This is a genomic window from Sulfitobacter dubius (assembly GCF_027214245.1).
GTDB classification, from domain to species: domain Bacteria; phylum Pseudomonadota; class Alphaproteobacteria; order Rhodobacterales; family Rhodobacteraceae; genus Sulfitobacter; species Sulfitobacter dubius_A.
On the sequence record NZ_JAPWHM010000003.1, the window covers coordinates 55,569 to 111,727 of the forward strand.

Here is a 56,159-nt window from a genome sequence, read left to right on the forward strand (position 1 = left end):
GTGCGCAGTTGTTTGGCGAACCGGCGCTGGCGCTGTCGGACCTCATGCGCTGCGATGCCGAGGGCCGCGGACGGATCAACATCCTCGCCGCTGACAAGCTCATGGCGTCGCCCAAACTCTATGCCACCTTCCTGCTGTGGCTCATGTCCGAGCTTTTCGAGGAACTGCCCGAGGTCGGCGACCCCAACAAACCGAAGCTCGTGTTCTTCTTCGACGAGGCGCATCTGCTGTTTGACGACGCGCCCAAGGCGCTGGTCGACAAGGTAGAGCAGGTGGCCCGCCTGATCCGCTCCAAGGGCGTCGGCGTCTATTTTGTCACCCAAAACCCGGCCGATGTGCCCGACGATATCTTGGGCCAGCTTGGCAATCGCATCCAACACGCGCTGCGCGCTTTTACGGCGCGCGACCGCAAGGAACTGCGCCAAGCCGCGGAGACCTACCGCGAAAACCCGCGTTTCGACACCGAAGAGGCGATCCGCGAGGTCGGCGTGGGCGAGGCGGTGACCTCTATGCTGCAACGCAAGGGCGTGCCGGGCGTGGTGGAGCGCACCTTGATCCGACCGCCGTCTTCTCGGCTGGGGCCAATCACGGTGGCAGAGCGTGCGGCGGTGCTGGCGGAGTCCGATCTGGCGGGGAAATACGAGACCGTTCAAGACCGCAACTCGGCCTATGAGATGCTGAAGGCCCGCGCGGAAGCGGCGGCCAGAGAGGCCGAGAAAATCGAAGCCGCCGCCGAGGCAGAGGATGAAGCAGCCCGCGAGTTTCAAAAAGCCCGCCGCTATGGCGGAGCTCGCAGCGGCGGCGGCAGCCGGTCGGGCCGTAAGGCTTCGGACGGATTTGGCGATGCCATCGCAAGCGCGGTGATCAAGGAACTGAAAGGCACCACCGGGCGCCGTATCGTACGCGGCATCTTGGGCGGTTTGTTCAAAGGGCGCTGAGAAGGTGGACAGACAAAAAAGGGGCGCGGTAGCAATACCGCGCCCCTATTTCGTGAGGTGATCTGGCCAAGCTTACCGCTCGGGGATCAACCCGCGTGGGCTGAATCGCAGCACCAGCAGAAGCACGATGCCCATAGTCAACAGCCGCATATGCGCGGCGCTCTCGATCAGATGTGCCTTGAGAGCAGAACCTTCGGACATGCCAGCCGTGATGAGGTTCATCAGCCAAAGGCCCATCGGTTCAACCTGCACCCAAAGGAACCAAATCAGGAATCCGCCCAAAATCGCGCCGAAGTTGTTGCCCGACCCGCCGACGATCACCATCACCCAGATAAGGAAGGTAAAGCGCAGCGGCTGGTAGGTGCCCGGTGTCAACTGGCTGTCCATCGTGGTCATCATCGCACCCGCAATGCCGCAGATGGCAGAGCCAAGGATGAAGACCTGCAGATGCCGCGCGGTCACATCCTTGCCCATGGCTTCGGCTGCGACTTCGTTGTCACGGATTGCCCGCAGCATCCGGCCCCAAGGGGAATGCAGGGCACGCTGGCTCATCCACAGCAATAGGATCAGAACCACTGCGAAAAGCGCGATATAAAGCAGTTTGACCCAAAGCGTCGAGGCCTCCACCGGGTCAAACCCAAAGCCGGCGGCGCGTTCCACAAAGGAGGTGCTGTTTTGCAGATCAATCTCATAGGGCACCGGACGGGGCAGGCCGATCACGTTTTTCACGCCGCGGCTCATCCAGTCTTCGTTTTTCAGCACCGCGATGATGATCTCGGCAATCCCCAGCGTGGCAATCGCCAAATAGTCCGACCGCAGGCCAAGCGCCGTCTTACCGATCAGCCAAGCCGCCCCCGCTGCAAAGAGACCACCCACGGGCCAAGAGATCAGCACCGGCAGGCCAAGACCACCAAGATAGCCGGTCTGCGCGGGATTGATCGCCTCGACCGCCTCAACCGCAGGATCGAGCAGGGCGCGGAAGATGAAGAAACCGATGACCAGCACAGCAATCACCGCCAGGGTGCGCGCCGTGCCGGGGGCCATGCGTTTCATCAGCATGACCGCCGCCACCACGGTGCCCGCCCCAAGGGCCAGCGCCCCCAGAATGGCGAAACCACCGGTAGACCAAGCGCCCTCGGTCGGGGGCATAGAGACCAGCACAGCCGCCAGACCGCCCAAGGCGACAAAGCCCATGACGCCAACGTTGAACAGCCCCGCAAAGCCCCATTGCAGGTTCACCCCAAGCGCCATGATCGAAGAGATCAGGCCCATGGCGATGATAAGCAGGGCAGAGTTCCAGCTTTGGGCGAAGCCGGTGTAGATGATCATCAAGGCGATGATGCCGAAAAGGATCGTGTTTTTCACAGTCTGGGTCATACCGATTTCCCCTTGAACAGGCCGGTGGGCTTGATCAGCAGAACGATCAGAAGAATGACGAAGCTGACCGCAAATTTGTAATCCGTGCTCATAAGCTGCACCAAGCCGTCAGGCTGCAGCCCTTCGGGCATCACATAGCCCAGAACCTTTTTCCACGCATAGGTGATCGTAACCTCGCTGAATGCGATCACGAAACCGCCCGCGATCGCCCCCACCGGAGAGCCAAGCCCGCCGACGATGGCCGCCGCGAAGATCGGCAGTAGAAGTTGGAAATAGGTGAAGGGTTTGAACGACTTATCAAGTCCGTAAAGCGTGCCCGCGATGGTCGCGAGTGCGGCCACGATCATCCATGTGATCATCACCACGCGCTCGGGGTTGATGCCCGACAAAAGCGCCAGGTCCTCGTTATCGGAATAGGCGCGCATGGATTTGCCCGCGCGGGTCTTGTTGAGAAACCAAAACAGCACAGCCACAACGATGATCGCGGTGATGATGGTGATACCTTGGGTCGTCTTGAACGCCAGACCTTCATCAAGACCGGTCATCTCTTTGAAATCCCGCGCCGACATGATGAAACGCTGCCCGTCGAGGAAGTTCTGATCGTCCGCCCCAATGATGAAGCGGGTGATGCCGTTGTAGATGAAGGTCACACCAAGACTGACGATTACAAGGATCACCGGCTTGGCCTTTTGCTCGCGGTAGAATTTATAGACCACCCTGTCGGTGCCCAGCACCAGCAACATGGCAAAGGCGATGCCAAAGGGCAGGGCCAGAAGCGCCGTGGGCAGCACACCGAGGCTAAGGCCCATGGATTGGAACAGCCATGTTATCAGGATCGTCGCCATGGTGCCCATGGCCATCGTGTCGCCATGGGCGAAGTTGGAAAACCGCAGGATGCCGTAGACCAGCGTCACACCAAGCGCGCCGAGCGCCAGTTGCGAGCCATAGGCGATGCCCGGAATGAGCACATAGTTCGAAAGTGCAATAAATGCGTTGAGCAGATCCATGTTCAGCCCCCCAGAAACGATTTGCGGACTTCAGGATCGGCCAGAAGCTCTTTGCCGGTGCCGGTAAAGGCGTTCGCCCCCTGCACGAGCACATAGCCCTTGTCCGCGATCTCAAGCGCTTGACGGGCGTTCTGTTCGACCATCAGGATCGGGATGCCGGTGCGGGCCACCTCGATGATCCGGTCAAAGAGTTCGTCCATCACGATGGGCGAGACACCCGCTGTCGGCTCATCGAGCATCAGTACCTTCGGCTGCGTCATCAACGCCCGGCCAACGGCAACCTGCTGACGTTGACCGCCCGACAGTTCGCCCGCCGCCTGATTGCGCTTTTCCTTGAGGATCGGGAAGAGGTCATAGACCTGCGCCATCGTATCGCGAAAATCATCGCGGCGGATGAAGGCCCCCATCTCTAGATTCTCTTCGACCGTCATCGAGGTGAAGATGTTTGAGGTCTGGGGCACAAAGCCCATGCCCTTGGCCACCCGGTCTTGCGGGCTGAGGTTGGTAATATCCTCCCCATCCAGCCGTACATGGCCCTTGCGCATGTCGAGCATGCCAAAGACCGCCTTCATGCCCGTGGATTTGCCCGCACCATTGGGGCCGACGATCACGGCGATTTCGCCGCGGTCCACTGCGATGGTGCAGTCATGCAGAATGTCGGGGCCCGCGCCGTATCCAGCGGTCATGCTGTCGCCGATCAGAAAGGGGCCGCCGGGGGCGGGGTGAGTTTTGCCGCTGGCCTTGGGCATGATGCTGCCTTGGCCCTTTGCGTTGCCGACCGACCAATCTTTGTTGCCGCGGTCGCCGTAGGGATCATTGCTCATGCGCCTACCTTGTCCTTGTTCTTCAGACCGGTGCCGAGATAGGCCTCGATCACCTGCTCGTTCGCCTTGATCTCATCCAGCGTGCCTTCGGCCAGCACGTGACCCTCGGCCATGCAGATCACCGGGTCGCAAAGGCGGCCAATGAAATCCATGTCATGTTCGATAACGACGAATGTGTAATTGCGTTCTTGGTTCAGGCGGATGATGGCGTCACCGATTGTGTTCAACAGCGTCCGGTTCACGCCCGCGCCGACCTCATCCAGAAAGACGATCTTGGCATCGACCATCATGGTGCGGCCCAGTTCCAGCAGCTTTTTCTGCCCGCCCGAGATCTGACCGGCCTTTTGCTCGGCCAGATGTTCGATGGTCAGGAATTCCAGCACCTCATCGGCCTTGGCTTTCAGCGCGCGTTCCTCATCGGCAATGCGCTTGGTACCGAACCATGTGTTCCACAGTGTTTCGCCCGACTGGTTGCCCGGCACCATCATCAGGTTCTCACGGCATGACATCGACGAAAATTCATGCGCAATCTGGAAGGTGCGCAGCAGCCCTTTATGGAACAGCTCATGCGGGGGCAGGCCGGTGATATCCTCCCCGTCCATGGTGACCCGGCCCGAAGTGGGCTGCAGCACGCCTGCGATAACGTTGAACAGCGTGGTTTTCCCCGCGCCATTGGGGCCGATCAATCCGGTGATCGATCCCTTTTCAATCGACAGGCTTGCCCCGTCGACGGCGTGAAACCCGCCGAAGTGTTTGTGTACGTCGTCTACGACGATCATATGTCCATCCCCGTGTCCGCCACCTTGTGGCTGGTTTTTATTGGTCGTCTTGCGGTGAGCCGCGCATATCCGCGCCGCATTACCTGTTTACAGTCTGCTGAGATTCTTGGAAGGGACCGCTGCGGTCCTTTTATGAAGAAAGCTTGCCGCTGCCTCGTTAGAGGCAGATCGCGCAGCATTGCCGAAATCACGCTCAGCAAGATACATGCTCAGAGCCCTGACCGGCACGGCCATCTGTTGCTTTTTCATCCTTTCCTCCCAGACGGGACGTGTTTTCCACGTCCTCAATAGGCGTTTTGTACTGGCTGCCCGCGCGGAAGAAAAGCCGATTTCCCAAGCAAAAGGCCCGATCGCGATGCGACCGGGCCCCTGCAAGTGTTTCGGACGAAGCTTAGATCAGCGGTAGCCGACCGTCACCATCTTACCGTCTTTCATCTCGATCTCACGGTAGCTGCCCGCGCTTTCGCCCGGTCCGATCAGCTCAACCGCCGACGCACCGACATAGTCGACATCGCCGCCGTCTTTGATGATCTGCAGCGCTTTGCCCAGCTCACCCGGCAGGATTTTCTCACCCGGTGCGTTGGCGACTTCCATCACTTTTTCTTTGTACATCGCCGGATCGTTGGAGCCAGCGGCCTGCATCGCCAGCAGCATCAGAGCCGCCGCGTCATAGGCTTCGGGCGAGAAGGCGTTGGTCGGCTCGAAACCGGCTTCTTCGCCCATCTTCTTGTAGTTGTCCGGGCCTTCGCCAGAGGCGCTTGGGTTCTGACCGAAAGAACCATCCGCGAGCTCGGCGAATTTCTCTTCCAGCGTGTCGGAAACCATGCCATCGGGGAACATGAAGGTGTCGAACGCGCCTGCGTCCAGCGCGCCGTTCACGATGCCCGCGCCGCCTTGGTCGACATAGCCTGCAACGATCAGCACTTCACCACCGGCAGAGGCCAGCGCGCCGACTTCGGCGGAATAGTCCGCTTTGCCGTCTTCATGCGATGTGTTGATGGTGACGGTGCCGCCGGATTCCTTGAACGCGGTTTCAAAGCTGTCGGCCAGACCTTTACCATAGTCGTTGTTGGTATAGGTAACGGCGACTTCTTTGATGCCACGGTCGTTCAGGATGTCGGCCATGACCTGACCCTGACGCGCGTCCGACGGCGATGTGCGGAAGAACAGGCCGTTGTCTTCGACAGTCGACAGGGCAGGCGATGTCGCCGAAGGCGAGATCATCACGATGCCGTTCGGAATGGCGACGTTCTGCAGCGAGGCTGTCGTCTCACCCGAGCACATGCCGCCCACGATGCCGCTCACGCGGTCGGAGGTGATCAGACGCTCAGCCGATGCCACGGCAAGGCCCGCGTCGATGCAGCCGGTGTCGCCACGCTCGGACGAAACGGTGGCCCCGTCAAGGAACAGACCGCTCTCGTTAACCTCGGAAATCGCCAGTTCAGCACCGGCGGCCATGTCATTGGCCAGCGATTCCAGCGGGCCGGTGAAGCCCAGCAGAATGCCGATTTTTGTGTCTTCTGCATGCGCGCCGGTGGCGAGCAAAGCTACGGCCGTTGTGGCCATCAGTATTTTTTTCATTTGGTACTCTCCCTTAGTTGAACTCTCGTTCTGATCGAACGTTAGGTCGTGGTTTCGAAAAAGAAAAGGCGATTTATCAAGTGGTCTGCGCGGGCGGCTTTTCGCGTGTACCGAGTGGAATGCTGGAAATGGGCCGCTTGCTGGCTATGTCTTGATCCAAGCCCCCATGCCCAAAGGAGCCTGCCCATGACATCCGCCAAACAATTCGCGACCGCCACTTTCATCGGACTTAGCAGCCTCTGCGCCGCAGTCGCGGTAAGCGCCCAGAGCAGCCTGACGATCACCCCCATGGCCGAGGGTCTAGAGGCGCCTTGGGGCGTCGCCCCCATGCCCGACGGCGGCCTGTTGGTCACCGAGAAAGCCGGGCGGCTGATCTACCAAAAAGACGGCGCACGGCATGAGGTATCGGGCCTGCCCGAGGTGGCCGTGGTCGGGCAGGGCGGTCTGTTGGACATTACCCTGGCCGAGGATTTCGCCCAAAGCCGCCTGTTGTTCCTGACCTATTCCAAACCCCAAGAAGGCGGCGGCGCGGGCACCGCTTTGGCCAGCGCCAGATTGTCTGAGGACGCCCGCAGTCTGGAAAACTTGACCGAGCTTTTTGCCATGAAACCGGGCAGCAGCGGCGGGCAGCATTTCGGCTCTCGCGTGGTCGAGGCACCGGATTGCACGCTGCTGGTGACCATTGGCGAACGGGGCGATCGCCCCGCAGCCCAAGACCGCAGCACCCATAACGGTAGCATCATCCGCGTGAACCGCGACGGTTCGGTGCCCGACGACAATCCCTTTGTCGATATGCCGGATGTGCTGCCCGAGATCTGGTCCTACGGCCACCGCAACCCGCAAGGCGCGGGGCTGGATTTGGACGGGCGGCTTTGGGTGTCGGAACATGGGGCCAAGGGCGGCGACGAGGTGAACCGGATCACCAAGGGCACGAATTACGGCTGGCCGGTAATTTCCTACGGGGAGCATTATTCGGGTGCGAAGATCGGCGAGGGCACCTCGAAAGAGGGGATGGCGCAGCCCGAATTCTACTGGGATCCCTCCATCGCGCCTGCGGGACTGGTGGTCTATTCCGGCGCGCAATTCCCCGAATGGGAGGGCGATATCTTCGTAGGCTCGCTCAAGTTCGACTACATCGCCCGGCTGAGTGGTGACCCGCTGGAAGAGGTCCAGCAGATCAAAACCGCTGAGACTGCCCGCGTGCGCGATGTTGTCGAAGGCCCCGAAGGTGCGATCTGGTTCATCTCAGAGGGCAGTGGCACCGTCTACCGGATCACGCCTTAACTCTCAGGCGGGCTGCCGGGTGGATTGGCTGCCGCGCTCGCGATAGGGCGTGGTTTGGTAATGCGCCCGGTAGCATTTGGAGAAATGCGAGGGCGAAGCAAAGCCGCAGGCCAGCGCCACGTTGATCACGCTCATATCCGTCTGCATCAACAGGTTACGCGCCTTTTGCAGCCGCAGTTCCATATAGTAGCGTTTGGGGCTGCGGTTCAGATAGCGGCGAAACAGCCGCTCCAACTGGCGGGTCGACATCCCAACATCCCGCGCAAGGATCGAAGGGCTGATCGGCTCTTCAATATTACGCTCCATCTGTTGAATGACTTGGCTGAGCTTGGGATGGCGCACACCGATTCGGGTGGGCACCGACAGGCGCTGCGTGTCTTGGTCCGTGCGGATCGACGAATAAATCAGCTGATCCGCCACGGCGTTGGCGGTCTCTTCGCCGTGATCATCGGCGATAAGTTTCAGCATCAAATCCAGCGAAGAGGTGCCGCCCGCCGTGGTCAACCGGTTGCCGTCCACCACAAAGACCGATTTCGTCAGCACAACCTCTTCGAACTCTTCGCCAAAGCTGTCTTGGTTTTCCCAGTGGATCGTGGCGCGCTTGCCGTCCAACAGCCCGGCCTTGGCCAGCGTATGCGCCGCCGTGCATAGCCCGCCAACAACCAGCCCTTTGCGGGCCTCACGGCGCAACCACGCTAACAGCTTCTTCGTGGTCGCCGCCTGCACATCGAGGCCACCACAAATCACAATCGTGTCGTCGCGGCCCAATTCCTCTAACCCGCCATCGAGCGCAAAGACCGCACCAGAAGAACTTTCGCATGTTTCACCCGTCTCGCCCACAACCTGCCATTCATAGGCCTTTTGGTCGAGCATACGGTTCGCGATGCGCAGACATTCCACAGCCGAGGCGAAGCTCAGCAGAGTGAAATTCTCCAACAGCACAAAAACGAAGCGCCGCGGCTTGTCGGTCTGGGGGGGCATGCGGGTGGCCGGGCGCGATTGGGACATCTCGGCGTCTTTCTACTCAGGTCGTCTCGGGCGGTATGTGCCATGGCCGCCAGAACTTGCCGAAAACATTGCCCACGGCCCTGTCGCAACGTCAATAGGGCGCATTTCGGTTCTGGTCACTTTCCCCGCGCCTTTGTATAGAGAAAGATCACGAAGCGCCGACACTCGGCGCTGTGGAGCGGAGTAGAAAGATGACAGACTGGAGCACCTCAAGCTGGCGCAGCAAACCGCGCGTTCAGATGCCCGATTACCCTGACCAAGCCGCGTTGCAGGCGGTTGAGGCACAGCTGGCACGCTATCCAGTCCTCGTTTTTGCGGGCGAAGCACGCCGGTTGAAGAAACATCTGGCCGCCGCTGGCCGTGGCGAAGCCTTCCTCTTGCAGGGCGGCGACTGTGCCGAGAGCTTCGAGCAGTTCAGCTCGGACGCCATTCGCGACACATTCAAAGTGATGTTGCAGATGGCCATCGTGCTGACCCACGGTGCCAAAGTGCCGGTGATCAAACTGGGCCGCATGGCCGGTCAATTCGCCAAACCGCGTTCGGCCCCGACTGAAGTGGTCGATGGTGTGGAACTGCCCAGCTACCGCGGTGATATCATCAACGATCTGGCCTTTAGCGAAGCGGCCCGCATCCCCGACCCGCAAAAGATGCTGCGCGCCTACACACAGGCCGCCGCCACGCTGAACCTGTTGCGCGCCTTCTCGACCGGGGGCTATGCGGATGTGCATCAGGTGCACGGCTGGACGCTGGGCTTCACCGACGACGAAAAGGCTGAGAAATACCGTGAGATCGCGAACCGCATCTCTGACACGCTGGATTTCATGGCCGCCGCTGGCGTGACCGCCGAAACCGCGCATACGCTGCAGTCGGTGGAATTCTACACCAGCCACGAATCCCTGCTACTGGAGTATGAAGAGGCGCTTTGCCGTCGGGACAGCCAGACCGGCAAATGGCTGGCAGGTTCGGGCCATATGATCTGGATCGGTGACCGCACACGGCAGCCGGACGGCGCGCATGTGGAATTCGCCCGTGGTGTGCAAAACCCCATCGGCCTGAAATGCGGCCCCTCGATGACCAGCGATGACCTCAAGCAATTGATGGCTAAACTGAACCCCGACAACGAAGAAGGCCGTCTGACGCTGATCTCGCGCTTTGGCGCGGGGCAGGTGGGCGATCACCTGCCGCGTCTCATCAAAACCGTGCAGGAAGAGGGCGCGAATGTCGTCTGGACCTGCGACGCGATGCACGGCAACACGATCAAATCCTCGACCGGCTACAAGACACGGCCCTTCGATTCCGTGCTGCGCGAAGTGCATGAGTTCTTTGCCGTTCATAACGCCGAAGGCTCTGTCCCCGGTGGTGTGCATTTCGAGATGACAGGCCAAGACGTGACCGAATGCACCGGCGGCGTGCGCGCGGTCAGCGACGAAGACCTGTCGGACCGCTACCACACCGCCTGCGACCCGCGCCTTAACGCCAGCCAATCGCTGGAATTGGCGTTCTTGGTTGCCGAGGAACTGTCGAACCGCCGCACGGCGCAGACAGCACGAGCAGCTGGGTAACAGACGCGGCCTTGTTGGCCGACCCACGATGAGATTGACGCCGCCCCGCATGATGCAGGGCGGCGTTTTTTACGTTCGAAGGGCAGGTTTGCGCGCTATTCCTGCTCTGACTTCACCAGCCGCAGGTAGGGCGGCAGATCTCCCGTCTTGGCACTGGTGAAGCTGGCATTTCCCTCTGCAAATCCGGTTTCCTTTGGCAAAGTCGACTGTTGCAACGGAGCGGCAAAGCGCAACGCTCTGGTCGCTCCGCCAATGCCGCTGCGCCGCGTCGCCTGCGCCAGATCGAAACGCCGCGGGGTTTGGCCGACCTCGCCCTGCACGACGAGACAGCCCAGCACCCGGCTGACATCGCCCAGATCGCTTTTAAGCGGCAAAAGCAGCATGCGCCCCGTCAAAGCCGGTCGCCCATAGGAGGCAGCCGCGCTAAGATGCAGGGTGGTTTGACCGGGCAGTTGAAAAACCTCTTCCAGCGCCTCGCTGACGCGGGGACGCGATTGCGTGCCGAAAAAAGCGGTGATTGGCATGCCGCGCACCTCCATCCCCATAACGTCGCGCAGATGGCCGCCCGCGATACGCAAACGCCCAACACCCACCGCGACACGTTCAAGGATAAAGGCATATTTCAGCGCGGCCTCTATCCCGCGCGGGTCGATATCGGACCGCCGCGGCATCAATCTGTTGCCACGCAAGGCTTCCCAATAGGCTTCGACCTGCGCCAGCGGGCCATAGCCAACATGCGTCCGATGATCTGACATGGCGACAACATTCTGCGCGGTGTGGCCTGTATTGCCCATTAAAACTCACCCATAAGGACTTGGCCAATACAGCAGCCGTTATTGAAACGACAGCGGCACAATGTGGCCGAAAACATTACCAAATCATTAATACCGCAGACCGAGAGAGAATTCCTCCCGCTTTCGGCGAAGTGGTTAACAACATTGCCGTGGGATCAGCCGCGCCATCGGGGCCGGGGGCTTGCCCCTCGCGGGGGTTTCGCCGTAAGGCAGGACATGACCGCCTTTGCAAGGAACGCGCCGATGATCAGGTCCATGACAGGTTTCGCCTCTGCCTCCGGCACTTTGGAGGGCTGGAGCTGGTCTTGGGAACTGCGCGCGGTTAATGGCAAAGGGCTCGACCTGCGGCTGCGTGTGCCCGATTGGGTCGACGGGCTGGAGGTCGCCCTGCGCAAGCAGGTGACGGCAGAAGTGGCGCGGGGCAATATCACCTGCAACCTGCGCATATCCTCGGCTGAGAGTGACGGCAGCTTGCAGGTCAACGCGGCGCATGTCGACAGGCTGCTGACCGCTCTGCATGAGATCGAGACCCGCGCAATGGATGCCGGGGTGTCGCTGGCGCCCTCGCGGGCAAGCGACATTCTCACCATGCGCGGCGTGCTGGAACAGGCCGATCAGGCGCAGGACATTGATGCGCTGCGCGACGCTTTGCTGTCGGAAATGCCCGCCTTGCTGAGCGACTTCAACGCCATGCGCGCGCAGGAAGGCGCGGCGCTGGCCGCGGTGATGCAGGACCAGTTGACCGAGGTCGAAAACCTTGCCGCCGAAGCCGCCGCTTTGGCCGAGGCCCGCAAGGAAGAAACCGCTGCCCAGTTGCGCCGCAACCTCGCGCGGGTGATGGACAACAGCGAGGGCGCGGATGCCGACCGGGTGGCCCAAGAGCTGGCCTTGATCGCGGTCAAAGCCGATGTCACCGAAGAGATTGACCGCCTCGCCGCCCATGTCGCCGCCGCCCGCGCGCTGATCGGGCAGGGCGGGCCGGTGGGGCGCAAGCTGGATTTCCTGATGCAGGAGTTCAACCGCGAAGCCAACACGCTCTGCTCCAAGGCGCAGAGCACGGAACTAACGACTGTCGGTCTGGCCCTGAAGGCGGTGATCGACCAAATGCGCGAACAAGTGCAAAATGTGGAGTAAGACGTGACCAACCCAAGCCGACGCGGCCTTCTGATCATTCTCAGTTCCCCCTCTGGGGCGGGCAAATCGACCATGGCCCGCGCCCTGCGCGCATGGGATCCGACGATCAACTTCTCGGTTTCCGCCACCACCCGCGCGCCCCGTCCGGGCGAGGAGGACGGCACCGATTACCGCTTCGTCGGCGAGGAGCACTTCCGTCAGGCCGTGGCCGAGGGCGAGATGCTGGAACATGCCCATGTCTTCGGCAACTTCTATGGCTCCCCCAAAGCGCCTGTGCAGGCGGCGATCGATCAGGGGCAAGATATCCTCTTTGACATCGACTGGCAGGGCGCACAGCAGATCCGCAACTCGGACCTGAACACCCATACACTGTCGATTTTCCTACTGCCGCCCTCGATCACCGAGTTGAAACGCCGTTTGGAAAGCCGGGGGCAGGACGATGCCGCGACGATCGCCAAGCGCATGGGCAAAAGCTGGGACGAGATCAGCCATTGGGATGGCTATGACTTCGTGCTGGTCAACGACGATCTCGACCAGACCGAGGCGCGGCTGAAATCCATCATCACCGCCGCGCGCCTGCGGCTGAGCCAACAGCCCGCCATCAAGGATCACGTCCGCCGTCTGCAATCTGAATTTGAGGATTTGAAATGACCCTTTACGCCCTTGCCGATGCCCGCCCCGATGTCTCTCCCGATGCTTGGGTAGCGCCCGATGCAAACGTAATAGGCAACGTCACGATCGGCCCCGAGGCCTCCGTCTGGTTTGGCAGCACCCTGCGTGGCGATAATGAGATGATCACCGTGGGGCGCAGCAGCAATGTGCAGGAGAACTGCGTTTTCCACACTGATATGGGTTATCCGCTGACCGTGGGCGAGGATTGCACCATCGGTCACAAAGTCATGCTGCACGGCTGCACCATCGGCGACAACTCCCTGATCGGCATGGGGGCCACGGTGCTGAATGGGGCCAAGATTGGCAAGAACTGCCTGATCGGGGCAGGGGCGCTGATTACCGAAAACAAGGTGATCCCCGATGGGTCGCTCGTTATGGGTGTGCCGGGCAAAGTGGTGCGGGAGCTTGATGAGCAGGCGATCCAGCGGCTAACCGCGAGCGCCAAACACTACGCCAAAAACGCCGCGCGCTTCCGCCGCGATCTTGAACCGCTCTGACATGGGCAACACCGCCGTGACCCTTGCCGATGTGGTGGCGGCGCTGCCGCTGCCAAGCGTGGCCATCAACGCCGAAGAACGGATCACCGTTTTGAACGCCCCCGCCGAGGACTTGCTGGGCAAGGGGCTGCTGGGCCGCCACTTTGTCACCGCACTGCGCCAGCCGGGGCTGGTCGAAGCGGTGGAGCGGTGCCTTTCGGGGGCAGGCCCCTGCCAAGCGCGGTTCACCAGCATCGGCGGCGAACACGGCACCACCTATGACGTCAGCCTGCGCCCGGTGGGCGATCACGGGATTGTTCTGCTAAGCTTCAATGACGTGACGGAGATGGCGCAGGCAGGCCAGATGCGCCGCGATTTCGTGGCGAATGTGAGCCATGAGTTGCGCACCCCGCTAACCGCACTGATCGGGTTTATTGAGACGCTACAAGGCCCGGCACGCGACGACACGGCGGCGCGCGAGCGGTTCTTAGGAATCATGGCGCAGGAAGCGGAGCGGATGAACCGATTGGTGGGAGAGTTGCTGTCCCTCAGCCGGGTCGAGGCTGAAGAGCGCGTGCGCCCCGAGGCGCCGATTGACCTGCGTGATGTGCTCCGCGGCACCCTGCGCAACCTCGCGCCTTTGGCAGACGATAGCAACGTGACATTGGCGCCGACATTGGGCGATGCCCCGGCGCTTGTGCTGGGGGATGCGGACCAATTGGTACAGGTCTTTACCAATCTTATCGAGAACGCGATCAAATACGGCGGGCGCGACAACAGGGTCGAGATTTCGGTTAAAAGCACGGCCCATGACCCGGCGATGCGCGGCCCGGCGGTCCATGTCAGCGTGCGCGACCACGGCCCCGGCATTGATGCGATTCACCTACCACGCCTGACCGAAAGGTTTTACCGCGTTGACAGTCACCGCAGCCGCGCGCTTGGGGGGACTGGGTTGGGTCTGGCCATCGTCAAACACATCATGAATCGCCACCGCGGGCGGCTCAAGGTGACCAGCACCCCCGGCCAAGGGGCCGAATTCCGCGTGATTTTGCCGATGAAAACGGAATCTGACTGAATTTTGCAGAAATTTGGTGATTCAGGCCGACTGTCATGAAACTGTAATGTTGCTGTCACAAAAGCACAGCACCGCCTTCATAGACGGGGCGCAGATCACCATGGGGTGGTCACCAATTCGCATCTGACAGGAGATATCATGTCACTCGCAAAACTCACCACTTCCGCCCTGGCGATTGCCGCCGTATCCGCAACTGCCGCTGCCGCGCGTGACCAAGTACAGGTTGCCGGTTCTTCGACCGTGCTGCCCTATGCCTCCATCGTCGCCGAAGCCTTTGGCGAAAACTTTGACTTCCCGACACCGGTCGTGGAATCGGGCGGCTCCTCGGCTGGCCTCAAGCGCTTCTGCGAAGGCGTGGGCGAGAACACCATCGACGTGGCCAACGCTTCGCGCCAGATCAAAGACGCCGAAGTGGCGGCCTGTGCCGAGAACGGCGTGACCGACATCATCGAAGTGCGCATCGGCTATGACGGCATCGTTTTCGCCTCCGACATCAACGGTGAGACTTTCGCCTTCACCCCGACCGATTGGTACAAGGCACTGAGCGCCAAAGTTGTCGTCGACGGCGAAGTGACCGAGAACCCCTATACCACATGGGATCAGGTGAACCCCGACTTCCCCGCGCAGCCGATCCAAGCCTTCATCCCTGGCACCAAACACGGCACGCGCGAAGTGTTCGAGGAAAAAGTGATCCTCGCGGGCTGTGAAGAAACCGGCGATCTTGAAGTTTTCGCCGAAGCTGCGGGCGGTGACGAAAAAGCGGCTGAGAAAGAGTGCATCAGCCTGCGCACCGACGGCAAGTCGGTCGACATCGACGGCGACTACACCGAGACGCTGGCACGCATCGAAAGCAACAAAGACGGCATCGGCGTCTTCGGTCTGGCCTTCTATGAGAACAACACCGACAAGCTTCAGGTTGCCACCATGGGCGACGTCGAGCCGACCACCGAAAGCATCGCCTCGGGTGACTACCCCGTGTCGCGCCCGCTGTTCTTCTACGTCAAGAAAGCCCACATCGGCGTGATCCCCGGCCTGAAGGAATACGCTGAGTTCTTCGTCGCGGACGAAGTTGCTGGCCCCGACGGCCCGCTGGCCGAATACGGTCTGGTGTCCGACCCCGAGCTGGCCGACACCCAGTCCGTAGTTGCCGACGAGACCGTGATGGGCAGCGGTTCCTAAACCTAACTTAAACGACGCCGGGGGCGGGCAACTGCCCCCGGTTTTTCGCGTTTTGATCCACCGGGGGACATGTGGGACAAATACTGACAACAGGCGCGGTGCTGCCGCTGGTCATCCTGATCGCGGCTTTGGCACTGGGTGGCTACCTCCTTGCGCGGCGTCGGGCTTTGGCCTCTGCCCAAGGCGACAGCCGCAATCTGCATTCGCTGCCAAGCTATTACGGCTATAACGCGGTGATGAGCGTGGCAGTGCCCGCGCTTTTGGTTCTTGGCCTCTGGCTGCTGGTGCAGCCGATGCTGGTGCAATCTTCGGTGGTCGAAATGATCCCTGCCGAGGCTGTGCCCGAAGGATCTTCCGTTAATCTGATCATGAGCGATGTACGCCGCTTGGCTGATGGGCTGGATGCGGCGGTCTCTGCCGGTGCTCTCAGCGCGGTCGACGCGACGGACCTATCTGCCGCCGACGATCTGCGCGCATGGCTGGCCGAACGCGGCGTCGCCATCGGGGCAGAGATCAGCCCCGAAGTCCTCGCCGCAGCGCAGGCCTACCGCGAGATGACGGCCACGGGCAATTTCTGGCGTAACATTGTCGTCGCACTCATCGCCTTGATCGCGCTTTTTCTGGTGCTGCGCGAAACCGACGCCGAATTCCGCGCCCGCAACCGGGTTGAGGGTGGCATCAAAGCCCTGCTGATTCTTGCGGCCTCCCTCGCGATCCTCACCACCGTGGGCATCGTGCTGTCGATGCTGTTTGAGACGATCAACTTCTTCAACCTGCATCCATGGACCGACTTCTTCTTCGGCTCTTCTTGGGCGCCGAACTTTCGCGGTGACAGTGACCTGTCGATCCTGCCGCTGCTTTGGGGGACGCTCTATATCTCTTTCATCGCGCTGCTGGTGGCTGTGCCCATCGGGCTTTTCGCGGCGATCTACCTTAGCGAATATGCAGGCCCCAAGGTGCGTGCGACGGCCAAGCCGCTGCTGGAGATCCTCGCTGGTATCCCCACCATCGTCTATGGTCTGTTCGCGCTGCTGACCGTAGGGCCGTTCCTTGTGAACGTCTTCGGTCGCGGCGACGCTGGGCTTCTTGACGTCGACTGGATGTCGGGGGCGACGTCGGTTTTGACCGCAGGCCTGGTGATGGGGATCATGCTGATCCCCTTCGTCTCCTCCCTGTCCGATGACATCATCAACGCGGTGCCTCAGTCGCTGCGCGACGGCTCCTTTGGCTTAGGTGCCACACAGTCCGAGACGATCCGTCAAGTCGTGATCCCCGCCGCCTTGCCGGGTATCGTCGGCGCCGTTTTGCTGGCCGCGAGCCGCGCCATCGGTGAGACGATGATCGTCGTGCTGGGGGCAGGGGCCATCGCCCGGATCTCGGCCAACCCGCTGGAAGCCATGACCACCATCACCACCCGCATCGTCAGCCAGCTCACCGGGGACAGCGATTTTGCCAGCCCTGAAACGCTGGTGGCCTTCGCCCTTGGCCTGACCCTCTTCGTCCTGACCTTGGGCCTGAACGTGCTGGCCCTATACATCGTGCGTAAATACCGGGAGCAGTACGAATGAGCGATATCCCCAACCCCGCAGCCCCTTTTGCAGACCCGCGCGGTGCGTCCCTGCTGGAGCAAGACGGGCGCACCAAACGCCGCAACGCCGCTGAGGGTCGTTTCAAACTCTATGGTATCGTGGCCATCACCATCGGCTTGCTGATGCTGCTGACGCTGCTCTTTACCATTATCTCCCGCGGTACCGGCGCGTTCCAGCAGACCTATGTGACGCTTTCCGTGCCACTTCTGGAGGACAAGCTCGACAAGAACGGCAACCGTGAACTGGAAGACATCAAAAAGGTCTCAACCTTTGGCTATTCACCTTTGCTGAAAGCGGCTTTTGAAAACAAGGTTGAAGCGGCGGGGATCGAGACTGATCTCAAGTCGAAAGACATGGCTGACATCCTGTCGAAAGACGCCGCTGCACAGCTTCGCGATCATGTTCTGGCAAACCCAGAGTTGATCGGGACCGCCGCCGGGTTCGAGTTCCTGACCAACAGCCGCGTCGATGGCTACCTCAAAGGCCGCGTGACCCGTGAAAGCATCGCGAATGACAAGAGCATTAACGCAGAACAGCTTGATTTTGTAGATATTTTGGTAGCTAATGGAAGCCTCGAGAAACGCTTCAACCTCGACTTCATCACTGGCGCCGACGCCTCTGACGCACGGCCCGAAGCGGCGGGTATGGGCGTCGCGATGATCGGCTCTTTCGCAATGATGCTGGTGGTGCTTGTGCTGGCACTGCCCATCGGCGTCGCGGCCTCGATCTATCTTGAGGAGTTCGCCCCGAAAAACTGGATCACCGACATTATTGAGGTCAACATCAGCAACCTCGCAGCGGTCCCGTCGATCGTCTTTGGCATCCTCGGCCTTGCAGTGTTTATCAACTATATGCACCTGCCAAACTCCGCACCCTTGGTCGGGGGTCTGGTGCTGACGCTAATGACGCTGCCAACCATCATCATCTCGACCCGCGCCTCGCTGAAATCCGTGCCGCCGTCGATCCGTGATGCGGCGCTCGGGGTAGGGGCCTCGAAAATGCAATCGGTCTTCCACCATGTGCTGCCCCTCGCCGCGCCCGGCATTCTGACCGGGACCATCATCGGGTTGGCCCAAGCGCTTGGGGAAACGGCACCTCTGCTGCTGATTGGGATGGTCGGCTTCATCGCCTCCAACCCACCGGAAAGCATCGCCGAAGGGCTGATGTCCCCGAACTCCGCCATGCCGGCCCAGATTTACGAATGGGCCAAACGCGCCGACCCGGCCTTCTATGAACGCGCTTGGGGCGGTATCATCATCTTGCTGGTGTTCCTGATTTCGATGAATGCCATCGCCGTGCTGCTGCGCCGCCGCTTTGAGCGACGCTGGTAACCAAAGGACGGGACCCATGAAAGACAACAGATATTCGGAGAGTGACGTGACAATCCAACCCGTCAAGATCGCGGCCCGCAATGTGCAGGTCTATTACGGTGACAGCCACGCCATCCGTGACGTGGACATCGATATCGCCGACAAAACCGTGACGGCCTTTATCGGCCCATCAGGCTGCGGCAAGTCGACTTTTCTTCGCTGTATCAATAGAATGAACGACACTATTGATGCGGCCCGTGTGACCGGAGATATCCGTATCGACGGCGAAGACATCTATGACAAACGTGTCGATCCGGTGCAGCTTCGCGCCAAGGTCGGCATGGTGTTTCAAAAGCCAAACCCATTCCCCAAATCGATCTACGACAACGTGGCTTACGGCCCGCGCATTCACGGTCTGGCCCGCAACAAGGCCGATCTTGACGACATCGTTGAACAGGCGCTGCGCCGTGGGGCGATCTGGAACGAGGTGAAGGACCGTCTGCACGCACCGGGTACTGGCCTGTCGGGAGGGCAACAGCAGCGTCTGTGCATTGCCCGCGCCGTGGCGACGGAGCCGGAAGTGCTGTTGATGGACGAACCTTGCTCAGCCCTTGACCCGATCGCCACCGCGCAAGTTGAGGAATTGATTGACGAATTGCGCCAAAACTACTCCGTCGTAATCGTCACACACTCCATGCAACAGGCCGCGCGTGTGAGCCAGAAAACCGCCTTCTTCCACCTCGGCAACCTTGTGGAATTTGGCGACACCGACGATATCTTCACGCGCCCCCAAGACCCGCGCACCGAAAGCTACATCACCGGCCGTATTGGATAATATCATGTCAGATCAACACATTGCATCAGCATTCGACCGCGATCTGGAAGCCGTTCAGGCACAGATCCTCAAAATGGGCGGGCTGGTCGAAGACGCCATTCGCCGTGGTGCCCAGTCACTTGAAACCCGCGACGAAGAGCTCGCCAATGAGGTGCGGGCAGGGGACAAGGCCATCGACGGGCTCGAAGAACAAATCAACGAAAGCGCCGCCCGCGTCATCGCTTTGCGCGCGCCAACGGCGATTGACCTGCGTCTGACGCTCAGCGTGATTAAGATCAGCGCCAACCTCGAACGTATTGGGGACTATGCGAAAAACATGGCCAAGCGCAGCAGTGTGCTGAACCAAATGGAGCCCGTCAGCGACAGCACGGGTGCGATCCGCCGCATGGCCGGCGCGGTGGAAGCGATGCTGAAAGATGCACTTGACGCCTATATCCAGCGCGACGCCGATCTGGCGCGTGACGTGATCACTCGCGACGAAGATGTCGACCAGATGTATAATGCACTGTTCCGCGAATTCCTGACCTTTATGATGGAAGACCCGCGCAGCATCACCGCCTGCATGCACCTGCATTTTATCGCCAAAAACGTCGAGCGTATGGGCGACCATGTCACGGCCATCGCAGAACAGGTCGTCTATCTGGTGACCGGTGAGACGCCTGAGGACGACCGGCCCAAGGCCGACCGCACCTCGATCACCACGAAGGGCTGAAACCATGGACGTGACCCGGCCACAGGTTTTGCTGGTAGAAGACGAACCCGCGCAACGTGAGGTATTGGCCTACAACCTCGAAGCCGAAGGCTTTGAGGTACGGCGCGCCGAGGATGGTGAAGAAGCCATGCTGCTGGTGTCAGAGGCCGCACCTGATCTGGTGATCCTCGATTGGATGATGCCCTTGATGAGCGGCATCGAAGTCTGCCGCCAGTTGAAGTCGCGGGAAAGCACCCGGCATATCCCGGTCATCATGCTCTCGGCGCGCTCCGAGGAAGTGGACACCGTGCGGGGTCTTGAGACCGGCGCGGACGACTATGTGATCAAGCCATACAATCTGCGCGAACTCATGGCGCGGGTCCGTACGCAGTTGCGGCGGACACGACCGGCAGCCGCAGGCGCGCTGCTCAGCTTTGATGACATCCAGCTTGACCCGGAGCGTCACCGTGTAAGCCGTGCGGGCAGCGAGCTGAAACTGGGGCCAACGGAATACCGGCTGCTGACAACGCTGCTTGAGAAACCCGGCCGCGTGTTCAGCCGCGATCAATTGCTCGACCACGTTTGGGGCCGCGATATCTATGTCGATACGCGCACTGTGGACGTTCACATTGCACGACTTCGCAAGGCGTTAACCCGTGAAGGTGGCGGTGATCCGATCCGTACCGTACGGGGCGCGGGTTATGCTTTAGGCTAAGGCAATTGGTTCACCCTTAGGACGCGATTTATTTACATAATACTGATTATGAGTTTTACATATTGCGGTATTGGCCCCGTTGTTGCGATCTTCTCGCCACAGTAGCACCTCAATGCCACCTGACGCTGGACAGCGCCAGTTTCGCTCCGCTAACACTATCTAGATGTTTTAAAGCGAGTGATTATGGCCTCTGTACTTATTTTAAACGGCCCGAACCTGAACCTGTTGGGTACACGACAGCCTGAGGTCTATGGCAAGACGACCTTGGCGGATGTCGAGGCTCTCTGCGCGGCAGAAGCTGCACGGCTGGACTTGGAGATGCAGTTTGCGCAGTCCAACCATGAAGGCGCGTTGATCGATTTGATCCATGAGGCCCGTGGCCAACATGCTGGTATCATTCTAAATGCTGGCGCCTTTACCCACACGTCGATCGCTCTGATGGATGCCATCGCCTCTGTCGAGCTGCCTGTGGTCGAAGTGCATTTGAGCAATATCCATGCCCGTGAGAGCTTTCGCCATACCTCCTACATCGCCCCTGTGGCCATCGGACAAATCTGCGGTTTCGGTGTACACGGCTATGTTTTGGCCATCCAAGCCCTTCAACGTCGTATTGTAAGCTAATGAATCTGCGCGATTATCTTCATCAAATCGCGCATAGCCCGACAATCGAAGAACTCTGGGATGCCCATACACGACAGATGGCTGACTATGGGTTTGACCGGCTGATCTACGGGTTTACGCGCTACCGAACACCGACATCGCTAGGGGATCCGGCGGATTTTGTCATTCTGAGCAATCAAAGCCCGGAGTATCTTAACGGCTATCTGCACAGCGGGCTGTACTTCAACGCACCTATGCTGCGATGGGCGCTGAACAACGAAGGCGCTTGTAGCTGGGGCGCCCTGCCCGAGATCACGCATGGCGATGACCTGTCAGAGTCTGAAAAACGGGTGATTGACTTCAACGCGCGGATGGAGGTGACCGCGGGCTACACGATCAGTTTCCGCTCAATCTCGGCGCGGTCCAAAGGCGCGATCGCCTTGACGGCGCGGCGTGGCCTGACCCAAGACGAGGTCGATGCTATCTGGGACGAGCATGGCGCCGACATTCAGTTGATGAATGAAATCGCGCATCTAAAGATCCTGTCCCTGCCCTATAGCAGCCCCAACCGAAGCCTTACGCGGCGCCAGCTAGAAGTGCTGCAATGGGTCGGAGATGGCAAAACAACGCAGGACATCGCTCTGTTGATGGGTCTGACAGCCCCCACCGTCGAAAAGCACCTTCGCCTCGCTCGAGAAGCGCTGTCGGTTGAGACGACAGCTCAGGCGGTGTTAAAGGCCGCTTTTGCGAACCAGATGTTTGTGATGGATCAGTAATATATTAGGGTATGGAATACCTTACTGGCACCTCAGGTAGTAGATGGCCATGGTCCGCCAGTATCGCGGGTGTTCGCATCAACGGTACGACGGGCTTTAAATCCTTGTAATACCAAGGCGCTTTTGGGCCCGCCGGTCTCAGTCAGGTTTATTTTTCACCTGGCTGACCGGATCCCTACCCTTCCCCAGATACTCTTCGTTCACGGCCCCCCCGCTGCGCCTTGGCATCGCCGCCATGCGTATCCCTCCAACGCAAAAGGGCGGCGCATCGGAATGCACCGCCCCTTATTCATCATGACGACAAGGCTTAGCCTTTCGCGGCTTTTGCTACTTCTGCTGCGAAGTCTTCTTTGACGACTTCGATGCCTTCGCCAACTTCCAGACGCACGAAACCGGTGATGGTCGCGCCTGCTTCTTCGGCAGCTTTGCCGACGGTCAGGTCAGGGTTCACAACGAAGGACTGGTTCACCAGCGTCACTTCGGACATGTACTTCTGCATCCGACCAGCGATCATTTTCTCGATCACGGCTTCGGGCTTGCCGCTTTCACGGGCGATGTCCATCTGAACTTGCTTTTCTTTCTCGACCACGGCTGGGTCCAGATCAGCTTCGGACAGCGACGCGGGGTTCACAGCGGCGATGTGCATCGCGATCTGCTTGCCCAGCTCTTCGTTGCCACCGTTCATGGCGACCAGAACACCGATCTTGCCCATGCCGGGCGCGGCTGCGTTGTGCACGTAAGAGACAACGGTCTCGCCTTCGATGCTCTGCATCCGGCGCAGCGACATGTTCTCGCCGATTTTGGCGATGGCGTCGGTCAGCGTGGTTTCAACGGATTTGCCATTGATCTCAGCCGCTTTCAGCGCGTCGACATCGTTCACTTTCAGCGCTGCATCGGCGATGTTGCTGACCATGGATTGGAATTCGGCGTTCTTGCCGACGAAGTCGGTTTCGGAGTTCACCTCAACCGCGACACCGCGGCTGCCTTCGACCTTAACAGCCACAAGACCTTCGGCTGCGGTACGGCCGGATTTCTTCGCCGCTTTGGCCAGACCTTTGGTGCGCAGCCAGTCAACGGCGGCTTCCATGTCGCCGTTGCTTTCTGTCAGTGCCTTTTTGGCGTCCATCATGCCTGCGCCGGTGCTGTCGCGCAGTTCCTTGACCATGGATGCTGTGATTGCCATCTCTTGGTTCTCCTTTGGAAATCGGGTGCAGGCCCAGGGCCCGCTACTGGTGGAAATCGGGGTAGGTTACCCTGCCCCGTGTTTCAGGTCCGTGACGCTTAGCCTTCGGCTTTTGCGACGGTCTCTTTCTTGGATTCGATGTCCAGCGGTGCGTCTTTGCCCATGGCATCGTCATGCAGAGTTTCTTCCGAAGCGTTGCCGATTTCGACGCCGGTGCTTTCTTCGCTTACGGCTTCTTCTTCGGGGGCTTCTTCCATGGCGCCCAGATCAACGCCTGCCGCGCCCAACTGAGCGGACATGCCGTCGAGAGCAGCGCGCGATGCCAGATCGCAATAAAGCGAGATGGCGCGGGCCGCGTCGTCGTTGCCGGGGATGATGTAGTCAACGCCGTCGGGCGAGCAGTTGGTGTCAACCACGGCCACAACTGGGATACCCAGTTTGTTGGCTTCGGCGATGGCCAGTGCTTCTTTTTTCACGTCGATGACGAAGAGCAGGTCAGGACGACCGCCCATTTCGCGGATGCCACCCAGCGATGCTTCCAGTTTGTACTGGTCGCGCTCCATACCAAGACGCTCTTTCTTGGTCAGGCCTTCAAAGCCGCGCTCGGACTGCTCATCGATGTTTTTCAGACGGTTGATCGACTGCGAAACGGTCTGCCAGTTGGTCAGCGTGCCGCCGAGCCAACGGTGGTTCATGTAATACTGTGCGCATTTCTCTGCGGCTTCGGCGATCGGCTGAGCAGCCTGACGCTTGGTGCCAACGAAGAGAACGCTGCCGCCTTTGGCGACGGTGTCACGGATCACTTTCAGCGCATCGTCCAGCATAGGAACGGTTTGCGTGAGGTCCATGATGTGGATGCCGTTGCGTGCGCCGTAGATGTACGGGCCCATGCGGGGGTTCCAGCGCTGTGTCTGGTGACCAAAGTGTACGCCTGCTTCAAGCAGTTGGCGCATGGAGAACTCAGGAAGAGCCATGTCTTTATACCTTTCCGGTTTAGCCTCATCGGGGGTATGACAGCGTCATGCTGCCAACCGGCGGACGTTTTGGGATTTCTCCCCAAAAGGCCCAACCCCGACTGCGGGTTCAAGTGGGGCGCGTATATGCCAGCGCGCGCCGCAGCGCAAGGGGCTTATTGCAGGCCCGACCGGGGATCAGCATGCCCTGCCCGCACGATCGCCTCGCAATGCTGCGCCAGCGCCTTGCGCCCCGCGAAATCGGCCACTGGCAACGGCGGGTGATAGACCACCTCGACCGCACCCTGTTTTCGCGCAGCGAGCGTCGTCAGCAGATGCGCCCCAAAGGACATATCCCCCCACCATCCATAAAACCGCGGGTCTTCGCCCTGCGGCGCATGATAGATCACACTCACCGGCTGAACCGCGATCTCTTCACGCAAGGCCGGGTCAAAAAAAGCTTCAAAAAGCGTTGTTTTGAAGGGCAGCACTTGCAGCCCGTCGGTGCTGGTGCCTTCGGGGAAGAACAGCAGCTTATGCCCCGCCAACAGCCGTGTCCGAAAAACCTCTGTCTGGCTGCGCGCTTCGGCCCGGTCGCGGCGGATAAAGACCGTCCCCGTCGCCCGCGCCAACCAGCCGATGCCGGGCCAGCCCGCGACTTCGGATTTGGAGACGAAATAGATCCGCTTGGCCGCGTTCAGCGCGAAAATATCCAGCCACGACGTATGGTTGGCCACCACCGCGCCGCGCCGCTCCATCGGGGTGCCCCGTCTGACAAAGCGCATGCCAAGCACCCAGAAAGCGGCTCGGCATACCATTTGCGTGATATGGGGCGTAATGGGTCGGTGCAGGCCGAAAATTGGCCGCTCGATCAGCCGCAACAGCAGCAAGACCACCAGCCCACCAAAGACCAAAAGCGCCAAGAGCACACCACGAAGCGCCACGCGCAGCATTCCCCCAAGGGTCAGGTGCCGCTTGGGCGGTGGCTGGTCACTGTCCCAAGTCGTGGTCATCCTGCGCCTCCGCCATAGAACCGCACCTGACGCGCGCTCATCTGTTTCGTGTCTAGGATCAGGCAGACATCTGTGGTGTTGAAGGCACGGTCGATATAGGCCCCCTCGCCCACGGTGCCGCCCAGCCGGAGATAGGCTTTGATCAGGCTCGGCACGGCCAGCATGGCCTTGCGCCGGTCAAGCTCGGCCTCAGCGATCAAGTCCATGGGGCTGAATTCACGGGCGCGCACGCGCAGGTCTGCGGGCGCCAAGTGCCGGTGATGCAACAGCGAAAGCGGTTCGGCCAAGGCGGCCGTATCGGTGCCGTGAAAACTTGCCACGCCGAACAGAACCTCAATCTCATGCTCGGCGACATAGCGCCCGAGCGCGGCCCAAAGGTGGTGCATCGCCGTGCCACCGCGATAGGCAGGATCAAGGCAAGACCGCCCCAATTCCAATAGCTTACGTCCCGAATTCTTTAGCGGCGTCAGATCGTATTCCGTCTCGGAATAGAATCCACCTGCCCGTGCAGCCATATCCCCACGCATCACCCGGTAAACGCCCGCAAGCTTGCCATTGCGCAGATCCGTCAAAAGCAGATGATCGAAGTAAGGGTCGAACCGGTCTTGCTCCAGCCCGGCGGTGTGATCCACCATCTGCCCGCCGCCGCCCAGCTCTCGCACGAAGACATCATAGCGGAGCCGCTGCGCGGCCTGCACATCAGCGTCCGTCTGCGCCAGTCTGACCTGAAAATCTGCTGCAACGCCCCGCGGCATCGGCCAATCCTATGCCCGAAATGAAAGTCTTCGCCTGATAGGCAATCGGCTGGCAAGGCGCAACAGTTGCAAGGAAAGCGAAAACCGGTTACTCTCCCTCTGGTTGCTTAAAAGAAAATTTCTTCCACCATTAAGGATTTGGAAAGGGTCATCCCTCATCAAAGACCGGCATTAATTCCAAACGAAAGCTATCTATGACCACCTTACCCTGGTCACGAAAGTTGACCGTCACCTTACCGCCGATGTTGCTTTGCACTTGGCCCGTGCCCCATTCGGGATGCTGCGGGTGCATGACCAGCATGCCCGGCGTCAGCAGCGCGTTCAGATCATCCATGCCGTTTCCAATCATCCTAAGGGGCCACCATGGACCAATTTAACATCGACCTGCCCGCGCTGATCGGCAGCCGCATCTGCCACGACTTGATATCGCCAATCGGCGCCATCAACAACGGGCTTGAACTGCTCGAAATGGCTGGCACCGGGGCCGCGCCGGGGCCAGAGCTTGCCCTGATCGGCCAAAGTGTCGAAAGCGCCTCGGCCCGTATCCGGTTTTTCCGCATCGCTTTTGGGGCCGCTGGCGATCAGACCATGGGCCAGAATGAGGTGACATCGATCCTGCGCGATCTTTATACCGCCTCACGGGTTGAGATTGACTGGCAGATCACAAGCCCACAATCGCGCAACTGCGTGCGAATGGCGTTCCTGTCGCTGCTTTGTATGGAGACGGCTTTGCACCATGGCGGGCGGATCACCATTACCGAAGAGGCTGGCCAATGGCGTCTGCATGCCGAAGCCGATAAGATCGCGATCGACCCCGGACTTTGGGCGCTATTGTCTCAACCGAATCCAGACCAGTCGCTACAACCCGCACAGGTCCAATTCGCGCTCTTACCAATTCTGGCCCAAGCGCAGCGGAAAGAAATCACAGTCGACAGCGCTGACACGGTCCTCACCCTGTTTTTCTAAGGGTCAGCCGCGTACCGTTCCCGCGCCCCGAACAAGGTACTTGAAGCTCGTCAATTGCGCCGCCCCGACAGGGCCGCGGGCGTGCAGCTTGCCAGTGGCGATGCCGATCTCCGCACCCATGCCAAACTCCCCCCCATCCGCGAATTGAGTGGAGGCGTTATGCATCAAGATCGCCGAGTCCAACCCGCTGAAGAATTCCGTCGCAGTCTCAGTATTTTCGGTCAGGATGCAATCTGTATGGCCCGACCCGTACTGGCGGATATGGGCCATGGCGGCCTGAACATCGGGCACGACGCGCGCCGCCACGATCATGTCCAGGTACTCTTGCCCCCAATCCGTCTCGCTGGCCGGAACCGTGCCGGGGATATCCTGCAGTGCCGCATCGGCGCGCACTTCGACACCGGCATCGATCAAGGCCCGGATCACACCTTTGCCAATGGTCTTTGCGATATCCTCATGGATCAGCAAACACTCCGCCGCGCCGCAGATGCCCGTGCGCCGCGTCTTGGCGTTCAGCACGACCTTCAGCGCTTTCTCAGGGTCGGCCTCGGCGTCGATATAAATATGCACGATCCCTTCGAGATGGGCAAAAACCGGCACGCGCGCCTCACGCTGCACCAGCCCGACGAGTCCCTTGCCACCCCGTGGCACGATCACGTCGATGGTATCGGTCATGGTTAGCATTTCACGCACCGCCGCCCGGTCGCGTGTCGGCACCAGTTGCACCGCATCTTCGGGCATGCCCGCATCCCGCAACCCCTGTTGCAGGCAGGCGTGTATGGCGCGCGAAGAATGAAAGCTCTCAGACCCGCCGCGGAGGATCACCGCGTTACCGGCCTTGAGGCAAAGCGCACCCGCGTCTGCCGTTACATTCGGACGCGATTCATAGATCACGCCGATCACGCCGAGCGGGGTCCGAACACGCTGGATGTTTAGCCCCGAAGGCTGGTCCCATTCGGCGATGATCTCTCCCACCGGGTCGGCCTGTTCCGCGACCGAGCGCAGCCCGTCGACCATGCCGCGAATGCGGTCCTCGTCCAGCATCAGCCGGTCCATCATCGCATCAGACAGACCCTTATCGCGACCAAAGTCGAGGTCCTGTGCATTGGCGGCGATGATCTCGGCCCGGTTCTTCCAAACGGCATCGGCGGCGCTGATCAATGCGGCATGTTTACGCTCTGCCGTGGCGCTTGCCAGACGCGCTGCTGCGGCGCGGGCGCGGGCCCCGATATCGGCCATCAATTCAGAGATATTTTCGATGTCACTCATAGCCTTATGCCCCTGTCTTAATCTTCCGCGCGCCTAGAGCGCCATGTCGTCCCGGTGAATCAAAGCCGCCCGCCCGGGATAGCCCAGCAGGGCCTCGATCTCTGCGCTTTTGCGGCCCTTGATCTGCCCGATCTCTTCGGCGGAATAGCGGCTGAGACCATGGCCCACGGCATGCCCCGCCGGGTCGTACATGGCGATGCTGTCACCGCGCTCAAAACGGCCTTCGACGGCCGTCACCCCCGCGGGCAACAGCGATGTGCCCCGCGCCAGGGCCGCGACCGCGCCAGCGTCCACTGTGACCGCCCCGCGCGGTTTCATCGCGGCGATCCAACGTTTGCGCGCGGCCTGCGGATCGCTCTGCGCGCTGAACCATGTGGCATTCGCCCCACCTTCAAGCGCAGTCAGCGGCCGCATGACGAAACCATCGGTGATCGCCATCGCGCAGCCCGCCGCCGTCGCCGTGCGCGCAGCCATCAGTTTGGTTTTCATGCCACCCTTGGACAAACCCGACCCGGCATCGCCCGCCATCGCCTCAATCTCGGGCGTGATGCTGTCGATCACCTCATAGCGTTGCGCAGTCGGATCCTGCGAAGGATTAGCGCTGTAGAACCCATCCACATCGGAAAGCAAGATCAACTGGTCCGCCCCCACTGTCACCGCGATCTGCGCCGCGAGACGATCGTTATCGCCAAAGCGGATTTCATCGGTCGCGACCGTGTCATTCTCATTCACAATCGGCACGACGCCGAGCGAAAGCAACTGCTCCAGCGTAGCGCGGCTGTTGAGGTATCGGCGACGGTTGGCACTGTCTTCCAGCGTGACCAAGACTTGCGCGGTCGTGATGCCATGGGGGGCGAGCACCTCTTCGTAAGCCCGCGCGAGGCGGATTTGCCCGACAGCCGCCGCCGCCTGTGCCTGTTCCAGCGCCAAGACAGTCGGCGGGAGGCCCAAGACACCCCGTCCAAGTGCAATGGAGCCCGAGGAAACCAGTACAACGTCGCAGCCCAACCCTTTGAGCCACAACACATCTTGCGCCAATCCGGTCAGCCAGTCCCAGCGCAAATTGCCGCTCTCGCGGTCCACCAAAAGGGCGGAGCCGATCTTGATAACGACACGGCGGGCGGTGCTTAGGGTTGCCAAGGCGTGTCTTCCTCGGTGGTGCGGAAGCGCAGGCGGTCGTCATCGATGTTTTGGCGTAGGGTCCGCAACACTTCGGTCACGCCTTCACCGGCGACACTGGACATCATCATCACCTCGCCGCCGCAAGCTTTTTCTAAGTCACTCAAACGACTTGCCCGCTCTTCTTCATCCAGCGCATCAACTTTATTCAACACCGTGACGCGCGGCTTTTCCGCCAGATCGCCGCCATAGGCTTCCAGCTCGCCGATGATGGTATGGTAATCTTCCGCCACAGTCTCGGACGTGCCGTCGATCAGGTGTAGCAACACCGCGCAACGCTCGACATGGCCGAGGAACAGATCGCCCAGCCCGCGCCCTTCGGAAGCGCCTTCGATAAGACCGGGAATATCGGCTACGACGAATTCTGTGTTATCCACACCAACCACCCCAAGGTTCGGGTGCAGCGTGGTGAAAGGGTAATCCGCAATCTTTGGCCGCGCGTTCGATGTCGTGGCGAGGAAGGTCGACTTACCCGCGTTCGGCAGACCCAAAAGCCCCACATCGGCGATCAGCTTGAGCCGCAGCCAGAGCGTACGGTCGACGCCCTCTTGGCCCGGGTTTGAGCGGCGCGGCGCTTGGTTGGTGGCGGATTTGAAGTGCAGGTTGCCCCAGCCGCCATTGCCACCACGCGCTAGCTGGACGCGCTGGCCCAGCTCTGTCAGGTCCGCGATGACCGTTTCTTGATCCTCGTCGAGGATCTCCGTGCCGACGGGCACACGCAGGATGATGTCATCGCCATCCTTGCCGGTGCGCTGTTTGCCCATGCCGGGCTGCCCGTTCTTGGCAAAGAAGTGCTGCTGATAGCGAAAATCAATCAGGGTGTTCAGCCCATCCACCGCCTCGGCCCAGACTGAGCCGCCGGTGCCGCCATCGCCGCCATCCGGACCGCCATATTCGATGTATTTCTCGCGTCGGAACGACACACAGCCGCCGCCCCCGGCACCGGATCGGATATAGACTTTGCACAGGTCGAGAAACTTCATGGTCTTGCCTTTCAGGCGCGGGAAACGGAGCTAGAGCTTGCAGCTATAGGTCCATGTGGGTACGGCAGCATCGCGGGCCAAGCAATAGGTTTCCGCGTCGCCGAGATAGACAAACCCTGCGTTGGTCAGCACCTTGGCCGAGGCCGGGTTGTCATGGAAAACAGAGGCAAAAAGCGCGTCATTGCCCAAGGGGTTGGCATCCACCAAAGCCTGCACCGCGTCGGAGGCCAGATGGGTGTTCCAGAACGCCGGGGCGACCCAATAGCCGATTTCGGACTGGTTGCGGTCGAGCCGGGTGAGAGAGATCACCCCCATGACCTCGGAACTCTCCGCGCGGGTGCCATCCATGACCCAGACGTCTTCTTCCCGGTCATCCGACATAGCGCGGGTCACATAGGCTTCGACACTGCCCGGCGGCAACGGATGTGGGATAGAGGATGTCGCATTGGCGACCCGCGGGTCGCTGGCATACATCTCAATCATACCCATATCCGACCGGCGCACCGGACGTAGGTCAAAACGCTCTGTCTCAATAACCGGTTGGTTCACAATCGCTTCCAACTGCATCGTCATGTTCCTCCTCCGAACAGACTGGATTGGGGGCTTTGGTCCAAGCTGGCCGCCCCTGCCCCGATGAGGCGCAAACAGCGCTTCGGGGCGTTGATACACTCGACATATTCCTCCCTGCCGAATGTAACGACTTTATCAAAATTCGGCCCTGTCCCGCCAAGAACGGTAAAACGATCTGACAGACCGTCGAGCCTTGAACTGAAAAACAAACGCATGGGACGTGTCCCGGAAAAAGAAAAGGGACCGGCGGTATCGCCGATCCCTGATTTTTTCAAACCCTTTGGGGTACGGCTTATTCAGCGGCCTCCGCGCGTGGCAGAACCGAAATAAACGTGCGGTTTTTCAGACCCTTGTGGAAGGTCACAGCACCGTCGACGGTTGCAAAGATCGTGTGATCTTTGCCCATGCCAACGCCGTTGGCAGGCCAAAACTTGGTGCCGCGCTGACGCACGATGATGTTGCCGGGGATAACGGCTTCGCCGCCATATTTCTTAACGCCAAGGCGACGACCAGCTGAGTCGCGCCCGTTACGGGATGAACCGCCTGCTTTTTTATGTGCCATCTCGGTCTCTCCTTAGCCTTTGGTCTTTTCTTTGGCCTGATCGACCCAGCCTTCACGCTGGATACGGCCTTTGAAAGACAGTTTCTCGTCAACTTCAGCGATATCCGCTTCGGTCCATGCTGCGATTTGAGCGAAGGAGGTGATACCCGCTTCGTGCAGCTTTTTCTCAAGTGCGGGGCCGACGCCGCTCAGCGCCTTCAGGTCGTCCGCGCCGGCTTCCGACATTTTGTCGGCTTTTTCGGCTTTCGGCGCAGCCTTGGTGGCTTTTGCCTTCTTGGCTTTCCTGATCTGCGCGGCGTCATCGGTCTTGCCGGTGATCGCAGCCACAGTAGCGGCGCTCACGGAACCGGTGCCAACAGCGGCAGACACGCCCGACTTCTCTGCGCCGGAGGCGAGGATGTCGGTGATCTTGATCAGGGTCAACTTCTGACGGTGGCCCTTGGTACGCTTGGAAGAGTGCTTTCGGCGGCGCTTGACGAAGTTGATAACCTTTTCGCCTTTGATCTGATCAACGACTTCGGCCTGAACGCCTGCGTCTTTAACCATGGGCGCGCCGAGCACGGGGCTGTCGCCGCCGAGCATCAGAACTTCGTTGAACTGGACTGTTTCGCCAGCATTGGCCGCAATACGTTCAACCCGCAGCATATCGCCGGATTGCACTTTGTATTGCTTGCCGCCTGTCTTGATGACCGCAAACATGCGTCTTCCTTTTCTGTCATCCGCGTTCTGTGGCCCCCGCTTGGGAGTTTGTGGATGGCTTTCCGGCCGATCCGCCTCGAACAGCGCGCCCATGGGGCGTCATTAAAAAACAATCCCTAAGACGGATTACCCGCCGGGATGCGGGCTTATCTTCGGAATGGCGGGACAAGTCAAGTAGGTTTTCACGCTCAATTCTCTGCGCCCGTCACAGGCTTTCGGCCACCATATTCAGGGCCAGAGCACGCCCAAGCCCGTAGGAGATATCCTCATAAGCCCGGCCAAACCCGTCGAAAAGCGCCCGGTTAAGAGCACGCCCGGCGCCTGTCTCTGCAAATTGAGCATATTGTGCAATCTCGGCGTCGCGCAGGGGGTGATAGGCCAGCAGCAGATAGGCGTGCATCCAGACAGAGGTGTCTTCGGTTACCGCCTCCAGCTCGGCGCCGACCTCGGCCAAGAGGTCTTCGTCACTGTCTTCCAAGGCGCCACCGTCACGCATTCCGCGCAGGAATTGGAAATTGCTGTTGAGCGCCGTGCTGACATTGCGGTCAACCATATCGGCGGCATCGATCAAGCGGAAGATCAGAGCGACCCGTGGGTCATGATCCCCGGCCAATACGCCATAATGCGCCCGCGCGATCTGCTCCACTTCTGGCTCGGCAATGGCGGCACGGCCCGCGTTCTCCAGCCCGACGATCCGGCCGCCCAATTCCGTTGAATAGAAGTCGATCGCCTGCTCGACTTCGGCAGAGGTCATCGTCTCTTCCAGTGCCCGGCGCACCATTTCGACCATGCTTCCGGCGTCATGGATGCTTTCGACCTGCATCTGCCAACCCGGACCGCCCTGCCCGCCCAACATGTCTTGGTTCAGCATCTCGGCATGTGCCTGCCCCTCGTCACTGAGGATCACCGCCGCTTGCCGAAGCTCCAACAGATCGACAAGCACGGTCATGCGTGAATCGGCCCAAGCGGGCAAAGCCAAAAGCCACAGGAGTGGCACAAATACCGAAGCCCGCATCAGAGGTCCTGACTGGGCTGCATCGCCGCCAGCCGGGTGGCCACGGCCTCGAACCGATTGGCCATGATCTCATATTGGACGGCGTTCATCAGCGTATAAACCTGCTGCATCTCGGGATGCTCCAGCGCTTCGGCATAGGCGAGCAGATCGTCGTCCGAGAACGATTGATAGGTGTAGGCTGCATTGGCCAAGGCATTCGCGGCAATCTGAGCGCCCAGTTCATCAGCCTGCGCGCGCATCGCTTCGCGCAGGTCAGGCTCTTCCATCTGCAATTCGATCACCCCGGCGCCCGCAGCGGCCAAAAGGAAGCGAATCTGCACCTCTTGAATGGCCCGGACCGAGATTTCTTCGACATCGCTGGCGACATTCAAACGCCGCAGCGTCTCCAATCGCGGCGAGCCAATGCGCTCAAGCCCCGCCACTATCGCGGCACCGCTTTCCGCCTTCAACCCGTCATCCTCGGCCATATGCGCCTTATTCTCTACGGCCACCAAACGCTGGCCCAGATCGCTCGCATAGAAATCGGAGGCATGATCCAGCAGATCGTCGCTCAGCGTTTCCGAAAGGATATCCATCGCCATGCCGTGCATCAACTTGGTGTCAAAGACATCCCGCACCAGCCGCGACCATTCCGAGCCGAAATCCTCGCTTTGCAGCCCCAGCATCTCGGGCGCGGAATCGGCTGAGAGACGAATGCTCTCCAAAGCCACGTCAAAGCCGGTTACTTCCAAGAACCGCTCCAACGCGCCGCGCTCCGCCGCCCGTAGCGGCAGGGCAAGGGCGACAAGCAGCATCATCGCCATAACGAAGGGGGCTGCGATCAATCTATTTTGGCGAAACATGGGCTGTCCTTTCGCGGAATTCTGCCTTTAAACTTAGGCTGTACCAGCCCCGGCGCAATGAAAATCCCCAAACTTTCCCTTGATGCGCAAAACCCCTCTTGCCACTGCCTGAAAAGGCGACTAAACGGACCCCCCAGACCCCCGCGGAGAGGTGCCGGAGTGGTCGAACGGGGCGGTCTCGAAAACCGTTGAGCCTTCACGGGTTCCCAGGGTTCGAATCCCTGTCTCTCCGCCACTACCGCCTTGAGAGTAGTGACTTTTTTCCCGGATCGATGATGGTTGACGATGTGCTGAATATCGCTCAACCCCAGTAGGCGCAGGCGCCTGTTCTAGCCCCTCGCAGGCCCCTGCACAGCACCTCCACCTCCAATTGATCCAGATCAATGCAGCTTCCCCATCGCCGCCCCATACTGGCCTCGGTCACATGAGGAGCGCCGCTATGCAAAATGCCACACTGACAGTCGTTCTCGGGGTCAACGCCCGGCCCAACCAGCTAGAGACCCTCGCGCGCGAGGCGCAGACACATGGCGCCCATCTGATCGTACTTTTGCTCAGCGAAACCGCTCTGGTTCCGGTCTATTCCATGGGCGTGGGAGAGCTCAGCACCTATTCCCTTCCCGCTGGCTGGCAATCGGATGTGGATGAGGCCCGCGCCGCGGTTGAACAGCAGCGCAAGGAATTCTCGCAGTATCTGACCGACCAAGGTGCCAGCGCGGATGTCCGCGCGGTCTGTGGTGAAGACACGGCCCTACGAAACACCGTCGCGCGGGCGGGGCTGACCTGTGATGCGGTGCTTGTCGGGACGGACCTGCGCGAAGACGCGCGCTTGTTCGAAGACATCGTCCATGCCGCGCTGTTCGATTCCGCTGCCCCCGTCTTGCTGAACATATCGAACCCACAAGCGGCTCTGGCCCCGCAATCGGTCTTTGTGGCATGGAAAGCGGGCCTCCCCGCCACGCGGGCGATCCGGGCGGCTTTGCCAAGCCTGCGGGCCGCGCGGGAGGTGACCGTGGCGCTCTTCGATCCGGTCTCGATCTCTGCCTATGACGGGGAAAACCCCGGCACAGATGTCGCGGCATGGTTGACCCACCAAGGGTGCCACGTCGCAGTTCAGCAATACGCAAGCGGCGGAGAGGACATCGCCACCGCGATCGTGAAGCGCGCCAAAGAAACCGGCGCCGAACTGATCGTCATGGGGGCCTATGACCACTCCCGCCTGCGCGAAAAGGTTTTTGGCGGCACGACCCGCAGCCTGATTGAACAAAGCGCCTTCCCTGTGCTTCTGTCGCACTAATGCCTACTGATACAAAGGACCTGCTGCACATGCACCCTTGTCTAACCGCCTTTGTCGGGCTGTCTTGCGCCCTTCTCGCTGCCTGTTCAGACGGGTCTTCCGAAGATGCCGACCGGGTCCGCGAAGGGCAGCGGGTCTATGCAAAGGAATGCGCCGCCTGCCATGGTGTGCGGGGCGAAGGGGCTGGCCCGATGTCGCTGCAGCTTGATGTTGTGCCGCCTGACTTGGCTGGGCTGAAACAGCGCAATGACGGGTATTTTCCACGCGAATTTGTCAGCCGCTTTGTCATGGGCAAGCTTGCAAAAGACGATCCTGCCTCCCCCATGCCCGACTTTTCCGCCGTTGGGCTGCGCCATGTTTACCCCAATGGCGGCGCGGATGGGGAAGTGCTGGAAACCGATTTCGCCAATCTGCTCGCTTATTTAGAAGCGATCCAGTGGTAGGGACGGCGCAGTGTAGAATACAACCGCCGCGGCCCTGAGTGTCACCCCCTCCATTGCGCCCCCGCCCACTCTCACGCTATCGGATGCCCTGCCCCGCAGCCCCTACAGACGGACACCTCGCATGAAGATCAACAACGAAAGCCCCGTTCTGCTGGCCCTTCTGGATGCCGCCGTCGACGCCATGGTGGTGGCCGATCACGCAGGCAATATCCTGCGGGTGAACAAGGCGGCGGCCACGCTTTTCGGCCATCCGGTCGAGGCTCTGGTGGGGCAAAACGTGCGCATGTTGATGCCGGGGGACATGGCCGTTCAACATGACGGCTTTCTGCGCCACCACCTCGATACCGGAGAGAAACACATCATCGGCGTGGGCCGCGACGTGGAAGGGCTGCGCGCCGATGGCACTGTCTTCCCGCTGCATCTTTCCGTGGGCCGCGCAGATATCTCTGGCGAGGTCGCTTTTGTCGGCATCATGCACGATCTGTCGCGCCGAAAAGCCGCCGAAGAGGCCACCGCACGCTCGCAACGAATGGACGCCATCGGCCAGATGACCGGCGGCATCGCGCATGATTTCAACAACCTGCTGACGGTGGTGATTGGCAATCTGGAACTGCTGGAAATGTCGGAAACCTCCGCCCAAAGCGGCGCGCTGATTTCCGACGCGCTGGAAGCGGCCGAGATTGGCGCGGACCTGACCTCGCGACTGATGGTCTTTGCCCGCAAGAGTACGCTGAACGCCGCGGTGATCGACCTCAATGCCGAAGTCTCGAAAGCCGTGGCGATGTTGAACCGCACCATCGGCGCGCATATCGCGGTGGAAACGGCCTTTGCCGAGGATCTGTGGCAGGCCAAGGTGGACGCCACCCAACTCCAGACCGCCGTCTTGAACATCGCCCTCAATGCCCAAGACGCCATGCCCTCGGGCGGTAAGATCACGTTGGAAACCCGCAACATGCAGCTTGATGACACCTATGTCGCACAAGAGATCGGCATCGACATGGGCAACTACATCCGCCTGTCGATCGCCGACACGGGCGCGGGCATGTCCCCCGAAACCCGCACCCGCGCGATGGAGCCGTTCTTTTCGACCAAACCGGTCGGCCAAGGCACGGGGCTGGGCCTGTCGATGGTCTACGGTTTCATCAAGCAATCCGGCGGGCATATCGCGATTTACAGCGAATTGGGCAAGGGCACGACGATCAGCCTCTATTTTCCGGCGCTTAAAGACAGCGCACGGACGCGCCCCGTTTTGGGTGAGGACCCCGAGCGGCACGCCGCCATCGGCAGCGGCCTGCGCGTGCTGTTGGTGGAGGATGACCCGATGGTGCTGCGTCTGTCCGAAACCCGGCTGAGAACGCTGGGGTTTGACTGCATTACGGCCACGACCGGCGATGCCGCGTGGGACATCCTGCAACGGCGCAAGGACATCGATGTGGTCTTTACCGATCTGGTGATGCCCGGCGATCTTTCGGGCCATGCCTTGGCCAAACGGGTCGCGCAAGACATGCCCGACCTGCGGATATTGATCACCTCAGGCTTTTCCGAAAACGTCCTGCGCGGAGAGGAGGAGACCCATGCCTTCGCCATTCTGCGCAAACCCTACAGACAGGCGGATTTGGCCGAGACGTTTCGTAGCTTGCTGCGGGATTAATCCGCGCTCTCGCCAGGGCTCTCTTCGGGGCTTTCGGTCAGCACATAGCCGACCCCGCGCACCGTCTTGATCAACTGCGGGCGGGCCGGATCACGCTCGACCTTTTTGCGAAGCCGCGCCACTTGGTTGTCGATTGTCCGGTCTAAAGGCGCCCAGTTCTGCCCATCGATCAGGTCCATCAGCCGGTCGCGCGACAGCGGTTTCTTCGCATGGGTCAAAAAGGCGGCGAAAAGTTTGAAATCAGCCGTGGTCAGATCGCTCTCTTGCCCGTCCCGTCCCAGCAGCAGCATCCGATCGAGGTTGATCTTCAACCCGTCGAGCACGAGCCACGGGTCGGCGCTTTGCGGCGTAGGCGCGCCCGCCTCGCGTTTGCCACTGCGCCGCAGGACGGATTTCACGCGGGCCAAAACCTCTCGCACATGGAAGGGCTTGGTCAGATAGTCATCCGCGCCCAGTTCCAGCCCGACGACCCGGTCAATCACATCGTCTTTGCCCGTCACCATGAAGATCGGCACGTCATGGTCGCGCTGCAGCTCGCGCGCGATGTCCAGCCCGTCTTCGGCGCCGAGGTTGAGATCCAGGGTCACCAGATCAAAGGCTTCCGCCGCAAAGGCCGCCCGCACGCTTTGCGCGTCATGCGCCTCGGTCACCAAGTAGCCATCGCTTTCAAGGCAGCGCCTCAGAAGCGTTCGGATCTTGGCATCGTCATCAACAACAAGGATCTTTTTCGCGGTCACGGCCATCACCCACAAAAGCTGCGTTTGTATAGTCCGCAACCCAAGCGAGCACCACCCGCAGCACCACCCCCTGCGACAAAGCGTTACAAACGGATACAACACCGCAGGTCTTGCTGCGACATGCGCCTGAGAATGTGACCGCGCCCCAGAAAGGACGATCGCATGTACGTGACGCTATCAAATGAGTTCACCCCCGCTGTCAAAGTGCCTGAGATACAGCTTTGCCCCCGTGCCCCCGCCGCGCTGACACCCCGCAAGCGGCAGGCGGTTGGCAGCCATCTATTTCGCGAAGGCGATATCGCCCATCATATCTATGAGATCACCTCGGGTGTCTTTCGTCTGACCCGCGTGCTGGGCAACGGGCGGCGGCAGGTCATCGCCTTCGGCCTGCCGGGCGACATCATCGGCTTTCCCAACGGCGCGCTGCATCACAGCGATTGCGAAGCGATCGAGGCGGCGGAGGTGATCGCCCACCCCCGCCACTCGCTCGACGATTTCGGCGGAGACAACGACACGCATAAGCGGCTGCTGAACGCCGCCCTGCGTGAGATTTCGGCAATGCAGGATCATTTCATGATGCTGGCCCGCAAATCCGCGATGGAAAAACTCGCGTCCTTTCTGATCACGCTGGCGGAACGCAACGGGCGGCCGGCCGGCGATGACACAACCTGCGCCCTGCCCATGACACGCGGCGACATCGCCGATTTTCTGGGCCTGACGATCGAAACCGTCAGCCGCACCCTGACCCGCCTGCGCAAGCAGGATATCATCGCGCTTGAAACCTCTCAGGCGGTTTTGATCAAGGATATGGAGGCGCTGATCTCGGCCTCGCAGGCCGCTGACTGAAAGCACTCTTTCACAGAACCAAAAGCGCGGGTTTCGGCCCGCGCTTCGCGCTTCAGGCCGTTTTGTCCGGCATAGGGTTCTGTCGGTTCTCACCATTGGGCACCTCCCCATTCTCCAGCAAAATCCGCGCGGCGTCGCCTTCCAGATCATCGTATTGCCCATTGCGCAGCGTCCAAAGACAGGCCGCAAGACCGGCCGCGCCAAGGCAGATGGAGACGGGGATCAAAACGATCAGGATATTCATCGGCGCACCGCATTCAAAACCACGAGGATAGAGGAAGAAGACATCACCGCCGCCGCCATCAGCGGGGTGGCGAAGCCCATGACCGCCACCGGGATCGCGACCGCGTTATAGGTCGCGGCCAAGGCCAAGTTTTGCCGAATGCGGCTGCGCGCCCGCCGCGCCAGACGCAACGTATCGTCCACCGCAGAAAGATCACCGCCCAGCATCACCCCGTCCGAGGCGACCCGCGCCGCATCCAGCGCCGTGGCCGGGGCAAGGGACGCATGGGCCCCCGCAAGAGCCGCCGTGTCATTCAGCCCATCGCCCACCATCAGCACCCGCCTGCCCTGCGCAGCCATATCGCGGACCAGATCGGCCTTATCCTCAGGCCGGACGGCGGCATAGACTGTGGCAATGCCCAATGTACGGGCCAAGATAGCCGCCCGCTGCGCGGTATCGCCGGTGACCATGGCAACCTCCAGCCCCCGCTCTTGCAGCGCGCTGACCACTTCTGCGGCACCGGCGCGGGGTGTCTCAATCAGCGGCAGGGGGATGCAACGGTCTGGCAGTTGCAGTTCTGGCCCGTCCTGTCCCCGGCGCAGGGACACCGGCGCGCCGTTCCACAGGCCGTTGATCCCCTGCCCCGACACCTCTCGCACTTCGCGCAACTCGGCGGGCATCTGCCCTTGCAGCGCCGCCGCCAAGGCGCGTGACGCCGGATGGTCCGACGCCTGCGCGAGGGAAAGTGCCACCGAAGCCGCGCGCGCCTCAAGCGTGGGCAGACGCGCCACGCCTTCGGTCAGGGTGCCGGTCTTGTCGAACAGAACCGTGTCGATCTCGGCCAAACGCTCCAGCGCCGTGGGAGATTTTAGCAGCACGCCCGCGCGAAACAAGCGCCCCGTCATCGCCGCCGTTACCGCTGGAATGGCCAGTGCTAAGGCGCAGGGGCAGGTGATGATCAGCGTCGCCGTGGCCACCGCGATCGCCTGATAGAGGTCCCCCGTCAGCCCCCACCAAACGGCAAAGGCCAGCGCCGCCAATCCATGCACCACCGGCGCGTAAAGCCGTGCCGCCCGGTCCGCGATCCCGCTGTAGCGGTGCTTGCCCGTCTCGGCCACTTCGACGAGGGCCGCGAGGCGGCGCAGGGTGCTGTCCTCGGCGCGGCGGGTGACGCGCAGGTTCAGCGGCGCGCCGAGGATCACCTCGCCCGCACAGACCGCCCCGCCCGCCGCCACGGCAACGGGGTCGGCCTCTCCGGTCAGGGCGGAGCGGTCCAGCATCGCGGCCCCTAGGGCGATCCCATCCACCGGGGCGCGGGCCCCGGCTGCAAGGGCGATGCGGTCGTCGGGCATCAAGGCGCTCACTTTTACCGCCTCACGGCCCTTAGCGGTCAGACGGGTGGCGCGCGGTAGTTCCAGCGCCGTCAATTCCGCCGCGGCAGAGCGCGCCGTCGCCCTTGCGCGGTGCTCAAGATAGCGACCCACCAGCAGGAAAAAGGTCAGCGACAGCGCCGCGTCGAACCATGTATGCGCCCCGGTGGCGGCGAAAGTCTCATAAAGTGAAGTCGCCGCCGCCAGCAGGATCGCCAGCGCAATTGGCACGTCCATGTTCATCCGCCCGGCCCTTAGGGCGACCCCTGCCGAGGCAAAGAACGGCACCGCGGAGAAGGCCAGAGCAGGCAGCGCGATGGCCGCGGAAACCCAGTGAAACATCTCGCGCGTGATATCGCCCGCCCCGGACCAGACCGCGACGGAAACCGCCATCACGTTCATCATGGCAAAGCCCGCGACGGAGGCACGGGCCAGCAGGCGGCGGCCGGTGTCATCCCCCGTCGGGCGCAGGGCGGTCGCATCCAACTCATGCGCCTCAAAGCCCGCATCCTTCAGCGCCTGAAGCGCCGCACTGGCGTCATATCCGGGCATCAGGACGATCCGCACCCGCTTGGCCCCAAGGTTCACCCGCGCAGTTTTGATTGAGGGCAGTTTGGCCAAGACCCCCTCGACCCCCGCAATGCAGGCCGCGCAGCGGATCTGTGGCAAGGCGAGGTGAAGCGCCTCGTTGTCCTCCGCAAGCCGCTGCGCTGCGGCCTCGGCCGAGGGGGCGGCTGCGACACAGCCCGGACAGGCGGCAACGGTCATGGGGTCACCCGCAATGAAATGCGGCGGCGAAAGAGCGTGCCATCGGCGGCGCGCATCTCGATCCGTAGGTTCCAGTTGCCAGCGCCTGCGGTGACCGGCGCGGTCCACGCGCGGCCATCCCAAGCGAAATCAGGCGTTATGTCATCCGCAACAGTAGTCGCGCGCCCCAGTGTCGCCGCGAGGATTTCAGGTCGGACTACGCCTTCGGCATCCTGCACCGCCAAGTGAAGAGCCGCCCCCGTCAACTCAGTCTGCACGGCCCAACCGAGCGCCTCCTGCGCCGCGCGGTCGGTGTCAAAATTCTGCGAGGCGATGTAGCTCGACTCGGTTTCCTTGCCCGGAAAGGTGCGCACCGCGTTGAACGCAAGCGCGAGGTTCACCGCGATGATGATCGAAAAGCCGCCCACGAAGATCGCCAGCACATGCCAGCCTGTGAGGGGGCGTTGCCTTTGCAACTCTGCTGCGGTCATTGGGTGTCCTTTCCATAAAAAACCGTATCGCCGAAGGCCCGCTCGCCCGAGCGGACATCTTCGACCCAGAACCGCAGATCGCTGCGCGGCGCGGCGGCGGCATCACTTTGCGGCGGCGCGATCACATAGACCCGTTGCAGGCGGGTGGTGTCGGCGGGCACAGCAACCACCGGATCAAGCGCCCCTTCGACGCTCAGGTCCAAGCCAAGGACCCCTGCGAGAGACAGCCGGAAGTCCCGCGCCTCCCCATGTTTGTTGCGCAGACGAATGTCATAGGCGTTGCGGATCGATCCGTCCGATAGGGTGACGAAGGTCGGGTTGCGCACCGGCGCGACGGTCATGTCGATCTCGGGCCGGATGAAGAGCGCCACGACTAGCGCCACACCGATGGCCGCCCAAGCGGCGGTGTAGATGAGCGTCCGAAGGCGGAAGACATGCTGCCAAAGCGGCTTGGGTTGCCAGGACGGCTGGTTGGCCCCGGCGACATCCCCCGCCGGGGCTTCGGCAAGGCCCGCCACGGCGGCGCTTGCCTTGGGCGCGGTAGGCGGCTCATCATCCAGCGCGAGATAGTCGATCAGCCCGCGCGGGCGGCCGATCTTGGCCATCACATCATCGCAGGCGTCGATGCAAAGCGCGCAGGTGATACATTCCATCTGCTGGCCTTCGCGGATGTCGATCCCCATCGGGCAGACCGCCACGCAGGCGTTGCAATCGATGCAATCGCCTAAGACCGCTCCGTCCCGCGATTGGCGGTCGCCCGCGGTGTTTTTGTCCAGCGCCGCCCCGTAACGCGCCACCGCATCGCCGCTGCCAATCGCCTCGGCGGCGGCTTGCTGGCGTTTCACACCACCTTTGCCGCGCGGCTCCCCCCGCCACTTGCGATAACCTACGGTCAGCGTGCCGGGGTCCATCATCGCGCCTTGGATGCGGGGCCATGGGCACATGTAGATACAGACCTGTTCGCGCATGAAGCCGCCAAAAATGAAGGTCGCGGCCGTCAGCACGGCGATGGTGGCATAGGCCACGGGGGCGGCTTGCAGGGTTACGAGGTCGCGCGCCAAACTGGGCGCATCGGCAAAGTAAAAGACCCAAGCGCCGCCCGTCGCCACCGCGATCAGCAGCCAGACCACCCATTTCGCCCCCCGCAGCCGCGCCTTGCGCCAGCTCCACGGCGCATTGTGCAGACGAATACGCGCGTTGCAGTCGCCCTCAATCCAGCGCTCCACGGTCATGAAGAGATCGGACCAGACGGTTTGCGGGCAAGCATAGCCGCACCAGACCCGGCCCAAAGCGGAAGTAAACAGGAACAGCCCCAGCCCCGCCATGATCAGCAGTCCGGCGACGAAGTAGAACTCATGCGGCCAAATCTCGATCCAGAAGAAATGGAAACGCCGGTTGGCGAGATCGACCAGAACCGCTTGATCCGGCAGGTTTGGCCCCCGGTCCCAGCGGATCCACGGGGTGATGTAATAGACCCCCAGCGTGAGGATCAGGATCACCCATTTCAACCGGCGAAAGAACCCGCTGACCCGGCGGGGAAAGATCGGCTCGCGCGCGGCGAAAAGCGGGGGGGCGGCGATGGACATGGGCAGTGGGCTCCGGGGTTACGTCTTGCGGCCTACACCCCTGGGGCGCAGACCGCTTTGATCTGCATCAATCCGCAGATTATTTGTCGTACCGGTTTAGTCGGCGGCGGCACCCTCCGCATCGACCGCGGCCTCACCGCCGCCCAGACCATGGACATAGGCGGTCACGGCGCGCACCTCAGCCTCGCCCAGACGGGCTTGCCATGGGGGCATCACCCCCATACGCGGCGCTTTGAGTTGGCGCAGGATCGCGTCATGGCTGCCGCCGCGTAGCCAGATCGCATCGGCAAGGTTCGGCGCGCCCATCTCACGGTCGCCAAGGCCACGCTCCCCATGGCAGGCGCTACAGTTGTCGGCATAGACCTGCGCCCCCGCCTGCGCCGCACCCGCGTCATGCTCAAGCCTTGAAAGGCTGCGGACGAAATGCACGGTGGCGTCGAGGTCGGCCTCCTCCATCCAATCGAAGGGCGGCATCTCCGAGAAACGCGCGTCGGGGTCATCTTCGTTACGGATACCGTGGCGCACGGTATAGGCGATCTCCTCCATCGTGCCGCCCCAGAGCCAATCGTCGTCTAAAAGGTTGGGATAGCCCGAAGCCACCACACCCCCCGCCCCCGCGCCGTGGCATTGCGAGCAATTGGCCGCAAAGACCGAGCGCCCGGCCTGTGTCGCGAAACGGTGCAGCTCTTCGTTGTCCTTCAGCACCGCCAGATCGACGTTGACGAGGCTTTCGGTCAGATCGGCGTTCGACAGGTCCACGCGGGCGATCTCGGCGGCGACCTCACCGCGGGTGGAATAGCCCAAAAGCCCCGCCGTAGCACCCGAGACCATCGGCCACGCGGGATAAAGGATGGTATAGATCACGCCCCAGACGACGGTCGCGTAGAAGGTCCAGAGCCACCAACGCGGCAGCGGCGTGTTCAGCTCTTCGATCCCGTCCCAACTGTGGCCTGTGGTCTCGGTCCCGGTTTCGGGGTCGATCTTGCGATTGTCGGTCATGGCTGGGCTCCGTCATGGCGGGCTTGATCGGGGTCGTCGTTGCGAAACGGGACGGCGGCGGCATCGTCGTGCAGGGCGCGCGCGCCGGGGCGAAAGGCCCAAGCAATGACGCCGAGAAAGATCAGCGTCAGGATCAGAAGCGCCCAGCTGTCTGCCAGTTCGCGCAGGAAAGAATAGGTGTCCATGGCAGGCTCCTCAGCGGTTGGCGTCGGGCACGAAGGTCGAGAAATCGACCAGCGTTCCGAGCATTTGCAGATAGGCGATCAGGGCATCCATTTCGCTGATGCCGGGCTGGCCGTCGAAGCTGCGCACCTGCGCGCCGGGGTAGCGTTCGAGTAGCGCGTCGTAGTCGCCCATGGGATCGACCTGCACCCAAAAGTCGCCACGGACATTCGCGATCATCTCATCGCTATAGGGCACGCCGACCGTGCGGTGGGTCGCCACCAGATCGGTCACATCCTCAGGCTCAAGCTTGGCGTCCATCAGGAAAGCGTATTTCGGCATCACGCTTTCCGGCACGACCGACTGCGGGTCCATCAGATGATCCACATGCCACTCATCCGAATAGCGCCCACCGACCCGCGCCAGATCCGGCCCGGTGCGTTTAGAGCCCCATTGGAACGGGTGGTCGTACATCGATTCCGCGGCAAGGCTGTAGTGGCCATAGCGTTCGGTCTCGTCGCGCATCGGGCGGATCATCTGGCTGTGGCAGGTATAGCAGCCCTCGCGGACGTAAATTTCCCGCCCCGCCAGTTCCAGCGGCGAATAGGGGCGCATGCCCTCGACCTCTTCGATGGTGTTCTCCAGCCAAAAGAGCGGCGCGATTTCGACGATCCCGCCGATGCTGACCACCCCGAGTGAGGCAATCAGCAGCAGGGTCGCATTGCGCTCGAACCGCTGGTGAAAGGTGATTGTCTGCGTCTCGGGCGGCAGCTCATTGGGGATTTTGCCTGTCTTCAAGCCTTCGCTGGCGGTCACGACCTTCGGGTCGTCAGCGGGGTCATAATTGGGGCTGTGAGGGTTCTTGGCCATTGATCTTACTCCGCTGGCAGGGCGACGGTGACGGGGCGGGCTTGCGGGGCGCGGATGGTCATCCACATGTTCCAGACCATCACCGCACCGCCCGCGAGGTAGAGAACCCCGCCCAGACCACGGACCACATACATCAGGAATTTCGCTTCGACGGTGTCGGCAAAGCTGTTGACGAGGAATCCATTGGCATCGACCTCACGCCACATCAGCCCCTCCATGATGCCCGAGACCCACATCGACGCGGCGTAGAGCACGATCCCGAGGGTCGCGAGCCAGAAGTGCAGGTTGATCGCCGCCATGGAGTGCATCTGCGCCCGGCCCCAGAGCCGTGGCGTCAGGAAGTAAAGCGCGCCAAAGGTGATCAGCCCGTTCCATCCAAGCGCGCCGGAATGCACATGGCCGATGGTCCAGTCGGTGTAGTGGCTGAGGCTGTTCACCGCCCGGATCGACATCATCGGCCCTTCAAAGGTCGACATGCCGTAAAAGGCGAGCGAGGCCACGAACATGCGGATGATCGGATCGGTGCGGATCTTGTCCCACGCGCCTTCAAGCGTCATCAGCCCGTTGATCATCCCGCCCCAACTGGGCATCCACAGGATGATCGAAAACACCATCCCCAGTGTCGCCGCCCAATCGGGCAAGGCGGTGTAATGCAGGTGGTGCGGCCCGGCCCAGATATAAAGAAAGATCAGCGCCCAGAAATGGATGATCGACAGCTTGTAGCTATAGACCGGGCGGCCCGCCTGTTTCGGCACGAAGTAATACATCATGCCCAGAAACCCGGCTGTCAGGAAGAAACCCACGGCGTTATGCCCGTACCACCACTGCGTCATCGCATCCTGCACGCCCGCAAAGACCTGCACCGATTTCGAGCCCCAGATCGACACCGGGATGGCGAGGTTGTTGACCACATGCAGCATCGCCACGGTGATGATGAAGGCCAGAAAGAACCAATTGGCAACATAGATATGGCGCTCGCGCCGCTTCAGGATCGTGCCGAAGAATACGGCGAGGTAGGTCAGCCAGACGATGGTGAGCCAGATGTCGACGTACCACTCCGGCTCGGCATATTCTTTGGATTGGGTGGCCCCTAGCAGATAGCCTGTCGCCGCCAGAACGATGAAAAGCTGATAGCCCCAAAAGACGAACCACGCCGCATTCCCACCCCAGAGCCGCGCCGAAGAGGTGCGCTGCACGATGTAGAACGACGTGGCGATCAAGGCATTGCCCCCAAAGGCGAAAATCACCGCGCTGGTGTGCAGCGGGCGAAGCCGGCCAAAGTTCGCATAGGGCTGCGCCCATTCAATATTGAGCGCCGGAAAGGCAAGTTGGAAGGCGATGAAGGTACCGACCAGAAACCCCACCACGCCCCAAAAGGCGGTGGCGATGACGCCATAGCGGATCGGGCCATCCATATAGCCCTGTGGCGCCATGGACGCGGCTGGCCGTGCATCCTCAACAGGCATTTGGCGCAACTGCCAAAAGAACAACCCCGCCGCCACGAGCATGATCAGCAGGGCATGGACCATATAAGCCGGATCGCGCGCCCAATCCGCCCCGAGTGCTGCAAAAAACACTATAAGCGCAAGCGCGATCAACTTGAGCGTATCGAACATATTCCGAATCCCTTCATCTTTGGGAGACGGATCGCATGCGGCTGAGACCACCGCTTTGATCTATGTCAAAGATGGCGGCATAGGCCTGCGAAGGGCGCGTTTTTCGTAAGGCTACGGCCTAGCTTTTCGAGCGCGCCCCGCTGGGGTCATACATCGGTTTCAAACTAGCCTCGGCCTTGATCCGACAGCCCGCGACGTCGATCTCATAGGTCGAGCCCAGCAGATCGGCGACGCTTTCCCCGTCGCAGGGCACATAGCCCAGCCCGACCGCGCCGCCCAAGTGATGCCCGTAATTGCCCGAACTGAGATAGCCCGCGAGTTGTCCGTCCCGCAGGATCGGCTCGGCGTGATACAGCAGCGGCTCCGGGTCCGTCAGACGGAATTGCACCATCCGCAGGCTCAGACCCGCCTCCTTCTTGCGCAACACCGCGTCGCGGCCAATGAAATCGGGCTTGTCGGTCTTCACCGCAAAGCCCAAGCCCGCCTCCAGCACATGGTCCTCGCAGGTGATGTCATGGCCGAAGTGGCGAAAGCCCTTTTCGATCCGGCAACTGTCCATCGCGTGCAGCCCGCAGAGTTTTAGCCCATAGGCCGCGCCTGCCTCGATCAGCGCCTCAAAGACATGGGCCGCCATTTCAGTGCTGACGTAAAGCTCCCAACCCAGTTCGCCCACGTATGACACGCGGTGCGCCCGGGCGAGGCCCATGCCGATCTCGATCTCCCGTGCCATGCCGAAGGGGTGTGTTTCATTAGAGAAGACATTGGGCGAGATCGCCTGCAACACCTCTCGCGCCTTTGGCCCCATGATGGCGAGCACCGCTTCGCCCGCCGTCACATCCGTGATCACAACAAGGCGCTCGCCCGCATGGCGGCGCAGCCATGTCTCATCCGCCAGCCGTGTCGCGGCTGGGGTGACGACGAGATAGGCCGTTTCGCTGAGCCGCGTCACGGTGACATCCGCCTCGATCCCGCCCCGGGGATTAAGGAATTGTGTATAGACGATCTTGCCCACCGGCACCGCCATCTGCGCACCGCAGAGATGGTTCATGAAAGCCTCGGCCTCTGGCCCCTCGACCCGGATTTTGCCGAAGGACGACATATCATAGAGCCCGACGCCCGTGCGGATGGCGGCGTGTTCGGCGGCTTGATTTTTGAACCAGTTCTGCCCGCCCCAAGCATAGCGATATTCGCGTGTCTGGCCGGGATCGGCGAACCAATTGGCCCGCTCCCAGCCTGCGAATTCGCCCATGACCGCACCATGTTCCAGCAGATGCGCATGGAGTGGGCTGCGCCGGATGCCCCGCGCTGTGGCCTTTTGGCGGTAGGGGAAGTGATCGGCATAGAGCAGCCCCAGCGTTTCGGTCGACCGTTCCGCCAGATAGGTCTTGTTGCCCTGAAACGGCTGCATCCGCGCGATGTCCACGTCACCCAGATCGAAGGGTTTCTGCCCGTCCTCCATCCATTGCGCCAGCGCCATGCCCGCGCCGCCCGCCGATTGAATCCCGATAGAGTTGAACCCGGCGGCGACCCAGACATTATCCATCTCGGGGGCCTGACCGAGGTGATAGGCATCATCGGGGGTGAAGCTTTCGGGACCATTGAAGAAGGTATGAATCCCCGCCTCCGCCAGCAACGGCAGCCGTTTGACCGCCATCTCGAGGATCGGCTCGAAATGGTCGAAATCCTCGGGCAGTTGGTCAAACTCGAAACTCTCGGGGATGCCCTGCAGTGCCCATGGTTTCGCGACAGGCTCAAACGCACCAAGCAGGATCTTCCCCGCATCCTCTTTGTAATAGGCGTATTCGTCGGGGACACGCAGCACCGGCAATTCACGCAAGGAGGGGATGGCTTCGGTAACGATATAGAAATGCTCACAAGCCTGCAGCGGCACGTTGCTGCCCAGCATCCGGCCCACGTCCCGCCCCCACATGCCCGCGCAATTGATGACATGCTCGGCCTCGATCTGTCCCGCGCTGCCATCCTCCCCAGCCCAATCCACTGCCGTGATCCTACGCCCCGCGCGCACCACTCCGGTGGCCTTGACCCGCTCCGCCACGATCACGCCACGCGCCCGCGCGCCCTTGGCCAAGGCCAGCGCGATATTGGCCGGATCACCCTGCCCGTCTTTCGGCAGATAGACCGCGCCGGTCATGCCTTCGGTCTCTAAGTGGGGGTATTTCGCGCGGACCTCTGCGGGGGTGATTTCCTCGACCTCGATGCCAAAGGCGCGGGCCATGGCGGCCTGACGCAGAATTTCCTCGCGCCGCGCAGGTGTCAGCGCGGCAGTGATCGACCCCACGCGTTTGAACCCCGTGGCGACCCCGGTTTCCGCCTCCAGGGCGCCGTAGAGTTCTTGGGAATATTTCGCCAGCCGCGTCATGTTCTGTGTCGCACGAAGCTGCGCGATCAGCCCTGCCGCGTGCCATGTGGTGCCAGAGGTCAGCTGTTTGCGCTCTAGCAAGACCACGTCGGTCCAGCCGAGCTTCGTCAGATGATAGGCGACCGAACAGCCGATCACGCCACCGCCGATGATGACTGCGCGGGCTTTGGAAGGCAGTTGTACCATCTCAGACCTCCTGCGCGCGGATGCGGGTGTTTTCACTGTCCCAAAGCGGCGCGTCAGGCTGCACCGTGGCGCGGTAGCTCTGGCCAAAGATTTCCACCGTGAGGTCGGTTCCCGGCACGGCAGCCTCGGCCTCAACCACCCCAAAGGCGATGGAGGCATCGACGCGGTAGCCGTAGCCGCCGCTGGTCACTTCACCCACAACCCGGCCCTTCAGGCGCAGTGTGGCCATCGCTGGCGCGTCTTGTGGATTGCCCTCAACGATCAACGTGACGAAGCGCCGCTGCGGCCCTGCCGCCCGCTCGGCAACCAGCGCCGCTTTGCCCGGAAACGCCTGCGGTTTTTCCAATCGGATGAACCGGTCCAACCCGGCCTCCAGCAAGGTGTATTCCTGCGACAGGTCGCCTTTCCAAATGCGGTAGCCTTTTTCAAGCCGCATGGAATTGAGCGCGAACATCCCGAAAGGCACGGCCCCCGCCGCGATGATCGCATCATAGATCGCGGGCATATCCGAGGGCGCCGCGTGGATTTCCCAGCCCAATTCGCCCGCGAAACAGACCCGGGCGAACAGCGCAGGCTTGCCCTGCACCGATGCCTCTTGATGGCTGAGCCACGGCAGCGCCAGATCGGCATCGGGGGCCAGTGGTGCCAAAAGCGCACGGGATTTCGGGCCACAGAGGATCAGGGTCGAGACTTGATCCGTCTGATCCGTCAGGCTGATCGCCCCCCCTTTGGGCAACGCATCGCGCAGCAGTTCAAAGTCATGCCATTGCGCGGGGGCGGCGGTGATCAGGGTGAAGTCATCCTCTGCATGGCGCAGGATCGACATTTCGGTCAGCACCCGGCCCCGGGTGTCGGGGAAATAGGCCAAAGTCATCCGCCCCACTTTGGGCAGCGCGCCTGCAATTCGCCCCAGCAGCCATTCCGCCGCCCCCGGCCCCGTAACCGCGAAACGCGAGAACCCCGGCAGATCGAGCACGCCCACATGGTCACGCACCGCCGCGACCTCCTCTCGAACCCGGACGGCCCAGGGGCCCTCCCGGTCCCATGTCTGGGTCGCGGGCTCCGAGGTGTCATCACCCGGTTTGGCGAACCAATTCGCCCGCTCCCACCCGTTGTAAGCCCCCATTTGACCGCCCGCATCACGCAGCCGGTCGTGCAGCGGCGACAGCTTCTTGTCGCGCCCGGCGGGCCATGCGTGATGCGGAAAATGCATCGCATATTCATGGCCATAGGTCTCCAGCGCCTTGGCGAGGGTGAAATCGTGATCGGCATGGGCGGTAAAGCGGCGCGGGTCGACATCCCACATGTCCCACTCCGTCTCACCCGCCATGATCCATTCGGCCATGACCTTACCCGCGCCGCCGCCCTGCGCGATGCCGAAGGTAAAGCTATGCGCCTCAAAGGCATTCGGCACGCCGGCCATCGGGCCGAGCATCGGCAAGCCATCGGGCGCATAGGGGATCGGCCCATTGATGACCCGCCCCACACCGCTTTGGCCCAAAAGCGGCATCCGCGCCATGGCGTCTTCGATATACCATTCCAGCCGGTCCAGATCGTCGGGGTAAAGCTGAAAACTGAAATCCTCGGGCATCGGATCGTCGGGGGTGATCCAATGGGCTTTGCAGTTGCGCTCATAGGGGCCGAGGTTCAGACCGTTCTTGTCTTGCCGCAGGTAATAGGAACTGTCCACATCGCGGACCATCGGCATTTTGTGGCCCTTTTCGGCGGTCCATGCAGCAAGCTCAGGAATTTCTTCCGTCAGGAAATACTGATGGCTCATCACCACGGCAGGCACCCGGCGGCCGCCATGGGGGCGGAACCATTCGCCGACCCGATGCGCGTAATAGCCGGCAGCGTTGACCACCTTCTCGCAGCGGATATCGCCCTTTTCAGTATGGACGATCCATTCGTCCCCATCGCGATCTATGCCGGTGGCGGGGGTGAAGCGGTGAATTTGCCCCCCGGCCTCCCGCGCGCCTTTGGCAAGAGCTTGGGTCAGTTGTGCCGGGTCAATGTCCCCATCCAAGGGGTCCCACAACCCGCCCGCGAGGTCATGTAGCTCTATGAACGGGTTATGCTCTTTCAGCTCGGCGGGGGTGCACATCTCCATCCCCAGCCCCTGCGCGCGGGCCATGGAGGCGACATGTTCAAACTCCTGCATCCGTTCACGGCTATGGGCCAAACGCAGCGCCCCGGTCACGTGGTAGTTGATCGGATAGCCCACCGCCTCGCCCAAGCTGCGGTACATCTCTAGCCCGTAGCGCTGCATGTTCATCACCGCCCATGAATTCGAGAAATTGGGGCAGTTGCCCGCCGCATGCCAAGTGGAGCCAGCGGTGAGTTCGTTCTTTTCAAGCAGGACGCAATCGGTCCAACCCGCGCGGGCAAGGTGGTAGAGGGTCGAGACCCCAACCACGCCGCCCCCGATGATCACGACCCGCGCCGTTGTCGGAAAATCAGCCACGTTCAGCTCCCTTTGCCAAGCACTGCCAAAGGCTGACCAAAGGCGCCCCCGGTCAGTTTGAAACCATTTGAATTGATGAAAACCCGGTTCAGTAAACCGGCGGAGAGATCACCCAGACCAGCACAGCGGGCGTGTCGTAGGGGTTGTCCCAAGTGTAATATTCGCCCCGAATGCGAAAGCTGTCGCCGGGGCAGACGGTAAAGCTGCGCTCTGCAATCTTCAGGTTCAACCGGCCCGAAATGACAAAGCCCACCTCCTGCGTTTCGCGCATGACGGGCGCCTCCAGCCCCGAATAGGCTGCAAAGGTCGAATGGATGACCTCGAAACTGTCGGTCAGATCGGGGGAAAGCAACTCTTCCGTCAACCCATTGGCCGCACTTCCCATGGCCCGCCGTGCCCCGGCGCGCACAACATAGCCGCGTTCTTCGGGGGTCACTGTCGCTTCGCCAAAGAGTAACGAGATCGGCACGTCCAAGATTTCGGCCATGCGTCGCAGGTCTGAGATGGAGGGCGTCGAGATATCGCGTTCGACTTGGCTGACCCAGCCAACGGAACGGTCCAACGCCTCGGCCATATCGGTCAGGGTTAGCCTGCGCCCCTTGCGGATCGCGCGTAAATCGGCCCCTAGTGAGCGTGGCGCCGTGGCCTCGGCCCCCTGCCTCTTCGCTCGGGTCATGTGAAAATATCCTCCATTTTTTCACTGTGGCGCGGAATTCGGCGTCTGGCAAGTGTTTCTCCTCGAAAGCGATGAACGGAGGCGGGCGGGGTTAAGACCGCCCCTTCCAAGGCACCAACAGCCGCTCGGCCTTACGCATCAACATGTCGATGCCAAAACCGATGACGCCAATCAGGATGATCCCCATCAAAACGATGTCGGTCAGCTGGAATTTGGAGGCGACCATGATCATCATACCAGCCCCCTTTTCTGCGGCCACCAATTCTGCGGCCACCACCGTGCCCCAGCAGACGCCCATCGCCACCCGCGCCCCGGTAAAGATCTCGGGCAGAGAATTCGGCACGATCACATGGCGCATGATCTGCGCCTTGGACGCGCCCAGCGAATAGGCCGCATGCACCTTGGTGATATTCACCCCCGACACGCCCGACCGCGCTGCGATGGCCATGATCCATAGGGCCGCAAGGAACAGCAGGATGATCTTGCCCACCTCGCCGATGCCCGCCCAGATGATCACCAGCGGAATCAGCGCGAGCGGTGGCACGGGGCGCATGAATTCGACAATCGGGTCGAACCACCCTCGAAACCAGCCCGACAGGCCCATGGCATAGCCCAGCGGAATGCCCACCAGCGCCCCAAGGGCAAAGCCCACGACAACGCGAAAAAGTGAATAGCCCAAATGCTCCCACAGGGTGCTGTCCCGATAACCTTGGCTGGAAATCTCACCCAACCGGGCGACCACGGCCTCTGGCGGCGGCAGCCAAATCGGCTCCATCTGCCAGCCCTTCGCGGGCTCAAAATTGAGCGTGCCCTTGGGCGACATGCCGACGCGGCCAATGTCAGTCAGCACCTCCCCACCCGGCACAATCTGCTGGCCGTTCACCGCGACGACGCGGTGCCCGACATCGCGGCCCTTCTCGTCATTCTTATCGACGCGCAAAAGCCCCGACCGCCATGCGCCGATGGTGAAAGCGTCATTCTTAGCCCAGCCTTCGCCGGGATCGACCTGCGGCGTATCGGCGTCTTCGCCCACGGGATGCACCAAGACGGTGATCGTCGCATCATCGCGGCTGCCGTCTTCGGCCTCTGCGGTATAGGTCAGCTCGGCCAGCCCCTCAAAAGGGCCGGGCGCATGTAAAAACCGGGGCAGCAGCGACGAGCCGGTAAAAGCGCCCCACAGCAAAAAGATCGTCAGGATCGAAATCACGCTGGCGGTGCGGTTCGAAGTGACAGCGCTTTCATCGCCAAAGGTGACGGTCTTGCGCGCAACAAATCCATTCGCAGTTTGGTCGACGACAAGACGCACCAAAAAGAATGAGACCGCAAAGATAACGATATAAATCAGCAAGATAACTATTATGCGTCCTCCGTCCGACCCATAATCTCTTCTTCCATGTCCCAGATCATTCCAAGGATCTCTTCGCGTCTTTCGGCAAATTCTGGATGCTTCTTAACTTCGCGCAGATCGTGGCCCACCCCCAGATCGGCAAAGGGCAGACGGTATTCGCGGTGAATGCGCCCCGGACGCGGCGCCATGACCAAGAGCCGCTCTCCCAACAACAGCGCTTCTTCGACCGAATGGGTGATAAGGATGATGGTCTTGCCCGTCTCTTTCCATAGCTTCAGCACAAGGCTTTGCATCTTTTCCCGGGTCAGGGCATCAAGCGCGCCCAAAGGCTCATCCATCAGGATCACGTCGGGATCATTTGCCAGACAACGCGCCAGCGCCACCCGTTGCTGCATCCCGCCGGAAAGTTCGTAGATCGCCTTTTCCTTGAAGTCCCTCAGCCCGACGATATCGAGCAGGTGGTCGACCTCGGCCCCATATTGCTTTTCGCTCTGCCCCTTCATCCGAGGGCCAAAACTCACGTTTTCGCGCACCGACATCCATTCAAACAACGCACCCTGCTGAAAGACCATGCCCCGCTCTGCATCCGGCCCGGTCACGTTGTGGCCATTCAAAACAATCTCGCCCGAGGTTGGCGCAAGAAAGCCCGCAACGATATTCAGAAGCGTCGTCTTGCCACAGCCCGAAGGGCCCAGCACCGACATCAATTGGCCTTCGGCAAGGTCAAGCGATACGTTTTCAAGCGCCTGTACGTGACCGCCATTCGGCAGGTCGAACCGCATCGACAGATTTTCGATTTTTAGTCCCGACATGCCGCCCCGGTGCCCCCTGCTATTTTTGTAAGACCGCCCCCGCCTGCCCGGCTCTTCGGCTACAAAGATCCGGGCAAAGACTGGGGACGGCCCCATATTGAGCCGTCTTGGCTTACATCTCGCCTGCGGCCTGCAACGGACCGGTGTTGACCGCGTCGTCATAGCTGTCGAGTGCCGCGTCGATCGCGCCCGCTTCGACAAAGACGTCGGCGACGCCTTTCATGAACTCCTGCGCGCCACCACCGAGCCATTTCTCTCCCATCTGATCCTCAAGCGATGGGAAGGTGAAGGTCGCGATCGTTTCCATCGTGGCGTCTTCGTCCATGCCGGCGTCCTTGGCGATCACGGGCAGCATCTTGGCTTGATTGGCCTCATCGGCCCACATCGCATTCGCTTCTGCCGTGACTTTCAAGAAAGCAGACACCGTATCGGAATTTTCAGCCACCCAAGACGCCGGGCCAGAGGTCACGTCGAAAACGAGAATGCCCAGTTCTTCTTTCTCGGCGCCGGTCAAAAGGATATTGCCATGCTCCAGCATCCGCCGCAGAGAGCCGCCCCAACCGCAGGCCATATCGACCGAGCCCTGCGCGATGGCTGCAGCGCCATCAGGCGGCGCCATATCGACCACATCAAGCGACCCAACATCGACGCCGAAGTGGCTCATTTGTTTAAGAAAACCGTAGTGCGCAGCGGTGCCGAGTGGCACTGCGACCTTCTTGCCTGCCAGTTCCGCAACCGAGGATTTGTCAATCTCCAACTCCTCCCGGATCACGCAGTTATCATTCTCGGAATAGCTGACCGCGACATCGAGAATCTGAATATCTTGCCCCGCCGAGGTCGCCACTACGAAGGGCGGCACGCCTTGGCTTACCGACATATGCACATCGCCCGACGCCATTGCCGCCGACATGGCTGTGCCGGAATCAAAGCTGACCCAATTCACACTGGTGCCGAGTGCTTCGTCATACATTCCTTCGGCCTTGGCATATTGGAACGGCATCGGCCATTCGAGGAAATACCCCACGGTCAAATCCTGCGCGGCAGATTGGGTGACACCCATCAC

General features: G+C 61.2%; 55 protein-coding genes and 1 tRNA gene (2 of these 56 cut by a window edge). 21 read left to right on the forward strand and 35 right to left on the reverse strand.

The features are described 5' to 3' along the window. Window positions 1-938 carry the 3' portion of a helicase HerA-like domain-containing protein gene (locus O4H31_RS07300; protein ID WP_269344294.1) on the forward strand. Its footprint begins 604 nt before the window's first position, so 938 of the gene's 1,542 nt are visible here — the last part of the coding sequence; its start codon lies off the left edge, out of view; the stop codon is at window positions 936-938. Window positions 939-1,010: 72 nt separating this feature from the next. Here O4H31_RS07300 and O4H31_RS07305 read toward each other — a convergent pair whose 3' ends face one another. From O4H31_RS07305 to O4H31_RS07325, 5 genes are all read right to left on the reverse strand, one after another. After that, on the reverse strand, window positions 1,011-2,315 hold the full coding sequence (locus O4H31_RS07305; protein ID WP_269344295.1) for a branched-chain amino acid ABC transporter permease: 1,305 nt from the start codon (window positions 2,313-2,315) through the stop codon (window positions 1,011-1,013). Further along, window positions 2,312-3,322, reverse strand: coding sequence for a branched-chain amino acid ABC transporter permease (locus O4H31_RS07310; protein ID WP_269344297.1), 1,011 nt, complete (start codon window positions 3,320-3,322; stop codon window positions 2,312-2,314). The genes O4H31_RS07305 and O4H31_RS07310 overlap by 4 nt, the downstream gene beginning before the upstream one ends. Window positions 3,323-3,324: 2 nt before the next feature. Then, on the reverse strand, window positions 3,325-4,146 hold the full coding sequence (locus O4H31_RS07315; RefSeq protein ID WP_093926183.1) for an ABC transporter ATP-binding protein: 822 nt from the start codon (window positions 4,144-4,146) through the stop codon (window positions 3,325-3,327). Next, complete coding sequence (locus O4H31_RS07320) at window positions 4,143-4,925, reverse strand: ABC transporter ATP-binding protein (protein WP_067937161.1); 783 nt, start codon at window positions 4,923-4,925, stop codon at window positions 4,143-4,145. Before O4H31_RS07320 ends, O4H31_RS07315 begins: the two co-directional genes overlap by 4 nt. Before the next feature lie 396 nt (window positions 4,926-5,321). Next, a complete protein-coding gene (locus O4H31_RS07325; RefSeq protein ID WP_269344303.1) occupies window positions 5,322-6,506 on the reverse strand; it encodes an ABC transporter substrate-binding protein in 1,185 nt (394 codons plus the stop codon). A gap of 186 nt (window positions 6,507-6,692) precedes the next feature. Here O4H31_RS07325 and O4H31_RS07330 point away from each other — a divergent pair, with 186 nt between their 5' ends. After that, window positions 6,693-7,790 (forward strand): PQQ-dependent sugar dehydrogenase, encoded by a 1,098-nt coding sequence (locus tag O4H31_RS07330; RefSeq protein WP_269344305.1) that lies wholly within the window; start codon window positions 6,693-6,695, stop codon window positions 7,788-7,790. Window positions 7,791-7,793: 3 nt separating this feature from the next. On the opposite strand, the gene O4H31_RS07335 is transcribed toward O4H31_RS07330, so the two are convergent. Further along, the gene (locus O4H31_RS07335; protein ID WP_269344307.1) at window positions 7,794-8,798 is read right to left on the reverse strand and encodes a GlxA family transcriptional regulator; all 1,005 of its coding nucleotides are present in this window, start codon (window positions 8,796-8,798) and stop codon (window positions 7,794-7,796) included. 191 nt (window positions 8,799-8,989) lie between these two features. Between O4H31_RS07335 and O4H31_RS07340 the strand changes: the two genes are divergently transcribed. Continuing rightward, window positions 8,990-10,360: a class II 3-deoxy-7-phosphoheptulonate synthase gene (locus O4H31_RS07340; protein WP_067936026.1), complete on the forward strand. Its 1,371-nt coding sequence runs from the start codon at window positions 8,990-8,992 to the stop codon at window positions 10,358-10,360. A 95-nt stretch (window positions 10,361-10,455) separates the two neighbouring features. Here O4H31_RS07340 and O4H31_RS07345 read toward each other — a convergent pair whose 3' ends face one another. Further along, window positions 10,456-11,115: a PAS domain-containing protein gene (locus O4H31_RS07345; protein ID WP_269344311.1), complete on the reverse strand. Its 660-nt coding sequence runs from the start codon at window positions 11,113-11,115 to the stop codon at window positions 10,456-10,458. Window positions 11,116-11,397: 282 nt separating this feature from the next. On the opposite strand from O4H31_RS07345, the gene O4H31_RS07350 reads away from it, so the two are divergent. The 12 genes from O4H31_RS07350 to O4H31_RS07405 all read left to right on the forward strand — a co-directional run bounded on the left by O4H31_RS07350 (window position 11,398) and on the right by O4H31_RS07405 (window position 22,206). Beyond that, on the forward strand, window positions 11,398-12,288 hold the full coding sequence (locus O4H31_RS07350) for a YicC/YloC family endoribonuclease (protein WP_269344313.1): 891 nt from the start codon (window positions 11,398-11,400) through the stop codon (window positions 12,286-12,288). A 3-nt stretch (window positions 12,289-12,291) separates the two neighbouring features. Then, a complete protein-coding gene (gene gmk, locus O4H31_RS07355; RefSeq protein ID WP_269344314.1) occupies window positions 12,292-12,939 on the forward strand; it encodes a guanylate kinase in 648 nt (215 codons plus the stop codon). Then, on the forward strand, window positions 12,936-13,457 hold the full coding sequence (locus O4H31_RS07360) for a gamma carbonic anhydrase family protein (RefSeq protein ID WP_269344316.1): 522 nt from the start codon (window positions 12,936-12,938) through the stop codon (window positions 13,455-13,457). The genes gmk and O4H31_RS07360 overlap by 4 nt, the downstream gene beginning before the upstream one ends. Before the next feature lies 1 nt (window position 13,458). Further along, window positions 13,459-14,511, forward strand: a complete 1,053-nt coding sequence (locus O4H31_RS07365) for an ATP-binding protein (RefSeq protein WP_269345340.1) — start codon at window positions 13,459-13,461, stop codon at window positions 14,509-14,511. Window positions 14,512-14,649: 138 nt separating this feature from the next. After that, complete coding sequence (locus tag O4H31_RS07370) at window positions 14,650-15,690, forward strand: substrate-binding domain-containing protein (RefSeq protein ID WP_269344318.1); 1,041 nt, start codon at window positions 14,650-14,652, stop codon at window positions 15,688-15,690. 98 nt (window positions 15,691-15,788) lie between these two features. Beyond that, entirely contained in the window at window positions 15,789-17,258 is a 1,470-nt protein-coding gene (pstC, locus tag O4H31_RS07375; protein ID WP_269345342.1) for a phosphate ABC transporter permease subunit PstC, read from the forward strand. Then, a complete protein-coding gene (gene pstA, locus O4H31_RS07380; protein ID WP_269344319.1) occupies window positions 17,255-18,610 on the forward strand; it encodes a phosphate ABC transporter permease PstA in 1,356 nt (451 codons plus the stop codon). The genes pstC and pstA overlap by 4 nt, the downstream gene beginning before the upstream one ends. A gap of 16 nt (window positions 18,611-18,626) precedes the next feature. Next, a complete protein-coding gene (gene pstB / locus O4H31_RS07385; protein WP_093926197.1) occupies window positions 18,627-19,424 on the forward strand; it encodes a phosphate ABC transporter ATP-binding protein PstB in 798 nt (265 codons plus the stop codon). Window positions 19,425-19,428: 4 nt separating this feature from the next. Further along, window positions 19,429-20,136, forward strand: a complete 708-nt coding sequence (gene phoU / locus O4H31_RS07390; protein ID WP_269344346.1) for a phosphate signaling complex protein PhoU — start codon at window positions 19,429-19,431, stop codon at window positions 20,134-20,136. A gap of 4 nt (window positions 20,137-20,140) precedes the next feature. Continuing rightward, a complete protein-coding gene (phoB, locus tag O4H31_RS07395; RefSeq protein WP_093926199.1) occupies window positions 20,141-20,830 on the forward strand; it encodes a phosphate regulon transcriptional regulator PhoB in 690 nt (229 codons plus the stop codon). Between the two features lie 183 nt (window positions 20,831-21,013). Continuing rightward, a complete protein-coding gene (gene aroQ / locus O4H31_RS07400; RefSeq protein ID WP_269344348.1) occupies window positions 21,014-21,451 on the forward strand; it encodes a type II 3-dehydroquinate dehydratase in 438 nt (145 codons plus the stop codon). After that, window positions 21,451-22,206, forward strand: a complete 756-nt coding sequence (locus O4H31_RS07405) for a LuxR family transcriptional regulator (protein ID WP_269344350.1) — start codon at window positions 21,451-21,453, stop codon at window positions 22,204-22,206. The genes aroQ and O4H31_RS07405 overlap by 1 nt, the downstream gene beginning before the upstream one ends. Window positions 22,207-22,513: 307 nt before the next feature. Here O4H31_RS07405 and tsf read toward each other — a convergent pair whose 3' ends face one another. The 5 genes from tsf to O4H31_RS07430 form a co-directional block, all read right to left on the reverse strand. Continuing rightward, on the reverse strand, window positions 22,514-23,389 hold the full coding sequence (tsf, locus tag O4H31_RS07410) for a translation elongation factor Ts (RefSeq protein ID WP_269344352.1): 876 nt from the start codon (window positions 23,387-23,389) through the stop codon (window positions 22,514-22,516). Between the two features lie 98 nt (window positions 23,390-23,487). After that, window positions 23,488-24,363: a 30S ribosomal protein S2 gene (rpsB, locus tag O4H31_RS07415; protein ID WP_259944300.1), complete on the reverse strand. Its 876-nt coding sequence runs from the start codon at window positions 24,361-24,363 to the stop codon at window positions 23,488-23,490. Between the two features lie 155 nt (window positions 24,364-24,518). Next, window positions 24,519-25,355, reverse strand: coding sequence for a lysophospholipid acyltransferase family protein (locus O4H31_RS07420; protein WP_269344356.1), 837 nt, complete (start codon window positions 25,353-25,355; stop codon window positions 24,519-24,521). Continuing rightward, the gene (locus tag O4H31_RS07425) at window positions 25,352-26,110 is read right to left on the reverse strand and encodes a GNAT family N-acetyltransferase (protein WP_269344358.1); all 759 of its coding nucleotides are present in this window, start codon (window positions 26,108-26,110) and stop codon (window positions 25,352-25,354) included. The genes O4H31_RS07420 and O4H31_RS07425 overlap by 4 nt, the downstream gene beginning before the upstream one ends. 148 nt (window positions 26,111-26,258) lie before the next feature. Then, window positions 26,259-26,444 (reverse strand): DUF3553 domain-containing protein, encoded by a 186-nt coding sequence (locus tag O4H31_RS07430; protein WP_067262087.1) that lies wholly within the window; start codon window positions 26,442-26,444, stop codon window positions 26,259-26,261. Window positions 26,445-26,473: 29 nt separating this feature from the next. Here O4H31_RS07430 and O4H31_RS07435 point away from each other — a divergent pair, with 29 nt between their 5' ends. After that, window positions 26,474-27,076, forward strand: coding sequence for a histidine phosphotransferase family protein (locus O4H31_RS07435; RefSeq protein WP_269344363.1), 603 nt, complete (start codon window positions 26,474-26,476; stop codon window positions 27,074-27,076). Between the two features lie 3 nt (window positions 27,077-27,079). Here O4H31_RS07435 and O4H31_RS07440 read toward each other — a convergent pair whose 3' ends face one another. From O4H31_RS07440 to O4H31_RS07475, 8 genes are all read right to left on the reverse strand, one after another. Continuing rightward, entirely contained in the window at window positions 27,080-28,345 is a 1,266-nt protein-coding gene (locus O4H31_RS07440) for a glutamate-5-semialdehyde dehydrogenase (RefSeq protein ID WP_269344366.1), read from the reverse strand. 33 nt (window positions 28,346-28,378) lie between these two features. After that, window positions 28,379-29,485 carry a glutamate 5-kinase gene (gene proB / locus O4H31_RS07445; protein ID WP_269344368.1) on the reverse strand — a complete coding sequence of 369 codons (1,107 nt, stop codon included), beginning with the start codon at window positions 29,483-29,485 and terminating at the stop codon, window positions 28,379-28,381. Then, window positions 29,473-30,507, reverse strand: coding sequence for a GTPase ObgE (gene obgE, locus O4H31_RS07450; protein ID WP_067936061.1), 1,035 nt, complete (start codon window positions 30,505-30,507; stop codon window positions 29,473-29,475). The genes proB and obgE overlap by 13 nt, the downstream gene beginning before the upstream one ends. A gap of 30 nt (window positions 30,508-30,537) precedes the next feature. Next, window positions 30,538-31,074 (reverse strand): GNAT family N-acetyltransferase, encoded by a 537-nt coding sequence (locus O4H31_RS07455; protein ID WP_132443717.1) that lies wholly within the window; start codon window positions 31,072-31,074, stop codon window positions 30,538-30,540. 295 nt (window positions 31,075-31,369) lie between these two features. Beyond that, window positions 31,370-31,639 (reverse strand): 50S ribosomal protein L27, encoded by a 270-nt coding sequence (rpmA, locus tag O4H31_RS07460; protein ID WP_007119633.1) that lies wholly within the window; start codon window positions 31,637-31,639, stop codon window positions 31,370-31,372. Between the two features lie 12 nt (window positions 31,640-31,651). Beyond that, complete coding sequence (locus O4H31_RS07465; RefSeq protein WP_269344375.1) at window positions 31,652-32,338, reverse strand: 50S ribosomal protein L21; 687 nt, start codon at window positions 32,336-32,338, stop codon at window positions 31,652-31,654. Window positions 32,339-32,543: 205 nt separating this feature from the next. Beyond that, window positions 32,544-33,353, reverse strand: a complete 810-nt coding sequence (locus O4H31_RS07470) for a DUF2059 domain-containing protein (RefSeq protein ID WP_269344377.1) — start codon at window positions 33,351-33,353, stop codon at window positions 32,544-32,546. Continuing rightward, a complete protein-coding gene (locus tag O4H31_RS07475; protein ID WP_419723589.1) occupies window positions 33,353-34,195 on the reverse strand; it encodes a DUF2059 domain-containing protein in 843 nt (280 codons plus the stop codon). Before O4H31_RS07475 ends, O4H31_RS07470 begins: the two co-directional genes overlap by 1 nt. 145 nt (window positions 34,196-34,340) lie before the next feature. On the opposite strand from O4H31_RS07475, the gene O4H31_RS07480 reads away from it, so the two are divergent. The 4 genes from O4H31_RS07480 to O4H31_RS07495 all read left to right on the forward strand — a co-directional run bounded on the left by O4H31_RS07480 (window position 34,341) and on the right by O4H31_RS07495 (window position 37,583). Then, window positions 34,341-34,430, forward strand: a tRNA-Ser gene (locus O4H31_RS07480). 204 nt (window positions 34,431-34,634) lie between these two features. Further along, complete coding sequence (locus O4H31_RS07485) at window positions 34,635-35,489, forward strand: universal stress protein (RefSeq protein WP_269344379.1); 855 nt, start codon at window positions 34,635-34,637, stop codon at window positions 35,487-35,489. A 29-nt stretch (window positions 35,490-35,518) separates the two neighbouring features. Further along, the gene (locus tag O4H31_RS07490; protein ID WP_269344381.1) at window positions 35,519-35,932 is read left to right on the forward strand and encodes a c-type cytochrome; all 414 of its coding nucleotides are present in this window, start codon (window positions 35,519-35,521) and stop codon (window positions 35,930-35,932) included. A 121-nt stretch (window positions 35,933-36,053) separates the two neighbouring features. Further along, window positions 36,054-37,583, forward strand: coding sequence for a PAS domain S-box protein (locus O4H31_RS07495; protein WP_269344383.1), 1,530 nt, complete (start codon window positions 36,054-36,056; stop codon window positions 37,581-37,583). Here O4H31_RS07495 and O4H31_RS07500 read toward each other — a convergent pair. After that, window positions 37,580-38,326 carry a response regulator gene (locus O4H31_RS07500; RefSeq protein WP_269344385.1) on the reverse strand — a complete coding sequence of 249 codons (747 nt, stop codon included), beginning with the start codon at window positions 38,324-38,326 and terminating at the stop codon, window positions 37,580-37,582. The two genes, O4H31_RS07495 and O4H31_RS07500, sit on opposite strands and share 4 nt — an antisense overlap. A gap of 156 nt (window positions 38,327-38,482) precedes the next feature. Between O4H31_RS07500 and O4H31_RS07505 the strand changes: the two genes are divergently transcribed. After that, window positions 38,483-39,166, forward strand: coding sequence for a helix-turn-helix domain-containing protein (locus O4H31_RS07505; RefSeq protein ID WP_269344387.1), 684 nt, complete (start codon window positions 38,483-38,485; stop codon window positions 39,164-39,166). Between the two features lie 52 nt (window positions 39,167-39,218). On the opposite strand, the gene ccoS is transcribed toward O4H31_RS07505, so the two are convergent. The 14 genes from ccoS to O4H31_RS07575 all read right to left on the reverse strand — a co-directional run. Beyond that, the gene (gene ccoS, locus O4H31_RS07510) at window positions 39,219-39,410 is read right to left on the reverse strand and encodes a cbb3-type cytochrome oxidase assembly protein CcoS (RefSeq protein WP_269344389.1); all 192 of its coding nucleotides are present in this window, start codon (window positions 39,408-39,410) and stop codon (window positions 39,219-39,221) included. Further along, the gene (locus O4H31_RS07515; RefSeq protein WP_269344390.1) at window positions 39,407-41,527 is read right to left on the reverse strand and encodes a heavy metal translocating P-type ATPase; all 2,121 of its coding nucleotides are present in this window, start codon (window positions 41,525-41,527) and stop codon (window positions 39,407-39,409) included. The genes ccoS and O4H31_RS07515 overlap by 4 nt, the downstream gene beginning before the upstream one ends. Beyond that, window positions 41,524-41,997, reverse strand: a complete 474-nt coding sequence (locus tag O4H31_RS07520) for a FixH family protein (RefSeq protein ID WP_269344391.1) — start codon at window positions 41,995-41,997, stop codon at window positions 41,524-41,526. Before O4H31_RS07520 ends, O4H31_RS07515 begins: the two co-directional genes overlap by 4 nt. Then, entirely contained in the window at window positions 41,994-43,583 is a 1,590-nt protein-coding gene (ccoG, locus tag O4H31_RS07525; protein WP_269344393.1) for a cytochrome c oxidase accessory protein CcoG, read from the reverse strand. The genes O4H31_RS07520 and ccoG overlap by 4 nt, the downstream gene beginning before the upstream one ends. Before the next feature lie 96 nt (window positions 43,584-43,679). After that, window positions 43,680-44,582: a cytochrome-c oxidase, cbb3-type subunit III gene (ccoP, locus tag O4H31_RS07530; protein ID WP_269344395.1), complete on the reverse strand. Its 903-nt coding sequence runs from the start codon at window positions 44,580-44,582 to the stop codon at window positions 43,680-43,682. Continuing rightward, window positions 44,579-44,767 (reverse strand): cbb3-type cytochrome c oxidase subunit 3, encoded by a 189-nt coding sequence (locus O4H31_RS07535; RefSeq protein ID WP_269344397.1) that lies wholly within the window; start codon window positions 44,765-44,767, stop codon window positions 44,579-44,581. Before O4H31_RS07535 ends, ccoP begins: the two co-directional genes overlap by 4 nt. A 10-nt stretch (window positions 44,768-44,777) precedes the next feature. Then, complete coding sequence (gene ccoO, locus O4H31_RS07540; protein WP_269344400.1) at window positions 44,778-45,614, reverse strand: cytochrome-c oxidase, cbb3-type subunit II; 837 nt, start codon at window positions 45,612-45,614, stop codon at window positions 44,778-44,780. A 5-nt stretch (window positions 45,615-45,619) separates the two neighbouring features. Continuing rightward, window positions 45,620-47,230 carry a cytochrome-c oxidase, cbb3-type subunit I gene (ccoN, locus tag O4H31_RS07545; RefSeq protein ID WP_269344402.1) on the reverse strand — a complete coding sequence of 537 codons (1,611 nt, stop codon included), beginning with the start codon at window positions 47,228-47,230 and terminating at the stop codon, window positions 45,620-45,622. Between the two features lie 118 nt (window positions 47,231-47,348). Next, window positions 47,349-49,796, reverse strand: a complete 2,448-nt coding sequence (locus O4H31_RS07550; RefSeq protein WP_269344404.1) for a GcvT family protein — start codon at window positions 49,794-49,796, stop codon at window positions 47,349-47,351. Between the two features lies 1 nt (window position 49,797). Next, window positions 49,798-52,260 (reverse strand): GcvT family protein, encoded by a 2,463-nt coding sequence (locus O4H31_RS07555; RefSeq protein ID WP_269344406.1) that lies wholly within the window; start codon window positions 52,258-52,260, stop codon window positions 49,798-49,800. A gap of 88 nt (window positions 52,261-52,348) precedes the next feature. Further along, window positions 52,349-52,936 carry a helix-turn-helix domain-containing protein gene (locus O4H31_RS07560; RefSeq protein ID WP_269344408.1) on the reverse strand — a complete coding sequence of 196 codons (588 nt, stop codon included), beginning with the start codon at window positions 52,934-52,936 and terminating at the stop codon, window positions 52,349-52,351. Window positions 52,937-53,027: 91 nt separating this feature from the next. Continuing rightward, complete coding sequence (locus O4H31_RS07565) at window positions 53,028-54,293, reverse strand: ABC transporter permease (protein WP_269345347.1); 1,266 nt, start codon at window positions 54,291-54,293, stop codon at window positions 53,028-53,030. Beyond that, entirely contained in the window at window positions 54,293-55,096 is an 804-nt protein-coding gene (locus O4H31_RS07570; RefSeq protein WP_067629395.1) for a taurine ABC transporter ATP-binding protein, read from the reverse strand. Before O4H31_RS07570 ends, O4H31_RS07565 begins: the two co-directional genes overlap by 1 nt. Before the next feature lie 112 nt (window positions 55,097-55,208). Next, a protein-coding gene (locus tag O4H31_RS07575; protein ID WP_067629393.1) for an ABC transporter substrate-binding protein crosses the window boundary here: on the reverse strand, window positions 55,209-56,159 show its 3' portion. It continues 42 nt past the right edge of the window; 951 of the gene's 993 nt are visible here — the last part of the coding sequence; its start codon lies off the right edge, out of view — the gene reads right to left on this strand; the stop codon is at window positions 55,209-55,211.

Excerpts from the sequence above, each read along its gene's own strand:
- O4H31_RS07305 (WP_269344295.1), bottom strand. The coding sequence starts at position 2,315 with ATGACCCAGACTGTGAAAAACACGATCCTTTTCGGCATCATCGCCTTG.
- O4H31_RS07310 (WP_269344297.1), bottom strand. The coding sequence starts at position 3,322 with ATGGATCTGCTCAACGCATTTATTGCACTTTCGAACTATGTGCTCATT.
- O4H31_RS07315 (WP_093926183.1), bottom strand. The coding sequence starts at position 4,146 with ATGAGCAATGATCCCTACGGCGACCGCGGCAACAAAGATTGGTCGGTC.
- O4H31_RS07320 (WP_067937161.1), bottom strand. The coding sequence starts at position 4,925 with ATGATCGTCGTAGACGACGTACACAAACACTTCGGCGGGTTTCACGCC.
- O4H31_RS07325 (WP_269344303.1), bottom strand. The coding sequence starts at position 6,506 with ATGAAAAAAATACTGATGGCCACAACGGCCGTAGCTTTGCTCGCCACC.
- O4H31_RS07330 (WP_269344305.1), top strand. The coding sequence starts at position 6,693 with ATGACATCCGCCAAACAATTCGCGACCGCCACTTTCATCGGACTTAGC.
- O4H31_RS07335 (WP_269344307.1), bottom strand. The coding sequence starts at position 8,798 with ATGTCCCAATCGCGCCCGGCCACCCGCATGCCCCCCCAGACCGACAAG.
- O4H31_RS07340 (WP_067936026.1), top strand. The coding sequence starts at position 8,990 with ATGACAGACTGGAGCACCTCAAGCTGGCGCAGCAAACCGCGCGTTCAG.
- O4H31_RS07345 (WP_269344311.1), bottom strand. The coding sequence starts at position 11,115 with ATGTCAGATCATCGGACGCATGTTGGCTATGGCCCGCTGGCGCAGGTC.
- O4H31_RS07350 (WP_269344313.1), top strand. The coding sequence starts at position 11,398 with ATGATCAGGTCCATGACAGGTTTCGCCTCTGCCTCCGGCACTTTGGAG.
- O4H31_RS07360 (WP_269344316.1), top strand. The coding sequence starts at position 12,936 with ATGACCCTTTACGCCCTTGCCGATGCCCGCCCCGATGTCTCTCCCGAT.
- O4H31_RS07365 (WP_269345340.1), top strand. The coding sequence starts at position 13,459 with ATGGGCAACACCGCCGTGACCCTTGCCGATGTGGTGGCGGCGCTGCCG.
- O4H31_RS07370 (WP_269344318.1), top strand. The coding sequence starts at position 14,650 with ATGTCACTCGCAAAACTCACCACTTCCGCCCTGGCGATTGCCGCCGTA.
- pstA (WP_269344319.1), top strand. The coding sequence starts at position 17,255 with ATGAGCGATATCCCCAACCCCGCAGCCCCTTTTGCAGACCCGCGCGGT.
- pstB (WP_093926197.1), top strand. The coding sequence starts at position 18,627 with ATGAAAGACAACAGATATTCGGAGAGTGACGTGACAATCCAACCCGTC.
- phoU (WP_269344346.1), top strand. The coding sequence starts at position 19,429 with ATGTCAGATCAACACATTGCATCAGCATTCGACCGCGATCTGGAAGCC.
- phoB (WP_093926199.1), top strand. The coding sequence starts at position 20,141 with ATGGACGTGACCCGGCCACAGGTTTTGCTGGTAGAAGACGAACCCGCG.
- aroQ (WP_269344348.1), top strand. The coding sequence starts at position 21,014 with ATGGCCTCTGTACTTATTTTAAACGGCCCGAACCTGAACCTGTTGGGT.
- O4H31_RS07405 (WP_269344350.1), top strand. The coding sequence starts at position 21,451 with ATGAATCTGCGCGATTATCTTCATCAAATCGCGCATAGCCCGACAATC.
- tsf (WP_269344352.1), bottom strand. The coding sequence starts at position 23,389 with ATGGCAATCACAGCATCCATGGTCAAGGAACTGCGCGACAGCACCGGC.
- rpsB (WP_259944300.1), bottom strand. The coding sequence starts at position 24,363 with ATGGCTCTTCCTGAGTTCTCCATGCGCCAACTGCTTGAAGCAGGCGTA.
- O4H31_RS07420 (WP_269344356.1), bottom strand. The coding sequence starts at position 25,355 with ATGACCACGACTTGGGACAGTGACCAGCCACCGCCCAAGCGGCACCTG.
- O4H31_RS07425 (WP_269344358.1), bottom strand. The coding sequence starts at position 26,110 with ATGCCGCGGGGCGTTGCAGCAGATTTTCAGGTCAGACTGGCGCAGACG.
- O4H31_RS07430 (WP_067262087.1), bottom strand. The coding sequence starts at position 26,444 with ATGGATGATCTGAACGCGCTGCTGACGCCGGGCATGCTGGTCATGCAC.
- O4H31_RS07435 (WP_269344363.1), top strand. The coding sequence starts at position 26,474 with ATGGACCAATTTAACATCGACCTGCCCGCGCTGATCGGCAGCCGCATC.
- O4H31_RS07440 (WP_269344366.1), bottom strand. The coding sequence starts at position 28,345 with ATGAGTGACATCGAAAATATCTCTGAATTGATGGCCGATATCGGGGCC.
- obgE (WP_067936061.1), bottom strand. The coding sequence starts at position 30,507 with ATGAAGTTTCTCGACCTGTGCAAAGTCTATATCCGATCCGGTGCCGGG.
- O4H31_RS07455 (WP_132443717.1), bottom strand. The coding sequence starts at position 31,074 with ATGCAGTTGGAAGCGATTGTGAACCAACCGGTTATTGAGACAGAGCGT.
- rpmA (WP_007119633.1), bottom strand. The coding sequence starts at position 31,639 with ATGGCACATAAAAAAGCAGGCGGTTCATCCCGTAACGGGCGCGACTCA.
- O4H31_RS07465 (WP_269344375.1), bottom strand. The coding sequence starts at position 32,338 with ATGTTTGCGGTCATCAAGACAGGCGGCAAGCAATACAAAGTGCAATCC.
- O4H31_RS07470 (WP_269344377.1), bottom strand. The coding sequence starts at position 33,353 with ATGCGGGCTTCGGTATTTGTGCCACTCCTGTGGCTTTTGGCTTTGCCC.
- O4H31_RS07475 (WP_419723589.1), bottom strand. The coding sequence starts at position 34,195 with ATGTTTCGCCAAAATAGATTGATCGCAGCCCCCTTCGTTATGGCGATG.
- O4H31_RS07485 (WP_269344379.1), top strand. The coding sequence starts at position 34,635 with ATGCAAAATGCCACACTGACAGTCGTTCTCGGGGTCAACGCCCGGCCC.
- O4H31_RS07490 (WP_269344381.1), top strand. The coding sequence starts at position 35,519 with ATGCACCCTTGTCTAACCGCCTTTGTCGGGCTGTCTTGCGCCCTTCTC.
- O4H31_RS07495 (WP_269344383.1), top strand. The coding sequence starts at position 36,054 with ATGAAGATCAACAACGAAAGCCCCGTTCTGCTGGCCCTTCTGGATGCC.
- O4H31_RS07500 (WP_269344385.1), bottom strand. The coding sequence starts at position 38,326 with ATGGCCGTGACCGCGAAAAAGATCCTTGTTGTTGATGACGATGCCAAG.
- O4H31_RS07505 (WP_269344387.1), top strand. The coding sequence starts at position 38,483 with ATGTACGTGACGCTATCAAATGAGTTCACCCCCGCTGTCAAAGTGCCT.
- ccoS (WP_269344389.1), bottom strand. The coding sequence starts at position 39,410 with ATGAATATCCTGATCGTTTTGATCCCCGTCTCCATCTGCCTTGGCGCG.
- O4H31_RS07515 (WP_269344390.1), bottom strand. The coding sequence starts at position 41,527 with ATGACCGTTGCCGCCTGTCCGGGCTGTGTCGCAGCCGCCCCCTCGGCC.
- O4H31_RS07520 (WP_269344391.1), bottom strand. The coding sequence starts at position 41,997 with ATGACCGCAGCAGAGTTGCAAAGGCAACGCCCCCTCACAGGCTGGCAT.
- ccoG (WP_269344393.1), bottom strand. The coding sequence starts at position 43,583 with ATGTCCATCGCCGCCCCCCCGCTTTTCGCCGCGCGCGAGCCGATCTTT.
- ccoP (WP_269344395.1), bottom strand. The coding sequence starts at position 44,582 with ATGACCGACAATCGCAAGATCGACCCCGAAACCGGGACCGAGACCACA.
- O4H31_RS07535 (WP_269344397.1), bottom strand. The coding sequence starts at position 44,767 with ATGGACACCTATTCTTTCCTGCGCGAACTGGCAGACAGCTGGGCGCTT.
- ccoO (WP_269344400.1), bottom strand. The coding sequence starts at position 45,614 with ATGGCCAAGAACCCTCACAGCCCCAATTATGACCCCGCTGACGACCCG.
- ccoN (WP_269344402.1), bottom strand. The coding sequence starts at position 47,230 with ATGTTCGATACGCTCAAGTTGATCGCGCTTGCGCTTATAGTGTTTTTT.
- O4H31_RS07550 (WP_269344404.1), bottom strand. The coding sequence starts at position 49,796 with ATGGTACAACTGCCTTCCAAAGCCCGCGCAGTCATCATCGGCGGTGGC.
- O4H31_RS07560 (WP_269344408.1), bottom strand. The coding sequence starts at position 52,936 with ATGACCCGAGCGAAGAGGCAGGGGGCCGAGGCCACGGCGCCACGCTCA.
- O4H31_RS07570 (WP_067629395.1), bottom strand. The coding sequence starts at position 55,096 with ATGTCGGGACTAAAAATCGAAAATCTGTCGATGCGGTTCGACCTGCCG.